39 protein-coding genes and 1 tRNA gene are annotated in these 43,070 nt (G+C 61.8%); 18 read left to right on the forward strand and 22 right to left on the reverse strand.

The genetic code is table 11. The features are described 5' to 3' along the window. The 6 genes from PLL20_10570 to PLL20_10595 all read right to left on the reverse strand — a co-directional run. Window positions 1–546: hypothetical protein (locus PLL20_10570; GenBank protein ID HPD30430.1), on the reverse strand; the 546-nt coding region annotated here is incomplete at its 3' end. Between the two features lie 121 nt (window positions 547–667). Next, entirely contained in the window at window positions 668–1,870 is a 1,203-nt protein-coding gene (locus tag PLL20_10575) for a tetratricopeptide repeat protein (GenBank protein ID HPD30431.1), read from the reverse strand. Window positions 1,871–1,985: 115 nt separating this feature from the next. Further along, window positions 1,986–2,645, reverse strand: coding sequence for a sugar transferase (locus tag PLL20_10580; GenBank protein ID HPD30432.1), 660 nt, complete (start codon window positions 2,643–2,645; stop codon window positions 1,986–1,988). A 23-nt stretch (window positions 2,646–2,668) separates the two neighbouring features. Next, window positions 2,669–3,100, reverse strand: a complete 432-nt coding sequence (locus tag PLL20_10585; protein ID HPD30433.1) for a methylated-DNA--[protein]-cysteine S-methyltransferase — start codon at window positions 3,098–3,100, stop codon at window positions 2,669–2,671. A gap of 231 nt (window positions 3,101–3,331) precedes the next feature. Further along, window positions 3,332–4,051 (reverse strand): PilZ domain-containing protein, encoded by a 720-nt coding sequence (locus PLL20_10590; protein ID HPD30434.1) that lies wholly within the window; start codon window positions 4,049–4,051, stop codon window positions 3,332–3,334. Continuing rightward, window positions 4,048–4,860: a hypothetical protein gene (locus PLL20_10595; GenBank protein ID HPD30435.1), complete on the reverse strand. Its 813-nt coding sequence runs from the start codon at window positions 4,858–4,860 to the stop codon at window positions 4,048–4,050. The genes PLL20_10590 and PLL20_10595 overlap by 4 nt, the downstream gene beginning before the upstream one ends. Before the next feature lie 366 nt (window positions 4,861–5,226). Between PLL20_10595 and PLL20_10600 the strand changes: the two genes are divergently transcribed. The 7 genes from PLL20_10600 (at window position 5,227) to PLL20_10630 (ending at window position 14,016) form a co-directional block, all read left to right on the forward strand. Continuing rightward, window positions 5,227–5,946, forward strand: coding sequence for a hypothetical protein (locus tag PLL20_10600; protein HPD30436.1), 720 nt, complete (start codon window positions 5,227–5,229; stop codon window positions 5,944–5,946). 24 nt (window positions 5,947–5,970) lie between these two features. Further along, window positions 5,971–7,107, forward strand: a complete 1,137-nt coding sequence (locus PLL20_10605; protein HPD30437.1) for a hypothetical protein — start codon at window positions 5,971–5,973, stop codon at window positions 7,105–7,107. A 195-nt stretch (window positions 7,108–7,302) separates the two neighbouring features. Continuing rightward, on the forward strand, window positions 7,303–9,021 hold the full coding sequence (locus PLL20_10610) for a hypothetical protein (GenBank protein ID HPD30438.1): 1,719 nt from the start codon (window positions 7,303–7,305) through the stop codon (window positions 9,019–9,021). 207 nt (window positions 9,022–9,228) lie between these two features. Next, window positions 9,229–10,365 (forward strand): aldo/keto reductase, encoded by a 1,137-nt coding sequence (locus PLL20_10615; GenBank protein HPD30439.1) that lies wholly within the window; start codon window positions 9,229–9,231, stop codon window positions 10,363–10,365. Window positions 10,366–11,040: 675 nt separating this feature from the next. After that, a complete protein-coding gene (locus PLL20_10620) occupies window positions 11,041–11,529 on the forward strand; it encodes a plasmid pRiA4b ORF-3 family protein (protein HPD30440.1) in 489 nt (162 codons plus the stop codon). Window positions 11,530–11,864: 335 nt separating this feature from the next. Continuing rightward, window positions 11,865–13,007: an aminopeptidase gene (locus PLL20_10625; protein ID HPD30441.1), complete on the forward strand. Its 1,143-nt coding sequence runs from the start codon at window positions 11,865–11,867 to the stop codon at window positions 13,005–13,007. Window positions 13,008–13,032: 25 nt separating this feature from the next. Next, the gene (locus PLL20_10630) at window positions 13,033–14,016 is read left to right on the forward strand and encodes an alpha/beta fold hydrolase (GenBank protein HPD30442.1); all 984 of its coding nucleotides are present in this window, start codon (window positions 13,033–13,035) and stop codon (window positions 14,014–14,016) included. A 50-nt stretch (window positions 14,017–14,066) separates the two neighbouring features. Here the strand turns inward: PLL20_10630 and rpmH are convergent, their stop codons facing one another. The 3 genes from rpmH to PLL20_10645 all read right to left on the reverse strand — a co-directional run bounded on the left by rpmH (window position 14,067) and on the right by PLL20_10645 (window position 16,060). Further along, window positions 14,067–14,207, reverse strand: coding sequence for a 50S ribosomal protein L34 (gene rpmH / locus PLL20_10635; GenBank protein HPD30443.1), 141 nt, complete (start codon window positions 14,205–14,207; stop codon window positions 14,067–14,069). A 153-nt stretch (window positions 14,208–14,360) separates the two neighbouring features. After that, entirely contained in the window at window positions 14,361–15,101 is a 741-nt protein-coding gene (locus PLL20_10640; protein HPD30444.1) for a hypothetical protein, read from the reverse strand. Window positions 15,102–15,325: 224 nt separating this feature from the next. Further along, on the reverse strand, window positions 15,326–16,060 hold the full coding sequence (locus PLL20_10645; protein HPD30445.1) for a hypothetical protein: 735 nt from the start codon (window positions 16,058–16,060) through the stop codon (window positions 15,326–15,328). A 254-nt stretch (window positions 16,061–16,314) separates the two neighbouring features. Here PLL20_10645 and PLL20_10650 point away from each other — a divergent pair, with 254 nt between their 5' ends. Beyond that, a complete protein-coding gene (locus PLL20_10650) occupies window positions 16,315–17,325 on the forward strand; it encodes an isocitrate/isopropylmalate dehydrogenase family protein (protein HPD30446.1) in 1,011 nt (336 codons plus the stop codon). Further along, entirely contained in the window at window positions 17,322–18,350 is a 1,029-nt protein-coding gene (hemC, locus tag PLL20_10655; GenBank protein HPD30447.1) for a hydroxymethylbilane synthase, read from the forward strand. The genes PLL20_10650 and hemC overlap by 4 nt, the downstream gene beginning before the upstream one ends. A 155-nt stretch (window positions 18,351–18,505) precedes the next feature. On the opposite strand, the gene PLL20_10660 is transcribed toward hemC, so the two are convergent. The 13 genes from PLL20_10660 to PLL20_10720 form a co-directional block, all read right to left on the reverse strand. Then, a complete protein-coding gene (locus PLL20_10660; protein ID HPD30448.1) occupies window positions 18,506–19,411 on the reverse strand; it encodes a hypothetical protein in 906 nt (301 codons plus the stop codon). 185 nt (window positions 19,412–19,596) lie between these two features. Next, on the reverse strand, window positions 19,597–20,706 hold the full coding sequence (locus PLL20_10665; protein ID HPD30449.1) for a hypothetical protein: 1,110 nt from the start codon (window positions 20,704–20,706) through the stop codon (window positions 19,597–19,599). A gap of 58 nt (window positions 20,707–20,764) precedes the next feature. Continuing rightward, entirely contained in the window at window positions 20,765–21,544 is a 780-nt protein-coding gene (locus tag PLL20_10670) for an MBL fold metallo-hydrolase (GenBank protein ID HPD30450.1), read from the reverse strand. Between the two features lie 169 nt (window positions 21,545–21,713). Beyond that, window positions 21,714–23,027, reverse strand: coding sequence for a hypothetical protein (locus tag PLL20_10675; GenBank protein ID HPD30451.1), 1,314 nt, complete (start codon window positions 23,025–23,027; stop codon window positions 21,714–21,716). A 60-nt stretch (window positions 23,028–23,087) separates the two neighbouring features. Continuing rightward, entirely contained in the window at window positions 23,088–24,104 is a 1,017-nt protein-coding gene (gene holA, locus PLL20_10680) for a DNA polymerase III subunit delta (protein HPD30452.1), read from the reverse strand. A 173-nt stretch (window positions 24,105–24,277) separates the two neighbouring features. Continuing rightward, window positions 24,278–25,615: a tetratricopeptide repeat protein gene (locus PLL20_10685; protein HPD30453.1), complete on the reverse strand. Its 1,338-nt coding sequence runs from the start codon at window positions 25,613–25,615 to the stop codon at window positions 24,278–24,280. 144 nt (window positions 25,616–25,759) lie between these two features. After that, entirely contained in the window at window positions 25,760–26,656 is an 897-nt protein-coding gene (locus PLL20_10690) for a hypothetical protein (GenBank protein HPD30454.1), read from the reverse strand. 12 nt (window positions 26,657–26,668) lie between these two features. After that, complete coding sequence (eda, locus tag PLL20_10695; protein ID HPD30455.1) at window positions 26,669–27,319, reverse strand: bifunctional 4-hydroxy-2-oxoglutarate aldolase/2-dehydro-3-deoxy-phosphogluconate aldolase; 651 nt, start codon at window positions 27,317–27,319, stop codon at window positions 26,669–26,671. A gap of 145 nt (window positions 27,320–27,464) precedes the next feature. Then, the gene (locus PLL20_10700) at window positions 27,465–28,781 is read right to left on the reverse strand and encodes a beta-ketoacyl-[acyl-carrier-protein] synthase family protein (GenBank protein HPD30456.1); all 1,317 of its coding nucleotides are present in this window, start codon (window positions 28,779–28,781) and stop codon (window positions 27,465–27,467) included. A 1-nt stretch (window position 28,782) separates the two neighbouring features. After that, window positions 28,783–30,120 (reverse strand): beta-ketoacyl-[acyl-carrier-protein] synthase family protein, encoded by a 1,338-nt coding sequence (locus tag PLL20_10705; GenBank protein ID HPD30457.1) that lies wholly within the window; start codon window positions 30,118–30,120, stop codon window positions 28,783–28,785. Between the two features lie 10 nt (window positions 30,121–30,130). Further along, window positions 30,131–30,616 carry a 3-hydroxyacyl-ACP dehydratase FabZ family protein gene (locus PLL20_10710; protein ID HPD30458.1) on the reverse strand — a complete coding sequence of 162 codons (486 nt, stop codon included), beginning with the start codon at window positions 30,614–30,616 and terminating at the stop codon, window positions 30,131–30,133. A 102-nt stretch (window positions 30,617–30,718) separates the two neighbouring features. Next, window positions 30,719–31,108 (reverse strand): acyl carrier protein, encoded by a 390-nt coding sequence (locus tag PLL20_10715; GenBank protein ID HPD30459.1) that lies wholly within the window; start codon window positions 31,106–31,108, stop codon window positions 30,719–30,721. A gap of 90 nt (window positions 31,109–31,198) precedes the next feature. Beyond that, window positions 31,199–31,669, reverse strand: coding sequence for a 3-hydroxyacyl-ACP dehydratase FabZ family protein (locus tag PLL20_10720; protein HPD30460.1), 471 nt, complete (start codon window positions 31,667–31,669; stop codon window positions 31,199–31,201). Between the two features lie 287 nt (window positions 31,670–31,956). On the opposite strand from PLL20_10720, the gene PLL20_10725 reads away from it, so the two are divergent. From PLL20_10725 to PLL20_10765, 9 genes are all read left to right on the forward strand, one after another. After that, window positions 31,957–33,399 carry a HAMP domain-containing sensor histidine kinase gene (locus PLL20_10725; protein ID HPD30461.1) on the forward strand — a complete coding sequence of 481 codons (1,443 nt, stop codon included), beginning with the start codon at window positions 31,957–31,959 and terminating at the stop codon, window positions 33,397–33,399. Window positions 33,400–33,436: 37 nt separating this feature from the next. Then, window positions 33,437–34,825 (forward strand): sigma-54 dependent transcriptional regulator, encoded by a 1,389-nt coding sequence (locus PLL20_10730; GenBank protein HPD30462.1) that lies wholly within the window; start codon window positions 33,437–33,439, stop codon window positions 34,823–34,825. Between the two features lie 450 nt (window positions 34,826–35,275). Further along, window positions 35,276–36,421, forward strand: coding sequence for a prepilin-type N-terminal cleavage/methylation domain-containing protein (locus PLL20_10735; GenBank protein HPD30463.1), 1,146 nt, complete (start codon window positions 35,276–35,278; stop codon window positions 36,419–36,421). 349 nt (window positions 36,422–36,770) lie between these two features. Beyond that, window positions 36,771–37,187 (forward strand): transposase, encoded by a 417-nt coding sequence (locus PLL20_10740; protein HPD30464.1) that lies wholly within the window; start codon window positions 36,771–36,773, stop codon window positions 37,185–37,187. A 639-nt stretch (window positions 37,188–37,826) separates the two neighbouring features. Continuing rightward, window positions 37,827–37,901 (forward strand) — tRNA-Asn (locus tag PLL20_10745). A gap of 67 nt (window positions 37,902–37,968) precedes the next feature. After that, window positions 37,969–39,399 (forward strand): hypothetical protein, encoded by a 1,431-nt coding sequence (locus tag PLL20_10750; protein HPD30465.1) that lies wholly within the window; start codon window positions 37,969–37,971, stop codon window positions 39,397–39,399. A 241-nt stretch (window positions 39,400–39,640) separates the two neighbouring features. Then, window positions 39,641–41,296, forward strand: coding sequence for a hypothetical protein (locus tag PLL20_10755; GenBank protein HPD30466.1), 1,656 nt, complete (start codon window positions 39,641–39,643; stop codon window positions 41,294–41,296). Window positions 41,297–41,340: 44 nt separating this feature from the next. Continuing rightward, window positions 41,341–41,970: a transcriptional repressor LexA gene (lexA, locus tag PLL20_10760; GenBank protein HPD30467.1), complete on the forward strand. Its 630-nt coding sequence runs from the start codon at window positions 41,341–41,343 to the stop codon at window positions 41,968–41,970. A gap of 13 nt (window positions 41,971–41,983) precedes the next feature. Then, the coding region (locus PLL20_10765) for a hypothetical protein (protein ID HPD30468.1) at window positions 41,984–43,070 on the forward strand (1,087 nt) is incomplete at its 3' end.

Consider the following 43,070-nt stretch of genomic DNA (forward strand, 5'->3'; position numbering starts at 1 on the left):
GCCGTTCACCTTCTCGTTTTTCAGTTTGACGCCGCCGATCTCGCTGAGTTTGAGCTGCTGCAGGCCGCTTTCGGTCAGCACGTTCAGCACATCGATCTCGACCGTCTCCTTCTCCCTCGCGATCCTCAGTTTCTCGACGCCCACGATGATCCCGCTGACCGCCTTGCTGCCAGTGAGCTCCACCGGTTCGCCGCGGAGCTGGCCCAGAATTGTCGCCATCGTGGGCTTGCCGGTGATATCAACCGCGAAACTCTTCAGCGCTTTGTCCACCGGGTCATGCGAGGCGTACCCCACCGCGCTGATCGTGCCCTTACCGAAGTCTTGGATCACCAGCGACTTGAGGATGTCGTTGATCTGGGTGGTGCGGAACTTCAGCTCGGCGGCTGCGCTGCCGTCGATCTCGGCCTCGCGTTCGAAGTACCCCACCCCGCTGGAGAACAGGGCGATCTTCGAGATCTTGAGCTCGGTTTCCTGGGCAGTCAGCAACGTCGGAACTGCCAACACAACGACAAGTACCGCCACCAACGGATAAATCGGTCGAATCATGGCACCACTCCTCTTCTCTGGTGAACCAGCGCTTTCGGATCAGGCCTGATCATGGGACGCACGAACCCGGTTGGAGACCCCTGACGGGGTTCATCGTGAGAGTTTACCCTCGGTTCGCAGACTACCGCGTGGTCGCGGGTTTTGCTGCTGTCTTCTGGCTGTCGAGCACCACGTCCGGCGGGGTGCAGTGGGGCAGGAGCCGATCGGGCAGGGCGTTGGCCGGATCGAGTATCTTGGCCTTGGACAGCGGATCGTAGGCGGCGTCCTTCTGGCCGGAGTAGAACCGGACATAGCCGAGCATGATGAGCCGCTCGACGCTGGAGGGCGACTGGGCTAAGGCCGACTCAAGCGCCCGGACCTGGGCTTCGAAATCCGCCGGTCGCCCGTAATCCCCGCGCATGTCGTAGTCCAGTAGTGCAAGCTTGGGCTGCAGTTCAAAAGCCCGAGCCAGGAAGGGCATGGCCTCGCGATAGCGGCCGGTGGCAAACAGGGCATGAGCAGCGTAGATGCGAGCGGCCGGATCACCCTGGTCGGTCTCCGCGGCAAGCTTGAAGGCGTCGATCGCTTGGCGGTATTTACCTTCTCTATAGAACTTCAGCCCCCTGTCCATGGCGTTGAGGGCGTGAACGGCCACCGACTCCTGGCGTTCGGTCGAGGTCTTATGAAATCGCCAGTAGTTGTAACCGCTGGTGAAGCCGAAGCGATATGCATCGCCCCAGGACTCGCCGGGATAATAGCTGTAACCACCGTAGTAAGGTCCGTATCCATAGCCGTATCCGTATCCCCAGGGTCTGCCACCGAAACTGAGATAACTGTTCCACTCGCGGTCTGCGGGACTCATCTCATTGAGCGGCATCTGCACATAGGGTGGCGGCACGTAAACGTATGGCGCGGGCACCGGGTAGACATATGAAGCTTCCGGTGCGGGCTGCGGTTGATCCGCCGGCGGTTGTTCGGTTTGGGGTTGCTGCTCGCTGTTTTGTCCGGCTCTGAGAATGGCTCTCTGGACGGGCTTGACCGCAGGTGCCGCGCCGGACGTTTTGCCCTGCGGAACCACCGGCGCCGGGGAAGCCTTCGACGGTCGGACCGTCTCATCCGGCAGTTCGGTGCCCGGTCTGGGAATGGTCACCAGCCGCTTGAGGGCCTTGCGGACAACTCCCGTCTCGGCCGGGGCGGTCGTCGTGGCCTTGACCACCGTCACCGCCGGCTGCGACGTCGCGGCCGTTGACAGGGGCAAGCCCAGGGCATTCCAGGCGACAAAGGCAAGGGTTGACAACAACAGTGCGGCAGAAAAGGGCGTGGCAGAGCTTCCCCGGATCGACATGGCACGCCTCCAATGCTTCGTGATGGGTCTGTGCGGCACGTCCTCCTCATTATCAATACCCACCAACCAAATGGCAAGATGCGGCCCGGTTGGAGCCGGTCAGGCCTAAACTGTTTCAGGAGCGGATGTTACAAGAATCATTCTGCGCAGGATTGTCCTGGGTACTATATCGTTGCTTGCGGGCATAGGGACTCTGTTCAAAGGGGCGGGCAAATCGCTCCTCCCCCAGCAGAACCACCACCGGTGTCTTGGCCAGAATCAGCAGATCCAGGAGCGGGCCGCAATGATCGACGTAGTAGACGTCGTACTTGATGCGTTCCTCCCAGCTCATGGCGGCGGTGGCGTTGACTTGGGCCAGACCGGTCAGCCCCGGACGCACGTCGAGGCGTCGTCGCTGGAAGTCGTTGTAGGCGACAACCTGTTCCATGATCGTCGGTCGGGGGCCGACGAGGGACATATCGCCGCGAAGGATATTGAACAACTGGGGCAACTCGTCGATTTTGAACCGACGCATGAAGCGTCCCAGCCGGGTGATGTTGGGATGAGTCAGGGGCACGACTTCGTGGACGTCATGCACATGGTCGGCCCGCATGGTGCGGAACTTGATCGACATGAAGGGCCGACCGAAGCGGCCTCCGCGGGGTTGGACGAAAAACACCGGTCCGGGCGATGACAGCTTGACGGCCAGAGCGGCGGCCAGGATCACCGGTGAAAAGAGGACGATCAGTACGAGGCTGACCAGGATATCGACAGCGCGTTTGAGAAACGGGTACATCAACACATCCTGAAAGGCCCCCCTCAACCGGCGGGGCGTCTGCGGCGCCGAGGCAATAGCAGGCGGCTTGCAGGCCGGCCTGCCTCCATATCGAGCAATCGGCGTTTCAGGCTGACCCCCTGCTCGGCGGAGAAGCCGCCCAGCGAACCGTCGCCGGCCACCACGCGATGACAAGGGATGACCAGCGGGAGCGGGTTTCTCGCCATCGCTCCGCCGATGGCCCTGGCTGCCTTGGGCCGCCCGACCTCGCGAGCCAGTTGACCATAGGTCTTCGTTCGGCCGTAGCCGATCTGGGCGCAGCGATCGAGCACCTGCCGTTGAAAGGGCGTCAGCGCCGACAGGTCCAGCTTCACGTCGAACTTCCTGCGCCGGCCGGCGAAGTACTCCCGCAACTGCCGCTGAAAGTCCGGGAGTAAGCCGGGGGCGTACTCTGCATCCGGCAACCTTCCGGACAAGCGTTTTCGGATTTGCGAGGGTCGGCTTCCGGTAAGGACGACATTGGATACGCCTTTGTCCGTGGCGACAAAACCGACCGAACCTCCCGGTATCTCAACGACTGCGTATTTCAACATATCAGACAGGTTAGAGAGAAACTGCCGTGGCGACAAGGAGCGCAGCCGTTGGCAAGAGGTCGCTTGGGTGCGTTTTGCGGGGCTTCGATGCATCCTGCGAAGAAGAGATTCCGTTCACGTCCGCACGCTGGCCAGCAAGCGGGCCAGATCGGCGCGTGCACGTGCGAGTTGGTCGTCGTCGACAAACTGCAAGCCCAAGCGGACCAGGCCATCAGGCGTATTCGTCCGCGAACACACACGGGCGCGAACGCGGATCGGCGTCGCACCAGCCTGAACATGCAGCGTGCAGTCAGCGAGGAAGGCCACATCGAACGACATCCCCGAACCTTCGGTCACATGGACGCCCATGCCGTCAGGAGAGATGTCCAGCAAGTTGCCGCGGGCATCGGCCGCGGTTGTCGCGCCGTCCGAGGCGATCGACAGGCTTACTGGGACGACGACGTTCGCCGGCACCTTCTGGCGATAGTAGGTTCTTCGTTGGAGCTCGCACAACTCGCGCGGATACTTCAGACGGATGGTGGAGACCGTCTCCGCATCACCGACGGGCGCGCGGCCCCGGCCGAGGACAACGGTGTCAAAAGCACAGCGGCGACGGCCGCGCCGAAATGAGACGCACACTTCCTGCCCGTCTGAGAGTTCGGGCACGCCCTGCTCCGAAGCGTCATATTGCAGGGTCAACTCGCCGGCGGAGTAATCGACGTTGACGAAACGAGTCTCATACGCCGCCCACCGGTCACCCTGACGCCAAGTGGCCAGAGCGGGCCTGAGATCTTCGATGGCATCGGCCAGCACGTTCGCCTGATGTGCGGCTTCCATGGGAAAAAGCGTGTTCATTGCGCGGCTCCTCCTGGGGTGTCAACCACGGGAGCGTAACGGGCCAGGAGCTTTCGTCGCAAGGCCTCGGCTGCCGCTGCCGAAGCCTGATGGCCCTGCCCGACAAGGAATTGCAGACCGAGGATCATGGTACCTTCCGTGCCCGCGGGAGTCTTATTGCACAAAACGGCATCAATGACAAACCGCTCGGGGTCGCCTGGGGTGAGCGCGAATGAGAGGCAAACCTGTTCTCCGATCCCGAGTTGTTCGGCCACGGCCATCTCGGTCCGGCAGGCCAATCCCTCCGCGCTGACGTTGCACAACCAGCCGATGCCCTCGGTTTTGCTTTTCTCCGCGTTGATCCAGGTCATCTCGACACGGGACGATTGGGCGGGGCGAAAACGCCAGGACCGGCGGCGCTGGGCAACCTGGACTGTTTCCGGTCGAGCCAGATAAATGCGGGGTCGGGCGCCGGTGCCGGAGGCCCCTTGTACCGCGACGACGTCCGAAGAGAAAAGATAACGGTTTTCGCCGAGTTGAAGCATCACGTCGCAGTAGGTGCCGACAAGGGAATCGAGGCCTGCCGCTTCGGATTCGCCTTTGTCGGCCGTGTCGTTCCGGTTAACGGGCCCGGCACTGAACGTCTCAAGCACCAGGCAAGGTCGTCGCGACTGCCACCCGATCGGCGTCTCAATGCTCACCAGACGCGAGACGATCGGATCCCCGTCTTCGAAGAGGCGCGGATAAATCAGGATTTCCGCGTGGTGACGGACAGCCTGCTCCAGCGTGCGGCTGGACTGCCTCGCACTCAACTCAATTGCGTAAGCCATGACTGAACCCCCGGCTCCGCCAGGGCTCCCCTCGTGCCGACCGGCACAGCAGACACCCGTGCCCGCCAGACGCCTCGCGGCAGTTTCGGCGGCCTGACACCCTGGGCATGTCGCCCGTTCCCTCTATCCTCTCATTCGGTGAGCGCAGATAACGACTTAACCTTGGGGCACCGGGCAAACGCCGGTCACGGAATCTGTTCCGATAAGACGCGTCGGGAGACTTGTTCCGTCAGGATCGCCGTAAGCGGAGCAGTCGGAGTGTTGTACGCTCGCTGCCGAATGGGGGCCGAGAATGGTCCGGGACCGCCGCTGTCAAGGCGAGGACGTTCTGTCGAAAAACAAGGAGTCGATCCGATGAGGGGCACCATGATTCAAACCGATCAAACCCAAGCATCTTGTATGGCGGATGCACAGAGTGGCTTGCCGACGACCGATCTGGAGAAGACCGGAACATGGAAGAAGGCTCTGGCGCGGACCGCCGTGTACAAGCGGGTCCCTTTCTCGACGCGTCGGGCGCTGGACCGGGCGATCCTGGCGCGCCCTGAAGGGTGCGCCACGCTGGAGGCGATCGAGGCAAGATTCAGGCTGACCGAAAGGTTCGGGGTGAGTCGGGACAACCTCCGAACGTACGCCCGCAAACTTGAGAGAGTTGCGGAGCCGTGCTTCGCCGGCAACCTTGCGGCGGCGATCCTGGGATGCATGCCGACCGCGTACGGCAGTCAAGTGGCGGCCGGCAGCCGGATCATTCTGGTCAGCCGTCTTGTTCAAGCTCTGACGCAGGGGGAATCACGGCTCGAGATTCCCGAGCTGATCAAGCTGGCCTCGGCCCTGCGATTGGCCCATGCGACAGCAGTCGCGAGAAACGCCGCAATGAAAGGCTGTGGGGGAAGGGGCAAGGACCGCGGACGGGACCGGAAGGACTCCTGGTGCTTCTCGAATCAGGCGGCTCTTGCCGAGGCTGTCAGGACGGTCTACGGTTTGGAGTATCCCGCACATCGGCCGACCGGTGCTGAAACGCCCGGTTCGCCGAAACCGGAGATAGCCAGGCAGCCGACGCGACGGTACGATGAAAAGCCGACGGACTGAAGCTCTTGCAGGATAACAAACTGTATGTCAAACCTACCCGAGTTGTCCAGCCGGATTCCGTTTTACAGCGGCCAGGTGGTTTATATCTACTCATTTGACATCGCCTACGAGTTCTTGCGGCAGCCGGAGGGCAACCTGCTGGGACAACCGATTGTGCAAGTCTCCGTCGGCCCGAGCAAGCGGAGCCCCCGACAACTGGTCTTCTATCGGCCGAACATGATCAACCTGCCGCCGGAGGAACGGGTCGGGCCGCACGGGCCGGTGACCGTCGAGCGGGCGGTCAAGCTGCTGAGCGTCGGAGCGATCAGCATCACCGTCCGTGTACCCTTCAAGGTGAGCCGCATCGAGCAACTGGTGGACTATCACGACCTGCAATTCGCCGACGGCTCGCTGACCGAGGGGGTGCAGGAACTGGCCGAGCAGGTCCGAAAAGAACTTATTCCCTATTGCGATCGACCGGTGAGTCAGGTCGGCGAAGGCGAGGCCTACACGGTTTTTTGCATTACTTCGCCGCTGGTGACCGAGGAAGGTTCGCTGCTCAGCGCTGAAGCGTGGTTGGAGGACCGGCGCCGGCAGTTGGCCTCGATCCTGACACAGGAAGAGGACATGTCGCTGTTGTCGGAACAGGAAGTTGAGGAGACAACGTCCCGGTATTGCAGCTACTACGGGCACGACCTCACGATGGTCGACTGGGATGCGGCGATCATCATCAATGACCCGCAGGACATGGAGGAAACGCTGTACATCATGGAGCTGGCCAACGTCCAGCTCACCGAGCTGGAGGCCTACGACCGGCTTCTGGACGAGGCCGTGATGCGGTCATACCGCGACCTCGAATCGGCCCGGCTTCGCGGGCGCAGCCCCGTGATGGCGGCGCTGCGGGAGATCCGCATCGATCTGGCCCGGCTGAGCGATGAGCTGTCGAACATCACCAAGTTCTTCGGTGACTGGCACCTGGCCCGGATCTACCAGATGCTTTCGGAGCGATTTCACCTCGGTGACTGGCATCGCGTCGTGGGCGGCAAGCTCAACACGCTTGACAGCCTTTACAGCCTGCACAAGCAGGACCAGACCAACCGCTGGATGCTGGTTCTCGAGGCGACGATCGTGCTGCTCTTCGTGCTGGACCTGATTGTGCTGGTCATGGGGTTGGGCAAGTAGACCCCGGGAACCCACTGCGGCGAGAATCGGGAGCTTGAACGCTGCCGCCGGCTTCGACTCGCCGCGTATTCCTGCCGACGCCCGACGGAAAACGCCTGAAAAAACGTTTCAGTATTGTCCCTGCGTGCGAGACCCGATATGCTGGGAAGGGCCACTGGGGGATAGACTTGCCGCTGTCGGGGAGGAGGCTCAGGCGTGTCCCGAACCGTCGCATTGGCCCTTCTACTGTTCCATTCCTGCTTGCGCACATCGCCGACAGTCGACGGCCAGTGCCTCAACTGGTCACCGCCGACCAACGTCAGCCGTGACGTCGGGCATTACGCCGTGGACGGGAATCCGGCCATTGATGCCTTCGGAAAGGTGCACATGGTCTACCAAAGCTTCCTCGACGACTATGGAGAGACGTTCTACGTCACCGACCTGAGCGGTGACTGGTCCTCGCCTCAATCCCTTGGTTCACAGGGAGGCAAGGGATCGGCCCCCAAGATCGTCATCACGCCCGACGACATGCTGCACACGTTCTACGGCAAAAACAAGCTTTACTGGCGCACCAAGCCCGTTAGCGGCGGACAGTGGAGCAGTCCGGCCCAGATCGACGTCAATCCCGGCGGCGGCTCATTCATTCAGCAGGTGACGGTCGACGGCTCCGGCGGCATCTACTTCATGTACGGGCACCTCTTTGACAGCAGTGCCCCGGTGCGAAACGGCATCTACGGTCGGTACAAGCCCCTGGGAGGCGCCTGGAACACCACCGAACTCATCTATGGAAACAACGACGACGGCAATTGGCCTCGCGGGGATGACATCGCCGCCAGAGGAAACATGCTCTGGATCGCCATCGGGGTCGACGGAGACGCTTATTTCAAGAAGAAACCGTCGACCGGCGTCTGGCCGGCCGGCAAGGGTACGAAGCTGGTGGACGATGCCGGGGGAATGCGATTCGCCTTCAGTCCGATGTCCGGCGAGATCGGCGCGTTCTACACTAAGTCGCTGCCGTGCACCGATCCATGTGAGGACGATCCGTGGTTTGAGGTTTTCGCCAGGTTTTCCCACGACGACGGTGCGACATGGTCCGCGCCGCAGAGCATCTCCGACAACGTTGACGACATCGATCGCACACCTTCGGCGGTCTATGACTCCGCCGGTAATCTTCATGTCGTTTGGGAAAGCTTCTGCTGCGATCACAAACTGAGAATGCGCTATCGCGGCCGGATGAACGGCCAATGGGACCCGACAATCACCCGAATCACCAGCCACGTGGGCGGGCACGTCCCCAACTCGATCAAGAGCTTCGGTAGCAACTTGTTTCTGACGTTCTCAGACTCCGGCACCGGCATTGGAATGTATGACGTGGTCTTCAGTACCGCGGCCGTCGCCGAGCCCAAGCTTGCTCTCAGTCCTTCGTCACTGACGCGCACCATCCTCGTCGGAAGCGGTGTCGCCGACGACCTGCTGGCTGTCATGAACGTCTGTGTCGGGAGCCTGGACTACACGGTATCCGTGAATGCCCCTTGGCTCGAAGTCTCGCCGCCGGCCGGCTCGGTGACGACTGAAACCGACGCGATCGTCGTGAGCTACCCGCAAGCGCCGGCCATGACGGCCGGCATCTATAACGCCACGATCACCGTCTCCGGAAACGCCGTGAACACCCCTCAGACCGTCGCTGTTCAGCTCAAGATCCAGTCGGTCAAGCCGGATTTTGACGGGGACGGCGACGTCGACCAGACGGACTTCGGACACTTGCAGGAGTGCATGTCCGGCTTCGCCGTTCCGCAAACCGATCCGGCTTGCAGCAACACATTCCTGAACCCAGGCGATGACTTCGTCGATGCGACCGAGCTGGGAATCTTTCTCGGCTGCATCAGCGGATCGGGCGTCCGCGCCGACGTGACATGCGCGGCACTCCATCCGTAAGTGCGACACCGCAAGCTTTCGACGGCCGCAGACAGGCCTGGCGAACGCTCGCCAACGGCCACAGGGGCCGGATCGTCGCTCAAGCAGAGAGCTTGCGGGCCAATTCGCTTCTACCGACAATGCACTGATGATAGGCTCAGAGCATAGGTCTTTGGCGATCAAGCACACGAGGTGAAGTCGGCGACGAAACGATGTCGGAGGCAGTGAATGCAACACCGCCGCTTCGGCAAAACGGAGATGAACCTGTCGGTGCTCACGCTGGGGCTCATGCGCTACATGAGCAAGGACCTGGACCAGAGTGCTCGCGTCGTACGGCGGGCAGTGGAACTGGGCATCAACCACCTTGAGACGGCCCGCGGTTACGACGACAGCGAGGAACTGCTTGGCCACGCCCTCAAGAGCATCGATCGGGGCAAAGTCCACATCACGACGAAGGTCGGACCGTGCAAGACCTATGACGAATTCATGAACAAGTTCGAAACCAGCATGAGCAAGATGGGCATCGACGTGCTGGACAATCTCGACGTCCACGGCATCAACAACGAGGACAAGTTCCGGATGGCCATGGACGAGAACGGCACGCTTAAAGCCTGTCGCAAGCTGTTGGATTCGGGCGCCGTGCGGCACATCGGCTTCTCCACCCACGGCAAGACCGAACTTGTGCTCAAAACGATCAACACCGGATTCTTCGAATCGATTAACCTTCACTACTATTGGTTCTATCAGGCGCATGCGCCGGTAATTGCCCGGGCGGCTGAGTTGGACATGGGGGTGCTCATCATCAGTCCCAACGAAAAGGGTGGTATGCTGTTCAAGCCGCCGGAGGTCCTGACTCGGATCTCGGCCCCGCTGCACCCGATGAATCTGAACCAGCGGTGGCTGCTGAGCGACCCCCGCATCCACACGCTGTCGCTGGGGCCGGCGGTTGCCGAGGAACTCGACGCCCACATGGCCGTGGCGGACGACGTCGGGCCGTTGACCGAACAAGAGAAGGCTGCGCTTGCCAGGTGGGACCGGACGATCCGTGAGAAGCTGCGGGGCGACTTCTGCACCCAATGCGGCCGGTGCCTGCCCTGCCCGGAGTTCATCGACATCCCGGAGATTCTGCGGTTGCGAAACCTCGCGGTCGGACTGGAGATGAACGCCTACGGGAGTTTCCGCTACAACCTGCTGGACGGCAGCAACGACTGGTTCCACGGCTGGCCGGGAAGCCGGTGCACGAAGTGCGGCCAATGCCTGCCCCGGTGCCCCGAGAAGCTGGACATCCCCCGATTGTTGTTCGATGCTCACAAGCGGCTCAAAACGGGCATCGGCCGCCGGTTGTGGCAGAGGCTCGTCCGGTAGGCACGGAGTTTCGATGTTCGTTTGGGATCCCGGCAACGGAGAAGACCGTTAGCCACAAAAAACACAAAGAGTCACAAAAACAGTCCACGGCCGGTCTTGGCCGTGCGCCCATTCCGCACTGTCTGACCACGGATCACACGCTTGCCTCGCCGCAGGCGGGGGTATCACTGATAAGGACTGAGCGTCATCCCTCCATCCGTGTCATCAGTGCAATCCGTGGTTCTCCTCCCGTCTGCAGCCCGGTAGGTCGTGCTCCGCACGACATCCTCTTGTCAGGCCAAAGGACCAACAGCCCAAGGCGGCCTTCGGCCGCAACCAAAGAGGGCTTGGTAAGCCCCTAAGGGGCTATTCTTCGTCGCTGATGGCCTCCGGCAGCAATAGACCGATGACGGCGTCGGCGATACACACGTTGGACAGAGGGGCTGAACTTCTCGGCTCGTCAAGAAGGGCATCGTGTTTGCGGGTTCGCGCTGACTTCCTTCTTCGCATCGCAAGCTTTGCCCGGGATGGCGTGTGGCCAACGCCTTGGGCCTTGCGGAACGACGTCGTATCGCCGAGACTCGGGTGTGCCGGGGCCATGCAATCAGAGGTGTGTCGGTGTCGGGAGTCATCTGTTCGCCGGTCACGATGTCGCCAGCCCGGAATATGATAAAGAATCCTTTGAGGGAAACGATCATGGTCAAATCGCAGCCAACAGCCGTGTACACATTCAAGGTCGCCCTCAAGTACTCGCCAGACATCTGGCGGCTCATTGAGGTTCCAGGCAATCAGACGCTTGAGGATCTGCACTTCGCGATCTTCGAAGCCTTCGAACGTTATGACGAACACCTTTATTCGTTTTACTTCGAGCCGCCCGGCGGATATCGGGGCCGGCGCCGCCCAAGCCGCAACGCCGTGGAATTCACGCATCCCTACGCTGCGGAGGAAGCCGACCCTTGGGATGGCCCTGCGCCCCATGACGCATCCCGAACGACGATCGATTCGCTCAACCTACATCGGGGGCGCAAGTTCGAGTACCTTTTCGACTTCGGAGACTCCTGGTGGCACGAGATTACGGTGGTGAAAACCGACGGTCACCGCCGCCGCGGCCGTTACCCGCGAATCATCGAGAAGCACGGCAAGTCGCCGCCGCAGTATCCCGATTACGACGAAGGCATTTGCTGATCGGAAAAGCATCTGGAGACAACCTGTCAGGTTCTGACAGATGCGCTATGGAAACCGAGATGGGGATGTATTCACGTCGCCATGCCCTTGAGGCACCATGAGGGCATTCGCATTCAAGAGCGGGAGAGCTTCGCCGGAACGCGGAGGAGCACTTTATCCTCGAGTCGGGAACGGATGGCACCGGTAAGAGGGCCTACGGGGCTGCCCTGCTGCGACGTCACGGCACGCCATTGCGACGCAGAACGTCGGGGAGTATCCTGCCATCGGCACGGGCGGCCGGGAAGCAGAGCCAGCCCTTGCAAGCGTATCGAATACACAGGAGCAACGGTTGTCCCATGCGCGATCCAAGAATCGACAAGCTCGCACAGGTGTTGGTGAACTACTCGGTGGCCGTTAAGCGGGATGACGTGGTGCGTATCGTCGGCTCGATCACGGCCATCCCGCTGATTCGAGCGATCTACCGCGAGGTTGTGATCGCCGGCGGACATCCGGTTCTTCGCGTGACTGACGACGAGTGCACCGACATCTTCTTCGAGCATGCACGGCCCAGGCAATTGGCCTATAGCAACCCGCTGAACATTCATGAGATCAAGAACGTGGATTGTTCGATCAGCATCTGGGCAAACGACAACACACGTTCCATGACGCGCGTTCCTCCGGAGAAACAAGCCGCGGTCAGCAAGGCCCGGCGGCAGTTCATGGATGTCTTCATGAAACGTGCCGCCATGAAAGGCAAGGGCAAGCTGCGCTGGTCGGGTACGCAGTTTCCCTGTCACTCTTCGGCTCAGGATGCCGAGATGTCGCTGTCGCAATATGAGGATTTCGTTTACGGGGCTGGTTTGCTGGCCTGCAAGGACCCACCCGCCGAGTGGCGCAAAGTGAGCGCCCGTCAGAGGCGGGTGTGCGACGTGCTCAACAAGGCCCGCGAGGTGCGTTTCAAGACGCTCCAGGGCACGGACATCCGGTTTGGCGTGAAAGGACGGCGATGGGTCAACTGTGATGGACACGAGAACTTCCCGGACGGCGAGGTCTTTACCGGGCCGATCGAGGACTCGGCGGAGGGGGAAGTGAAGTTCAGTTTTCCGGCCGTTTATCGCGGTCAGGAGGTGCTGGACGTGCGTTTGCGGCTCAGAGCCGGTAAGGTGGTCGAGGCCTCAGCGAGCAAGGGCGAGCCGTTCCTGATCCAGATGCTCGACCAGGACAAGGGTGCTCGCTTTGTGGGCGAGCTGGCCCTGGGCACGAACTACTCAATACGGCAATTCACGCGGAACACGCTGTTCGACGAGAAAATCGGCGGGACCTTCCACATGGCCTTGGGAGCGGGCTATCCTGAAACGGGTAGCCGCAACAAGAGTGCGTTGCACTGGGACATGGTTTGCGACTTGCGGCAGGGGGGCGTGGTTGAGGCCGACGGCAAGGTCATTAGCAAGAACGGCCGGTTCCTGAGAGCCGACTGGCCGGGACCGGCAGGCAGATAGCGGGCTCGGCGACGAGGGGGGCCACATGAAGCGGGTGGTATCCGGGATTCTGATAGCCGCGGTTCATGCGGCGATGGTTTTGGGCGTTGCGCCGGCGGCGCGTGCAGCCGCCACATCGCGCCCGGCCGAGACGCATTCCCAAATGGAGACCCGTCGCGTCAGTTTCACCACTGACGACGGTATCGAAATCCACGGCACGTTTGTGCCGTCGCGGGCCCAGGCGGAAGACATGGCTCCGATCGCCATTCTGCTACACATGTACAACACGGACCATAAGGACTTTTTGCCGCTGCTGCCATTTCTGCATATGGCGGGCTTTGCCGCGCTTGCCATTGACGTGCGTGGTCACGGCCAGAGCGTCGGCCCGGCCGCGATGAACCTGCCGAAGCGGGTGGGGGATCGCGATCCAAAACTGTTTCGGGAGATGTATCGTGACGTGGAGGCGGCTTACCTGTGGCTGGCTGATCAACCAGGAGTCGATACGGGGCGATTTGTGCTCGTTGGTGCCAGCGTCGGCGGCAGCGTGGTGATGAACTACGCCGGCCGTGACCGCTCCGTGGACGCCGTTGTGTGGCTGACGCCCGGGACGAAGTACCTCGGCATCGACTCGATGCGTGACGCCCGCAAGTACGGCCGTCGGCCGCTCTTGATGCTGGCTGCAGAGCCCGAACGGAGCGCCGCCGAGGCGCTGGCGGCGATTGTGCCCGGAGCCAACGTGCAACTTTTCCCCGGACAGGCCGGCGACCAGATGGCCCTGCACGGTACACGCATGCTGGGCCAGGTGGCCGGGATCGAAAAGACCATCGTCGATTTTCTCACGAAGTCCGTTGGGCCGCCCGCCACGCAACCCGTGGTGGCCAGTCTCAGCAGTGATGTCTACCACACCCCGGACTCACCTTCGGTCAAGCGAATCAAAAAGGCGAACCGCCGGCAGTTCAGCTCGCCGACAGAGGCCGAGACTCGAGGCCTGAAGCCCTCGAAGACCGCCGCTCGCAAACCGGCTCGATGATCACAGGTAAAGGGTTTCCCTGGGTACCCCGCTTGGACGGTGCCGGCGGGTCACCGCATGACGGACAGAGTGTGACGGCCTCGGCGGCGTTGTCGATTGATGAGTTTGCGGCCTTTGGAAGTCCGCATACGGGCACGAAAACCTTGTTTACGTATCTTCTTTCTGCGACTGATCTTACGCGGATAATGCATGGTCCTTTCGTCCTCTGTTTCTCAGCTTTTGGTCTCTTTGATCCCCTATGATAACGGCCTGTTGCCGTGAACGCCAATCTCTACGACAGCCTTTTCCGTCGGCGGAAAGGCCGGCGAGGCTGAAGTGGGCATTGTGAGCCTCGGTATCGGGTCTTACGATTCGGTGGGGGCGGTTTGTGTGACGGCCAGGCGACCAAGCAGCTCGTCCAGCTTCTTAGCTTTGCGATGGACGAAAAGCACGGTACTCAATTCGTGCTGGGTGTTGCTGTCGCCGAAGTAGAAGACCAGCTTGCCGGTTCCGAGAATCGCGTACTCGACGACGTCTTCGATGACCAGCTTGAAGCGGGCCTGGGCGGTGGGGTGCCGTTCCTGTTCGTGCATGAAGCCGCGGTGGATGATGATCTCGTTGTGCTCGACTTTCCAGTAGTTGAAGCGGGTGATGATCCAGGCGATTCCAAGGTTGAAGAGCAACACCATGGCGAACAGAAAGTAGAACCGGTCGTTGGCCACCACCCTGACGCTGAGAAAGCGGCCGATGATCGCCCAGATCGATGTTTCGGCACTGCGGTTGATCAGCGCCAGCACAAGTATCAGGACGGCGATGAGGAGCGTTACCAGGATAAAGCCTTTCAGGCTGAGGTCATACAGCAACATGGTCAGGTTCACCGCGAGTACCACAAGGAAGAAGAGGCCGATGTAGTGTTGGACGGCACCGAAAGTGGCGTTGGCCTCTGCGGTGGGCATCTGATACCAGAGCATGAGGATTCCGCAGATCAGGGCGGCAAAGAGCGTTGGCAGCATGAGAATGATCTTAGGCCAGGGCCTGATGACCAGTGCCTCGATAGGTTTAGGTCCGACAAAGGATGGCTCGGCTGGGGTTGGCGAATCGGCCATGAATCGGGTCTCCTACCTGAAAGTCTTCAGCCCCTCAGACACAACGGCAATGCAGATATGTCGGCAGATCATAAACGGGCGCCGAGCGGGAATCCAGATGGGTCAGGCAGGCCGGTGAATAGGGCGAAGGGGGAGAGCAAGATCGCGCGGATGGAAGCTGGTTTCCGGGACAACGCGCCGGTGGGCAAGCCGCTGATGCCACTGTGCCGACGACGGACCGATGGTCAGGAGACGTTCCTGCGGATTGAGATGTCGTGTTGGCAGGCGTCGTAGCACTGGGGCGCTGGGACGATCATGCGAGCGGCCTGGTCGTCGACGACCGTGATTCCGAAGTCCTCCAGAGTCTGCAAAGCGACAATCACTTCCGGCGGCCGGACGGGCCACAGCGGAACCTCAAGGAACACGTCCCCCGCCGCTCGTGGGGCAACGAGGAGCAAGGAGGCCACAGCGCCGGGTGCATCGTTGTTCTGAACCGTCGCCCGGCCACCGCGGAAGAGTGCCGGTCCGATCTGGATACCGGACCCGGACGCATCATGATCAGGGTGAATCTGAGCTCCCAGATCGGTCAGCGCGTTGATGAGCGATGCGAGAGAGGCGGTCATCGACGGCGGGTTCGTGAGGCAGTACCGGCTTCGGCCCGAAACGCAGGCCGCCAGCAGCAGGTGAGCCGTTGGCGATTGTCCCCAACAGTTGAGTTCGAGATCGCCGTGGACCCAGTATCCGCCGCAGCCGGTGATCTCGATGCAGCCTGTGGCTTCGTCCGCCAGGATCATGGCGCCAAGTTGCCGCAGTCCGTCGATCAGCGTTGGTATGGCCGGGTCAAATGCCGCGTTGGTGATTCTCGATGAGCCCCTGGCCATTGACGCGGCGAATAGCGCCATGGCGGTAGGCGATATTGCGGCCGCCGTCGCGGGCATATCGTTGCCAGTCCAGCTCAGCTTCTCGAGTCGCTCTTCCATATTCGTCATCATACCCTGGGTGTTCCCGCAAGTCTTCAATCGAGGCATGAATCGGGTCGGTTCGTCGTATCGACGCCGGCCAGGAATCCGCCGGCGGCACACACATAAGAACGTCCGTCAGATGTGTCGAACACTTGCGATGGGACGTCGGATTGCCGGAGGAAACCGGGTGGCTATAATTTCGCCCGTCGCTCAGGCTGCCGCAGGGCAACATGGTGCCTGACAGGTGCGCCGCTACGCGAGGACCAAGAGACATGACACACACGGTTTGTCTGGTGCCCGGAGACGGAATCGGTCCGGAAGTCACCTCCGTTGCCAAGCGGGTGATCGAAGCGGCGAATGTCGATATCGAGTGGGTCAACCTGCCGGCCGGCGAGACCGGGATCGAGTTCTTCGGCAATCCCTTGCCTGAGCGGACCATCGCGGCCATCATCGGCCACGGTATCGCTCTCAAGGGCCCGATCACCACACAGGTTGCCAGCGGTCATGGCAACGTCAGCATCAGACTGCGGCAGCGGTTGGGGCTCTCGGCAGCGGTCAGGCCGGTCAAGTCCATTCCGGGCGTGAAGGCCCTCCACCCCAAGGTCGATCTCATCATCATTCGCGAGAATACGGAGGGTTTGTTTGCCGGAATCGAGAACGAGGTTGCTCCAGGGGTCACCCAGGCGCTGAAGGTTTGTACGGCCGATGTATCGACGAGAATCGCCAGGTTCGCATTCGAGTATGCCCTGTCACACGATCGCAGAAAAGTCACCGTATTTCACCGGGCCGATCTCCTGAGGCGCACGGACGGCCTTCTCTTGCGGTGTGCCCGGAAGGCGCACCGCTCGTTTTCCGATCAAATCGTCTATGAAGAAATGAACATCGACAACGGTTGCATGCAGTTGGTTCGCAACCCCTCGCAGTTTGACGTCATCCTGCTTGACAGCCTGACCGGGGGCATGGTCAGCAGCATTGCGGCCGGGCTGGTTGGTGGGCCCGGCATGGTCCCGAGTGCCAGTTTCGGCTCGCAGTGCGTGCTCTTCGAGCCGCTGCATGGCTCGGCTCCGGACATCGCGCGAAAAGGGATCGCCAATCCGCTGGCTTGCATTCTCAGCGGAGCGATGATGCTCGAACACCTGGGAGAGGACGCGGCGGCCTCTCGTATTCGCAGTGCCTGCGAGCTGGCACTCAGCACAGGTGATGCCTCAGTGCTGACACCCGACCTTGGCGGTTCAGGTTCGACAGCCTCTCTGACTGACGCAGTCATTCGAGCCTTGAAGTGAGCAAGTCGCGCCGGCAAAACGAGCTTGTCGTGGGTACCCGCGGGTCGCAACTGGCCCGCGCCCAGACGAACTGGGTTATCGAGCGGCTTCGCGCCGCCCACGCCGGGCTCGAAGTCCGCGCTGAAATCATCACCACAACGGGCGACCGCTTTCAGGATCGGCCGTTGCCGGAGATTGGCGGCAAGGGCTTGTTCACCGAGGAGCTTGAACGCGCCTTGCTGGACGGCTCAATTGACCTGGCGGTCCACTCAGCCAAGGACCTGCCCACGGATCTGGCCGACGGGCTCGATGTTCTGGCCTACCCGGCTCGCGAGGACCCGCGAGACGCGTGGGTTTCGGCTGATGGAGCTCCCTTTGACAAGCTGCCTCCTGAGAGTGTCGTGGGGACGACCAGCCTGAGACGCCAGGCGCAGTTGCTGCATCTGCGGCCGGATCTTCGGTTCGTTGGTCTGCGAGGCAACGTGGACACGCGCATCCGAAAGATCCATCGCGGAGACTGTGCGGGGGCTGTGCTGGCCATGGCGGGCCTGAAGCGCGCGGGTCTGGAAGAGCATGTCACGCATCCCTTCGACCCGCAGGTGTGTCTGCCGGCGCCGGGGCAAGGTGCCCTGGCCCTGGAAGGCCGCAAGGGCGACGAGCGAGTGGTATCGCTGCTGGCGGTCGTGCATGACGAGGCGACGGCGGCCGCTGTCCGTTCCGAGCGAGCAGTCTTGTCGATGCTGGATGCCGGTTGCCGGGCGCCGGTGGCGATCCTGGCGGAAGTGATCGCCGAGCCGATGAGTGTTTCAGGGCCGACAAGTGTATCAGGCAGTCCTTCCCCCCTTGCCAAGGGGGGACCGAGGGGGATTCTTCGGTGCCAGGCGCTGGTCCTTGATCCTAAAGGAACCCGCCACGTCCGGGCCAAGGCCGAGCGGCCGGCAAGTCAGTCGGACGATCTGGTGGCCGACATCGTATCCCAGCTCCGCAGCGGCGGGGGAGATGAAATCATCGCGAAGTGCCGTTTTGATGAAGGAACCAGGCGGTAGGGCAGTGTCGAGGTCGCTACGGCGGCCGAGACCCGTCGTTTTGTTGGGCGTGGGCCGCTGGAACGAGATTCCCATCTCGTTTCCCCATGTGGTAGGATTCCAGTCCGCAAACACGAACACCGCTCAGCGGATCTGAGGCTCGTGCTCACGGACGGTCACCGCTGTTTCGGGCTGCTGACGAGCTGCAGGTCGCTGTGGGTGAGATCTCGGAACAGAAAGATGAGCATGGGCAGCAGAGGCAGCAGGCCCGCGAGCAATGCTCTGCCAGCATACCAGGCCAAAACCGCCAGTGGCGACGGTGACGGCCAGAGCAGCTGGTTCACCATCTGCTGGATCATCAATCCCGCGGTGAAGATTGCGAGATTGAGAACAGCCAACGTGCGCACAAGCCTTGGTTTGCGCCACTGCAGGATCGCGGACAGCCACAGCCAGATGGCAAACCCGGCGGTGATGAAAATGGCAAGGACGCAGAAAGCCTTGCCGCTCGGGTAACCCTGCAGCCGGAGGTAGCGAAGGATGCCGCCGAAGCCCGCGGCGATCCACGCCTCAAGCAGCCCCATGTTGATGAAAATGACGACGAGGAGAAGCAGCCAGTCCTTGCGGGGATTGAATCGTGTGCGTGACAGCAGTGGTGGTGCTTCGTCCGGTCGTCGAGCAAGCGAACGGCGGCGGAGGCCCGTTGTCAGGAAGATCAGCAGGAGAAACGGCGGCAGCGCCTCCACCCATTGGCTCAGCCAGTAGAGTAACAGGTCGGGCCGGCTGAACCCGCCGATTGGGTTGCCGAAGGCGACCGACAGCGGGACCGGCAGGATGAAGGTTAGACATACACTTGCGAAGACGGCAACGCCGAGCTTGCGGCCCCAATCGCGGCGGCGGTGCAGCCCGAGCGCGGCGATCGCACCCAGAACCGCGAAGATGAGCGCCCTTACCAGATAGGGAAGGGTGCTGAGCATCGCGAAGGGACGTGACGCCGGGGTCGACCTGAGACTGAGGAGAAACGGGATCAGAAACGGCGAAGTGAAAACACCGCTGATCACGTACCCGAGCAGCACCCACTTCATCAGGACGGGCCACTTTGCCTGGAACGTCCCGGCAACCTCCACCGGATCGAACGCGTTGCCGCACTCTGGGCAGCGGTTCTCCGGCAGCCCGCGAAGCGAGTACCCGCAATGCGGGCAACAGGCCTCCGCAAGCGGGTCCTCGGCCTGGCCACTGACAACTGAAGACTGACAACTGACCACTTCTACTATCCCTTCGCCTCCAGCCTCCGGATATCCTCCCTGCCGGCGGGCAGGAACGCAAACAACACCAATGCCAGGCACGGGGTCAGCGTCGCGACGATCCGCAGCGCCGAACAGAGGGCCCAGAGGGGCTCGGGCGCATAGGCGATCTGGTAGGCGATGAACTCAAGAACCCTAACGCTGACCAGCGTGCACGCAACCGCGATTGTCAGCAGACGCGTCAGTGAGGGTCGGAGCCATATGACCGCCGAGGCCGCCATCGTGAGCAGGCCAAGCATGACATGGATCTTCGCGGTGGCCTCGAGCAAATCGGCTCCCTGGGCTTGCACGGCGATCCCAAGGTATCGTGAGATCTGCTTCATTGCGTGGAGTCCGAGCCAGCCGTAGCCGGCCAGAGCCACACCCAGCCCGAGAAGGATCATGGCAATGAGGAGCGGCCAGTCTCGCCTGATCAGAGACGGTCCGGGTGGCGGCAAGGAAGGCTGCGGCCTGCCTTTGCGAATGAGAGTCTTTCTCCGCAGGCCGGTCAGCGTAAACAACACAACCAGTGCGGGTTCCAGTCCTCGGGCAAGAAGAGCCAGGCGTGGCAGGGTGGCGCTGACAGCCTCACGCAGACCCGACGTCGCCCCGATTGTCTCCTGAATGCCGTGGAGATAGGACAGCGAGGCGAAGAGGCTGACAGTGAAGATGAGCACGCAGCCTTTCCTGGCCCAATCTCTGCGTTGGATGAGTCCGACGATGCAGATGGGGCCGACTGCGAGGATAAGAGCCGTCTTGACCAGCGAAGCGACGTTGACGACGTCTCTGAGCGGCTCCGCGGCCGTGCCGTGGGGAAGAAGAAGATAAGCGTTCCATCGCAACAGTGCGGGCGAGAGGTCAAGGATAGTGGCGATCACGCACGCCGCGAGGTACCAGGTCAGCAGTTGCGGCCAGCGGGGTCGAAAAGACTGCGTGAGCTCCGTCACCTCGAACGGCCGTCCACACTCCGGGCACCGGTTCTCGGGCAGGCCGCGAAGCGAATACCCGCAGTGTGGGCACCGAGCGTCGACCGGGAGATGAGCAACGTCCGAGCTGATCGCTGACTGCTGACCGCTGACCGCTTCCTCGCTATCCACAGTCTGTCCCTGTCCTCATGGGTTCACCGGCGGCATGAAGCCGCCGGCTCGTCGATCGTCATGCATCCTTGATCTCGATCACCTGCCCGTCATAGGCCAGTGCCATTCCGGCCGGCAGCTCGGCGTTGGTCGCCTCGTGCCCCAGTTCGTGGGCGATGTGGGTGAAGAAGGTCTGTTTGGCTCCGACTTGGCGAGCGACGTCCACGGCCTGCTCGAGATTGAAATGCGTCGGGTGTGGCCGGCGGCGCAGCCCGTCGAGAATGAGCACCTGCAGCCCCTGCAGGAGGTTCATCGACTCCTCGGGAACCTGGTTACAGTCGGTGCAATAGGCGAAAGGTCCGACACGGTAGCCCAATACAGTCAGCTTGCCGTGATAGAGGGGAATGGGGATGACGAGGACGCCGAAGAGGTCAAACGGCTCGTTGATCACGATCATTTCCAGGTGCGGCTTGGCGCTGGGGTAGTCGGGCATGTCTTTGAATGCGTACGGGAACATGCGGCGAAGATCATGCAGGGTGTGAGCGTCGCCGTAGCAGGGGATAGGCGCTTTCTGGAGAGCGTTGAACCGCCGGAGATCGTCAAGGCCGACGATGTGATCGGCGTGTGAGTGGGTGTAGAGCACGGCGTCCACGCGGGTGATGTTGCAGGCAAGGCATTGGGTCCTCAGCTCCGGGGAGGTATCGATGAGAAACGAGCACCCGGCCGCCTCGACGATGACGCTGGTTCGCGTCCGCTTATCGCGGGGATCGCTTGACGTGCAGACGGGGCATGAGCAGCCGATCATCGGAATGCCGTGCGAGGTCCCGCTGCCCAGTATCACGATACGGTAGGTGCTCATTGGACGGGTAGTCTACACGGAAACAGCAGGCTTGCCAGTGAGGAAGGCTCAAGGCTCAAGGATGAAGGATGAGGGATGAAGGATGGGCGACGACGAGGATTGAAAACTCAGTTGCCCAATAGAGCCGGTCTTGACTCATCCTTCCGCCTTCGTCCTTCCGCCTTGGGTCTCACTGTCCCACCGTGAAGGTGAGTTTCTGTTGATCGGTGGTTGCTCCGAGCCTGTCCTCAATGGTCACCTTGAGAATGTATTCGCCGGCCGGCAGATCGTCGGGAAGATTGATCGGGAAGGGTATGAAAAAGTCCTGCCGGGGAGTGACCACGCGATCGACAATGTTCGGTTCGGATCGCTGCCACACGATTTTCCCGCTCGAGTCGAAGATTTCGACCTTTTGCGACAAGATGGTCTGCAGTTTCCCGTCGTCGGTGGGCTCGGAACGGAAGTTGTTCACCTCGGTGTAGAGAAACACCTGCACGGGCTTGCCGGCCGGAAACTTGGGCGGGTTCAGGGCGAGGTAGTCGCCGAAGCTGTTGATCCGCGTAACCAGTGCGATCCTGGGAATGGACACGGGTAATTGCTGACCGAGAAGCCGGCGGAGTTCGTCAACCGCCGCCAGGGCCGAGGGGTCTTTGCTGGCAGGGTCCACAATCATCTTTTTCGAGTTGCGAAGCGTCTTGAGCAGGGCGATCACGAACTCGGCGCGCACCGGATCGCCGATGTTCAGGGGGGCGACGGCTTTCTCATCCTGTCCGGTCGCCAGGTAGAGCAGACGAAGCTTGAGCTGATCGTCGAGTTGCTCCGGGTGCCTGGCGACAACGTCCTCGAGATAAGCAATCATCGCGGCGGTGTCCATCGGCATGGGGCCGGAGGGTTCGCCCGTCGTTGGTCGGTTAGCGGCAGCAGATGATTGGGCTGACGCGGTGGGTTGCGAGGGCCGAATCGCCGGTCGAACGTCGACCAGCTCGACGCGCGGGCCACGGGCGGGCGCGGCCATGACGGCCGTCATGGGACTTGGTGGCCCATCAGACTTATGTTCTTGAGGGTCAATGGCAATGGCGGCATTTGCCTTTCCCGCCGGCCGACTCGTGACGGCAAGAGCAGGCGGCTTGGGCGAGGGCGTTGTCCCCTCGATCGTCTTGTCTCTTGTGGGTCTGGTCGCTGATGGTCGTGGCGGCTCGCCTGCGGGGCGGCTTTGGGGCGCGCTTGTCAAGGCCTGTTGGACGCGGGTCAGGTATTCCTCGATCCGTTGGGAGACTGCGGCCATCTTGGCATCGGCGGCGGAGGATGTCTCTTCTGTCTCTTCGGCAGGAGCCGACGCAGGCGGCATTGCGGATGTCGGCTGCGAGACCGCATGGGCGTCCTCGGGGTGCTTACCGGTCTGGCCCCACGCCGGCCACAGAGGTTGAAGTTGGCCATTGTTACAGCCGGCGGCGAGCAAGCCACCCACCCCGGCTGCCAACAGGAGCGTCCGTGCTCGTTTCATATCACTCGACTCCCGAATGACTCGGCCGGCGCTTGCCCCCTGACGATCGCACCAGCCGATCTATCCCGTCGCTCTTTTCTGTCGCCTGTTGCGACAGCCTTCAATGATGAAGGCTTCGATTGAAGACTGCACGCTCGGGCCGCCGGTTTTGGCGTCTACGTCGGCCTTGAGCAAGGTGCACAGCATCTGCTCAAGCTGCTGCACCGAGAAAGCCGCCAGCTCCGACCGCACGCCGGCCTCATCGTTCCATCGCATCAGCATCCGGGCGATTTCGGAAATGGGCGTGCCGGTTTGTTGGGCCCGCTTCGCGGCCAACAGTCGCCGAACGGTAAAGGCGATACCGGCCACCGCACGGCCGGGGGCCGCCCGGTCGGTCTGCCAGACCTCCTCCCACAGGCCGATTGCCCGGGCCTCATTTCCCGCCGCCATTGCCGAGAGTATATCCCAAACTTTCTCTTCTCGATGTTGCCCGACCAAGGCCTCCACATCGGCGACCGCGATCCGTTTGCGTTCGCCCACGTACAGGGCCAGCTTTTCCAATTCGCCGTCCAACAATCCCAGATCGTTACCGACCAGATCCTGCAGCAGCGCGGCCGCTCGCGAGTCGATCTGAGCGCCGTGTGTTTTTCTCGCCCGATCAGCCAGCCAAGCCGGCAACATGCGGGGCTTGATTGTCTCACACTTGATCACCTCTCCCGCGGCCTGCGCCCGCTTGTACAGCCGAGTGGTTGCCGGAAACGACTTGCACTCCAGCAACAGCACGCCACAAGGACTGGGGTTTTCCAGATATTCCTCCAACTCGGCCCGGTAGCGGGTGATGAACAGGTCCGCGTCTCGAACCATCACCAGCCGTTTTTCCGCCAGAAACGGCAAGGTCCGGGCATCGTCAAGCACGTCAGCCAGCTCCAGTCCGGTCGAGGCTCCGTCGTACTCGCTCAGCGACAAGGACCGGTCGGCACTGCCCAGGACCCGGCGAACGATTCCCTGAATCGCTTCCTGTCTGAGAAAGACCTCCGGACCGGAAACAACGTAGATCACCGGATTGGCCGGCGATGGCTTATCTTGGGCGGCTGGCATGCTCGTCTATCTCGCGTCTTTCTGGCGGCCTTCTTCAAGTCACCGAGCCTTTCGACCGCGCTACAACATGTGCGGAAAGCCGGCGCCTAAGCTCAACCTTTGGCAAGCCTCAGATACCGTGAAGACGCCGGTGCTGTCCTACCGTACACTCGCGGCGGCTTTCACACGTGCTCCTAGCGCTGCTGACGGTCGGTCTTGGCCTGTCCGCCCACTGCGGCACCGTATCGTGAGAGACGCCATTTGGCGTCATTGATCACCGCTGCGGCGGCGGGATCCGCCTGCAAGGCCCTTGTCCACATTTCCCGGGCATCGCCCGGCCGCTCCATCTTAAACAGGACGTCGCCAAGGTCCAGCCATGCCCTGGCGTCCTTCTCGTTATATCTGACGAGCTGTTGGAGAATCTCGTATGACTTGGCATATTGCCGTTGTGCGATGTACGATTCGTGGATTCCTCGCAAAGCCAACTGATGTCGGGGTTCCAGGGCAAGGACGGATTGGAACTTTTCGATCGCCTTGGCGTACTCCTTCTGGTAATAGTGGATGACCCCGAGGTCATAGAGCGACGGAATGTGTGTCGGATCGATCTCCAGGGCCTCCCGGAATCGCTCTGCCGCGACGGCGTACTCGTTTCGGCCGGCATGCCAACTGCCCCTCGACCACAACTGCTCGACTCTCTCCCGGTCGGCCTTGGCCAGGAACCGCAGGCCGGCCGGGTTGGTGGTCGGTTGGGCCGGCTTTGACGTACTTGTGTTGGCCGTCGGTCCGGCAGGACGCGTGGACGTTTCAGGTAGTGGAATGCCCTTGGTCACCCACCGGTCGATCGGAACAGGGCCGAAAAGCCGTTCGACGACGTGGCCACCAAGATCTCGAACCGCCAGCTTCAGCGTGATCTGGCCTGCGACGTGTGCGGGCAGCGTCCAGTCGTACTGCCCGGAGTTTGGCAGTTCCTGTTCGATGACCTGCCACGATTGCTCGATCGAACAAAGATACGAAAGCGACACCGGTCGACTGGAAAGATGGGCATCATGAGCCGTCCATCTGAGCTGGACAATCCGTCGCGCCGCGAAAGACTCGACCGGCTCGACACTGTCCCACTGGACCAGCGGCGGCGTGTAGTCGATGAAGACGCGACGCTGTGGTTCCGTGCCGGCAGTGGGCGGGGGGGATGAGGACATGCCTTTGTCGTTGACGATCAGGGTGAAGCCATACAAGCCTTCAGCGGGGGCCTCGAAGGTGATCGGGCGATCGTGATCCTTGTGTATGCCCCATCGCTGCCAACTGGCGCCGCGGTCGCGGGTGTACCAGAGCTCGACCTCCGCGTCCGGGCTGGCATCCATCAGGCGGTACTGCAGCTCCACCTGTCGCGATCGGACGGCCTGAACAAGATCCTGTTCACCCTGTGTCTGCGACGTCGGCGCGCACACCATCACCCCGGCCGACAGCAATACGTTCAAACGGCGTGTCAGCCGGGCGCAACGGCACCGCGCTCCGCGCAGACGAATCACTGGCATCCTGCCCGCCTCTTTTCGCCGCTGGCAGCGGCACAACCCAACGCTCCGCGTCGGGGCCCACTGAAAGGTTTATCGGAACACATGCCCGGATGACTCCAGCGGCATCGGGCGGATGTGACGATTCCCCGATAACCGTAAGTGCCTTTAGAACCAATAGATAAGGTTGGCAAGGTGCAGGTAGAGGGCCAGGAAAGCCAACTCGGCGACCAGGCCCGTAAGCAAGATGCTGGGCTCAGTTTGACCATCACCCCGGCGGGCCATGAGGAAGCTTGCCCAGTAAGCGATGACCATCACTGCAATCGAGATCATCAGGCCGTAAGCCAAGCTGCGTCCCGAGGGTATGAAGACGCTCTCGCCGGATATGACCGTGGCGCAGTAGACCATGGTGACCACGGTGACGACCAGCCACTGAGCGAGAACCCGTGGCAGCGAGAGCCCCATTGTCATCCGACCAAGCCACCCGGGCTGGGAAGTTGAAACACGGCCGATGAGCATAGCCAAGCCGATGGCCCAGCGTCCCCAGATCGGCATCAGCAACAGCGGCCTGTAGATAACCATGTCGGGGCAAAACCAGCGAACCTGGCCGGGCAGATACCAGTTGATGCTTGGCGTAGCCTTAACCACGTTTCCCACCGGCAGGGACAGGAACATCGCGTATTTCGCGACCAGGACCAGCAGAACCGCCAGGAGGACGCCCAGCGTCATTCCTGCCGGACCGCACACAGCTCCTGATTTCGCCGGATGCTGCAGCCGTGCAATGCCCGCCAGCAACCGGTGCCCGCAGAAGCCCAGATCGATCGCCAGCACCGCCACCGCCGGAAGCCAGCGAATCCCTTGATACTCCCCAAACCATCTCCACGTGACGCGGAAGATGAACAGGTAGACCAGACCGATCAGCAATCCCCAAGGAACGAACCAGCAAGCGGCTTTGGGCCACGAGGGGTCGTCCGGTCGGCGGAGCCGATCCATGGGGAAGAGGAACCCAGCCGCCAGAACGGCGGCGCGAAGGCGAGTCGGCGATACATCGACCGCATTAGCCATGGCTCTACTTGCTCAGCCGCCTCGAGCGTGCTTGACCCGCTCCAGGAACGCGGCTGCGGTTCTGGTCAGACCGGCGAAATCGCGGTTCTTGATGGCGTCCTTCGTCACTAGCGACGATCCCACACCCAGCGCAGCGGCGCCGGCCTTGATGAAGTCGGCCACGGTATCGAGATTCACCCCACCTGTGGGAACGAGCTTGATGTGCGGCAGGGGGCCGCGAATGTCTTTGATGTATTCCGCGCCGACCGTGCTCGTGGGAAAGACTTTTACGAAATCCGCACCGGCCTGCCAGGCTCGGACGATCTCCGTCGGCGTGAACGCCCCCGGCATGACCGGCACGCTGTAGCGATTGCAGATCTCGATGGTCGATAGATCGGTGATCGGCGCGACCACGAATTGGGCCCCGGCCAGAATCGCGGCCCGGGCCGTTTCCGAATCCAGCACCGTCCCGACACCGATGGCCGCAGAGTCGCCCACAGTCTTGCGGGCGGCGCGGATGACCTCCAGCGCATTTGGCGTGGTCATCGTGACTTCGATGCAGGTGACGCCTCCGGCCCGCAAGGCATTGACGACCTCGACGAGTTCGTCGCTGCCTGATGCCCGAATGATGGCCACCAGGCCGGTGGTTTCGATTTCGCGAATGATCTCGGTAGCAGTCTTCACGGGTGAGACTCCGTATGGTCCGGTACTCCGGGCCGGCCGGCCGACGCCGAGGGGGCTCCGGCGGGCGAGCCCCGCCGTGTTTCTCCGCCGGCAGGTCCGCGCCGCCCCTGGCGGCCCCGATCATGCGCCCCTTTTCGGCTTCCGGTCAATTCTCGCGATCGCACGCCACGGCGATCAGCGTATCGTTCTGGCCGCCGAACCCGAAACTGTTACTGAGCGTGTTGACCACTTTGGCCTTGCGGGCCTGGTTGGGAACGTAGTCCAACTGGCAGTTGGGGTCCGGTTGGCGGTAATTGATGGTCGGCGGCAGCACCTGGTCGCGAATCGCCAGAACGCATGTGATCAGTTCGACGGCGCCGGCGGCTGCGATCAGGTGGCCCATCATGCTCTTGATCGAACTGACCGGCGGTGCGGTCTCTCGCCCGCCGAAAACCGAAGCGATGGCCAGCGACTCAATCTTGTCGTTTTCCTCGGTGCCGGTGCCATGTGCGGAGATGTAGTGAATGTCGCCCGGCTTCAGACCGGCGTCCTCAAGAGCCAACCGCATGGCGGCGATACCGCCCCGACCGGTCTCGTGGATGTCGGTGATGCGGAACGCGTCGGCGGTCGAGCCGTAGCCGAGGATCTCAGAGTATATTCTTGCCCCGCGGCGCCTGGCGTGTTCGTACTCCTCGAGGATAAGGATGCCCGATCCTTCGCCGAGCACGAATCCGTCGCGGGTTTGGTCGAACGGCCGGCTGGCCGTTTGATAATCATCGTTTCTTGTCGAGAGGGCGGTCAGGCGGTTGAAACCGGTCAGGCCGAACGGGTGCAACATGCTGTGCGTGCCGCCGGAAATGATGACATCGGCGTCGCCTCGGCGGATCAGGTTTGTGGCTTCGCCCATTGCCTGGGTGCTCGCGGCACAGGCCGTGAGCGTATTGAACGTCGGGCCCTGGGCATTGAACTGGCAGGCAATATGACCGGCGGCCATGTTCGGATCCTGCTCGCGCTCGGAGACGGCCTGCAATTCCCGCACCGCTCGGTCGACCCACTTGCGGGCGTCGAGATTGCCTCGGCCCCCGTTGGCCTGGTGGTCCCAGCCGGCCACGGCCGCAGCGACGAAATGATCGAAATCGATCGGACCTTCGCCCCCGCCCAGGTAGATGCCGACTCGCGTGGGGTCGAGGCTGTTGTTGCCCGCCAGCCCTGCGTCACGCCAGGCCATTGTCGCGGCTGCCAGGGCGAATCTGCTGTTGCGGCTGGCATCTTTGTGCTTGTCTGCGTCGGGACCGAGGTACTTGCCCAGCTCAAAGCCGCGGACCTCCGCGGAGAAGGTCGTGGGGAAGGTGCTGGCGTCGAACAGAGTCGTCGGCCGGACGGCGCTTTCGCCGCGCAGCAACCGCTGCCACACGATCTCGATATCATCGCCGAGCGGCGTGACCCACCCGATGCCTGTTACCACCACTCGCCGTCGTGACACGTCATGCCTCCATCCGCTTGAGCACCAGGGCCGCGTTTTGACCGCCACTGAGGGCATAAGCCGTGCTCACCGCGTTCCTGATTGTCGCCTTCAGCGGTTGTCCGGCAACCACGTTCAGGCCGCATTCCGGATCGACGCGATCTGCGTTCAGGGCCGGTGGGACGATGCCTTGGCTGATGCACAGCGCGGCGATGCCGAGATCGATCGCCCCGCTGCCCGCACCGTTGTTGCCGATGGCACCCTTGATGGCCAGAACCGGAACCGCGGATCCGCGGGCGTTGAGGGCCGCTCGAATGCCACGCGCTTCGGACAGGTCGTGGGCGACGGCTCCTGAACCGAATGCTCCCACCAGCTCGATTTCGTCGGGCTTCAGATTTGCATCATCCAAGGCTTTCCTGATCGCCAGGGCGATCCCGGCGCCTTCCGGATGCGGCTCATACCAACTGTGCGTATTGTTGCTTGCTCCGAAGCCGGCCACCTCGCAATAGACGCGGGCTCCGCGTCGCCGTGCGTGCTCGAGCTCCTCGAGAATGAGCAGGCCGCCGCCTTCACTGATGACGATGCCGTTGCGGTCCACGTCGAACGGGCGGCATGCCTGCTGCGGCTTGTCGTTGTGTCTCGTCGTCAGCCGTTTCAGGAGTTGCTGCCGCATCAGGCCCATCGGGTTGATCTTGCTCTCCGCGCCGCCGCAGATGCAAACGTCAGCCGCTCCCCGAGCGATCGTCCGGAAGGCTTCGCCGATGGCCAAGTGGCTCGACGCTTCACCGCAGGTGATTGTGTTCGATGGGGCCTGGGCGTCGTGCACGATGGTGACGTGGCAGCTCAGCATGTTGGGCAGGAACTTGAGCAGCCACAAGGGCGTGAGGTTGTTCATGCCTTCGCTGCCCCACTTGCGGATGCTGAACCGGCCGCTTTCGTCGACCGCCGTCGCCAAAGCCCCGGCCAGCTCGGTCAGGTCGGCGCAGATCAAGCCCGCGCCGATGTTCGCCCCCAGGCGCGTCGAGTCCACGTTCGGAGGGCCTTGCACCTCGCCTCGTTCAATCAGACACTTGGTCTTGAGTCCGGCATCTTTGACGGCCTCGTAGGCCGCGGCCACCGCGATCTCGATGTCGCGGGCCATCACCTTGGTGCTCTTGAGGTAGCTGCGCGGCACGTAGTTCTTCATCACCAGCGAATCAATCTCGCCGCCGATCTGGGATTCAAATCCGGAAGGGTCAAAAGCCGTCAACCGGCGGATGCCGCACTTGCCTTCCAGCAGGGCGTTCCAGACACTCTCTGTCCCGATGCCGATCGGCGTGACCAATCCGATCCCGGTGACGACGACGCGACGTGAACTCATGCCTCAATCCTCAATGAGTGCCCGCCGGCCCCTTGATCTGGAACGTGCTCAGCAGGTTCTTGAAGTCTTCGGTGAATACGAAGTTCTCCTCGGGGAAGTTCAAGCCGCTCATGTTCTGGTCGATATGCGAGAACATTAAATCGACCGTCCCGAATGCCTCGCCGTCGCAGTAGATCTTGCCCGACGTCAGTGCGGCCTCGTCCGCGATGGATTCGATCACCGCTTCGTAGCGAAGCTGTTGACCCGGCCGGGCGATGCCGTCGAAGACCGCATGCCTGACCTTCGCCAAGATCACCTTTTCAGAGAAGTTGCGGGCCTCGCCGACCAGAATGCCGGCCGTCTGGGCCATGCCCTCGATCATGAGGCTCGGCGGCATCACCGGAAAACCGGGAAAGTGGTCGTGCAGGTGTTCCTCGGCCAGCGAGAGATTCTTGATGGCCACCGCCCGCTTTCCCGATTCGAACTCCACGAACCTGTCGATCCAGAACCAACGCATGATGTCAGGTCGCTCCGCAGCGGCTGATCCGCCGTGTTTCCAACAGCAACGGCCGGCGCCGGGCCGGCCGTCGGTCTATTCCATCGGCGAGTACCCTGTTGGTCACGCGGCCAGCTTGGACTGAATGTAGTTGACCAGCGTCCGGACAGTGAACAACTCGGGAACCTTGTTGACATCCGGGTCCGCGTCAAAGCCCGAGAAATCGGCATGTGGCATCGCCGCCTTGATTTTCGCCAGGCCGGTGGGCGTGAACTTGCCGTTGGACACGAACTCGGGGTTGTTCAACAGGTCGTCCGGGAACAACTCTCCGCGCGGGATCTTGATGCCAAAGCCCTTTTCCAGTCTGAACACGATGTCCAGGAAGTCGATGCTCTCGGCTCCGAGATCACCCTGAAGGGTCGCTTCCTCGGTGACTTCATCCGGCTCAACCGCCAGGGCTTCAACAAGCGTGTTCCGGACGTTCTCGAAGATCTCGTCCCGGCTCATCGCCATCGCAGGTTTCCTCCGTCATCTAGGTCTTCATCGCAGGCCGCCAGGATCGGTTTACCTCAACCCGTATCTCCCCGAACGGCCTCAATAGGGTCAATTCCTTGTCAAGATCTCCATTCGTTGGCGCAACTCGGCCACCAGCTTCCGGTCGCTGGCCTCCATGGCCGGGTTGTCCTCCGCCAGGTTGAAGTGGCGGAGCGTCAGATGAGCCCGGACCACTTCCGTGTCGCCGCGCCGCCCGACCCCCACAAACTTGCTGCTCGTCCGGCCGATCTCCTTGGCGTCAAGCGTCAGCTCAAGGGTTTGACCCGGTGCCACAAAGCTCTTGTAGGTGACGTTCCGAGCTTCGGCCAGGAGAATCATGCTATGCGCAAAGTCCTCCGTTCTCCGAACTAGCCAAGCGGCTGCCTGAGTCATCGCCTCAATCATCAAGACACCGGGCATGACCGGAAAGTGGGGAAAATGGTCTGCCAAGTACTCCTCGGCGGTGGTGAGGGCCTTTACCGCCCGGATACGACGGCCGGGAACCAGTTCCGTTATTCTGTCAATCAGGTTGAATTTCATGCTCGGCTGACGCACGTCCCCATCGTTTATCCACAGCGAGCACAGGAGTGTAGACGCACTCCCGTTTCGATGCAAGCCCTCCCAAAGTCCGGTCCCGTCGACTATTTCCCGACAGCCTATGGACTTACCGCCGTGCCGCGACCCTGACGGACCGCTGGCACGCGGTTTGCAAGCACAAGACGACCGGGGTTCGCGGGGTGTTGTGCCCTCGACGGGCACCTGATACCGTTTGGTGGGCGGGCTGCCAGGGGGCGCCTCGGGCCCCAATGGCCGGTTCGGTGCGATTCATGAGCCTTCGATACCGGTTGCTGCTGGTTTACCTCATCGTGGTGCTGCTGACTGCGGCTACTGTGGCAGTCGCATTGCTGGAGCTACGGCATTCAAGCAGGATCATAGCCGATCTGCAACACTGGCATGAGGCAGTGCTGAGGGTGGAGAGACTGCGCACGGCTTTCGAAAGGGAGGCCTTGTCTCCGCTTGGGGTGTCACCCGTGCCGCCCCCGGAGGGCTTGGACTTCGAGAAGCTGCTCGCCGAGACGCGGAACTTGCTGGACTTCGACCTGGCCCGTTGGCACCTGCAGGTCGTGGCGAGGGATTACCGCGAATGGCAGGAGCTGGCCCGCCGCTCGGCCACGCGACCGGCGAATGCAACAACACCGCCCGTCGAAAGCGCTGGTTCGTCGCCGGTTGAGGAGGATCCGCTGAGTGCCCAGACCGGCGTCGTCCGCAGGACACTCCAGCGAACCGTCTGGTTTCTCGAGGGCAAGCAGACGGAGGTTATGAATGAGGCAAATGAACAGACTTCCAGGACCATGGCAATGCTTAATGTTGTCTTGGCCTTGCTGGCCCTTCACGTTCTGACGGTCGGGTGGTTATTTGGCCGGTGGGTACTGGTGCCGATGGCCAGACTCAACCGACAGGTGGAGGCGCTCGCTCATGATTTGCCCCCGGACGAGCCGCTGCTGACGGCGCCTCCCGAGATGGCCAATCTGGCCGGAGCTCTGGATCGTGCCCGAATCAGCTTGGGTGAAATGCGTAATCGCCTTGTCGAGTCCGAACGCCTGACTGCGGTTGGGCAGTTTGCCGCCCAGTTGGCGCACAACCTTCGCAACCCCTTGGCCAGCATTCGCGCGCTGGCCCAGGTTGTGTCGCGCCATGATGCGGGCGACGGACGGATACGCGACCGCATGGCGGAAATCATCGCTTCAGTCGACCGTCTCAACCGCTGGATCGGCAGCCTGATGGAAGTCGTCCGCCAGGAAGCAACGACCTTGCAGATGGCCGACGTTATGCCCGTCATTCACCGTGTGCATGAAGCCCTGAGCGCAGAGCTTTCTTCCAAGGATTTGACTTGGCGGGTCGACGCTCCCACTGGCAGAGTCATGTGCTTGCACAGTCCGGAAACGCTGGAACATGCTCTGGTTGCCATGGCTGTGAACGCGGTCGAAGCGTCACCGGTCGGCGGCCGTATCACTGTTAGGGTCGAGCAGACTCCCGAAAAGGCGTGCCGGATTTCCGTCACAGATGATGGTCCGGGGCTCCCTCGAGACAATCCGGAGATCATCTTCGACTCGTCCTATTCCACCAAGGAGCGAGGCTTAGGATTGGGGCTGTCCTTGATGCGCCTGGCTCTCGCCAGACAGGGGGGCGCGACGGGGGCCATGAACAACCCCGACGGCGGCGCGGTTGTGTTCATCGAACTGCCGATGAGCGATGTACGAAGCAGTTGAGAGGTTTGAAAGGCTCTGGAATCGGCCGAGGTCTGCCATGCCCAGGATCTTAATTGTCGAGGATGAAGTCGGATTGGCGCGAGCGATGGGCGATGCCCTTACGGACGCCGGGCATGAGGTCCGGCTCGTACATGCCGGCGAGAAGGTCATGGGCGAGTTCCGCAGCTTCCAGCCGCAGATGCTCATTCTGGATGTGCGGCTTGGCGGTATCAGCGGGTTGAACCTCCTCACGGAGATCAAGACTGAGTCGCCCGACGTTGAGGCAATCGTGGTAACCGCTTACGGGAGCGTGGAAGTGGCGGTCGACGCCATGAAGCGCGGAGCCGCCGAGTTTCTTACCAAGCCGGTGGATCTCGACGTCCTTGCGGTGGCTGTGGACCGTGTATGGTCGGCGTCGCACGCCCGCCGACGACTCGAGCAGTATCGCAGCGCCCAGGCGGAACAGTTGAGACAGGTTCAACTGGTCGGCAACTGCCCGCGAATCGTCGCGATCCGCGAGCAGGTGGGCAGACTCGCCGCACGAGCCGTGTCCGCCGGCCTCGACATGCCCGCAATTCTCCTCACAGGTGAGACTGGCACCGGCAAGGATCTGCTTGCTTACAACATCCACGCGTCGCTCAAGCATCGTACCGGACCGTTCGTTGCCCTCAATTGCAGCGCGGTGCCCGCGGAACTGTTTGAATCGGAACTTTTCGGGCACGCAAGGGGCGCCTTCAGCGGGGCGACCGCCGACAAACCCGGCATGTTCGCCACGGCGGACGGCGGCACGCTTTTTCTGGATGAGATCGCTGATCTGCCTGCGGCGCTGCAACCCAAACTCCTGCGCGCCTTGGAGACCCACACGGTCAGACGGATCGGCGAGACGCGAGATCGAAGTATCGACATCTGTCTCATCGCGGCCACCAATCGGGACATTGAGTCGTTGATCAGGGAGGGCAGATTTCGCGAGGATCTTTATTACCGGCTGAAGGTCATATCCTTCCATTTGCCGCCTCTTCGAGAACGTGGGGACGACGTTCTGCTGCTCGCGGACCTGTTTTGTTCCCGACTTGCGGCCAAGTACGGGATCGCGGGCCTGAATCTGACGCCGGCGGCCAGGGAGGCGCTGCGCCAACACCAATGGCCCGGGAACGTACGCGAACTCCAGCATGCACTGGAGGGGGCCGCCCTGAGCATCTCAGGCTCGACCATCGACGACGCAGACCTGCCGGTGCCGGTCAGGGCGGACCCGATCACGCGGGCGGAGCGCAACTTGGATGAAGGTACCCCTATCGACCTTGAGCAGCTTGAGAGGTCGTTGATCGAGCGCGCGCTGAAGCAGACCGGTGGAAATGCCTCTGCTGCGGCTCGACTGTTGTCGATCGGCCGCGAGGCGATGCGATACCGTATGTCGAAGTTCGGGTTACTGCCCGAAGGCGGAGAATAGTTGATCGCCCCCCGGCATCAGGGATTTGTTCGGATGAATTCTTCCGCAAACACCTCGCGCTGATTCTCTCCGAGACCTGCATGGTTAAGCCAGACTGACTCTTATCCTCCAGAATCACAAATGACGGCTTCTTCACGATGGTGACGCGAACCATCCCGAATTGGTTCATTTCAACCACTGGTTGGTTGAAATGAACCAACGATATGTGAACAGGGGGGCGGAACAGCTCTTGGAAGGCTCGCAAAGAGACTTGGCGTTTGGCACGCGACGTGTAGAGCAATCCGGCAGAGCCCGGACCCCCGACCCGCGTGGCGACGTCGGGGCCGACAGGCTGAGGATGCCTCACGCGAACCCCGCAGGGCGTCCTGACGGCGGCTTGGCAGGCGGCCGGCATCCGGTTATGGTCGACGTTTTGTGATAGGCTTTTTCTGGAACCTAAGGAGGCGTGTCATGTCGAGTGAACGAGCGTCGCCCCGCAAGAGAGGGGCCTTTACACTTATTGAGCTTCTGGTCGTGATAGCGATTATCGCGCTGCTGATCGCCATTCTGTTGCCGTCGCTGTCGCGGGCTCGCGAAATCGCCAAGCGCACCAGTTGCGCAGCCAACCTGAAAGCCATTGCCCAGGCATGCGTCATTTACAGCGAGTCCAATCAGCATCGCTTTCCGACGGCATGGCGGCCAAGCAATCTTGTGGCCGGTACCGCCATGCATACGAATATCGGACGTTACAGAGGTTTGCCCGATGGCTTTATCACTGTTACCGCCACGACCCCTTCCGGGACCGAAGACAACGGCAGCAACACTCGCTCCTATTGGAAGCTTCTGATGGGCGGCAGGAAAGCATATTTGCAGCCGAAGCAGGTGATCTGCCCAAGCCCTCGCGCCTTGGGGCACAAGACGTCAGGACCCAACCCCTATCCGATTGTCGGTGATCCGAAGGAACCGAACGCCACAGCGGCCAACTTGTGGCGGGGTTCCGGTCCGGCGCTGCAGCCCGGACAGGAGTCCAGATGGTTTGACTTTGACGGTGCTGCGGTCTCCAACAACAGTAGCGAATGCTCCGATTTCAGCTATTCCTTCCAGTTGAGCCACGAAGCGGCGAGCTCGGCCGGCCGCTCATACGGCGTTGCTATGACCAATTCGCAGGATCCGCGCAGAGCACTAGCCGCGGATCGCAATCCGTTCTCGAACTTGGTTCGATCTCAGACGCGGCCAACCCCGGTGTATGGCAGATACGACTATGATCAGACGGCGCAGGCCACCGGCATGCCGCCACCCGGTGACCTTGACGGAAATGGTACGACCACCGCCGCCGAATGGGTGCAGGCCATTAACAGAAAGCACAAGTCGCTCAACTCCCGCAATCACAGCCGCGAAGGCCAGAACGTGTCGTATGTGGACGGCCACGCGAAGTGGTATAATAACCCCCTCTGTGGGGCCGATGAAGACCTGATCTGGACGCCCACCAGCACGGACGTGAACATGAAGCACGTGCAACTGGGCAATAACAGCGGGACCCTGGAGCCGTGGCAGGCGAACTACATGCTCACCATGTCAACTGCGGGCGTGCAGACCGATTCAGTATTGATCCCCTAGGTTGCGGCAAACCGCCCGGAGTCTGCATTGGAGTTGTTTTAGCTGACTGCGAGAAAGCCCGCGGATAAGCTTCCGCGGGCTTTTCCTTTATTCGTCGTGCGCACCTGCAAAAAGATCTCGCCTCTCTCGCACTTCGAGAGCACAGTCGTCGTGGCCTTGGACCCGGCTGGTGGGCGGCGTCGGACTCCTCCGGTTCGACTTCCGCAGGTTTCTCGCGTCTGCGCAACCGTGCGGCCGCATATTTCAGGAATGTCAAGTGCACGCGCGAAACCCTCGACCTCTGACCGCTTTATGATCCGGGTCCGTGAAGTTATAAGACCTTACGGCCAGACACCTGTGCGGCTTGCGCATGTTTTCGGATTACTGGGCGCTTGGGTTGCGGCTTGCACAAAGGCGGTTGGCCTTGGGCGGGGAGACGCTGCGGCGGGCCGGTGACCGATGTTCATCGCTGCGAACCGTACATCGAAGACCTTCCCCCGGTACGCCCGCAACCGCCAAGGTGGCCGAGCGCATTCGCAAGCGACGCCGCCGGCTGTTCACCTTCCTGGACGACCCGTCCTTGGAGGCCGCCAACAATCGGGCCGAGCGAGCCCTGCGCCCCGCGGTCATCGCCCGCAAATCGTCCTGCGGCAACAAGACCTTGCGCGGCAAACGCACCTGGGAGATCCTCACCAGTCTGGCTGCCACCTGCTACCAACCGAGCCAGGACTCCGTCGAGTACCTCCGGCCATTCTTGGCCCTTGCTCCCGCGCCCTCAGCTCGCTAAACACGTGCCGTCCCAAGGGATTCTCGATCCCTGCGATAACGCGGGGTAATAATCACGGAGGTATGGCTTGGGGCTCACGGCGCGCGGTCTGAGTGGGCGACCGTCGGACAAGAACGTGAGCAGAAGCTCGTGTGCGGCTTGCCCCAGCGTGGTCAGGGCTGACAGGTGCCTCGAAGTGACGCACCCCAGTCCGCGGCGGTGGAAAAGGATCAGACGGCCTCGTCTCGCCGTTCATAACGAGGGTCGCAGACCAAGGGAGAAAAACGCGCACCCTGCCGAGAGAAAACCCTTGACACCGGTACTCTTTCAGGTAGGGGTTCCGAAAAAGCTCCCAGACTGTCACGGATCGTCGGCCGGCCGGCCGGCCGGCGGCAATCTCCTCGTTGGAGTTCGTCTTTTGGGCCGCGCCTCCAATCTCCGCCAGTTTCGCCCGGCTCAGGTACTTGCCCTGGAATCAGCCTTGGCCTTCGATTACCCCTGCACGGGATGCATCCGGGGGTTGACTCACTGCCGAAAACGAATAAAGTTAGGTATATGGAGTGCCGAGCTTGGCCGGGCGCATCGGGGCGAAACTGCCACTCCCGCGCCTCGCAGCCGGCAATCCGAAATGAAGATCTGGGCCGCGAGCAAGCCCAGGATTCCCCGATAGCTCAATGGTAGAGCACCCGGCTGTTAACCGGGTTGTTGTAGGTTCGAGTCCTACTCGGGGAGCCATTATTCCCGCGATACGAGCTGGGTCGGGTGCGGGTAACCCGTACCAGACCTCAACCGTATCGCGACTATGAACGAGCACCTTCTTCACCAACTGGCGAAGGAGGTGCTTCTTTTTTGCGTTCTCCGCCGAAGCCAGGACCTCCTCGAAGTCCGCCAGGGTCTTCCGCAGGAACTCGCGGTCCAGTTCCGGCAGGCTCAGCCGTTCGCGCCGCTCCTCGAGGTCCGTCCGTTCAGTCTCCAACTCGGCCAGCTGTTCTTTGAGATCGCGGACCTTTCCGTTGCAGGTGTCGGCATCGAGTTTGCCCGTCTCGAAGGCCTCCAGATAGCGCTCCATGCGGGCCCGCACGTCGGCCATGTGCGCCTCCACCCGGCGGATGTCCTTCGTGAGGTCCGGCTTCTCGGAGTCGAGCCGCCGGTTGGCCTCCGCCCAGATACGCGTCATGAGGTCCTCGTCCTGGAACATGGCCTTGATGTCCTGGACGATGGCCGCCTCCAGGAGGTCCGCCCGAACGTAGTCCTGGTCGCAGTCGTGCGTCGAGAGCCGCTTGGTGCACACGTAGTACGGGATGCTGCCCGCGTCCTTCTTCCGGTGGCAACTGATGCCGACCATCGGCCGTCCGCACCGCTTGCACTTCATCAGGCCGGACAGCAGCCGCGAGCCGTTGTTCCACCGCCTGCCGCTCACGTCCTCCCGCCGCTGGTCCAGAATTTCCTGGGCCTGGTTGAAGAGCACCTCGGACACGATGCCGTCGTGGTTGCCTTCATAGACGACTTCGCGCCAGCGGAGTTTGCCGACGTAGACGGGGTTCCGCAGGATGTTGATGATGACCCGCTTGTCCCACTTCTTGCCGCTGCGCCTGCGGCAGCCGGAACCGTTGAGCTTCTTGCAGATGGTCTGGGTGCCTTCCTTGCCGAGCGCGTACATCGAGAACATCTTCTTCACGACGAGCGCTTCTTCCTCGCGGAGGACAAGCCCCTGCTCCGGTTCGAGCCGGTATCCGTAGGGCACCATGCCGCCCACGAAGTCGCCGCCCTTGGCCTTCTTCTCCATGCCGACCTTGGTGCGCTCGACGATGGTCGCGTGCTCGAATTCGGCGAAGACGCCGAGCATCTGGAGCATCATCTTCCCGGCGGCGTTGGCTGTGTCGAACGGCTCGGTGATGCTCTTGAGGACGATGTTCTGCTTGGTCAGCTCATCCACCATCTGGGCGAGCTCGCGGACCTTGCGGCTGAGCCGGTCCACGCGGAAGACCAGCAGCACGTCGAACGCCTTGACCGAGGCGTCGTAGAGCATCTCCTCCAAGCCGGGCCGGTTCATGTGCGTGCCGCTCTCGGTGTCGCGGTAGACCTTGTGGAGCGTCCAGTCGTCGCCGTACTGACTCTTGCAGTAGGCATCAAGCCGGTCCTTCTGGGCGTCGAGCGAGTACTTCTGGTGGTCTTCGTCGGTGCTGATCCGCGTGTAGAACGCTATTCTCGGCATCGGGCCACGTTCTCCTAACATGTTGTCCTGCGGCCACTTGCTCCGCCAATCACGATCACACCCTTGCTCATCCGGGCGAAAAAGCCAAGGGGATTCCTGCCCGGTTCTTTCATTTCTCAAAAGGCCCCTGGCGGAAGCACATGCGGGACGGCGAAAAAGCGTTTGACTTCTAACGTGCGTTAGATAGACTGGTGGCGTTCGGCCCAAGGCACTTGGGCTCAAAGGCCGGCGTCAACCGCATTGCTGAGGAGATAGAGCCATGACAGAAGAGGCAACTATTCGCATGAAGTGCCCGAGCTGCGGCGCGCTGGGGCGTGGGAAGACCTCCTACCTCACCCGCGACATCAGATGCCCGAAGTGCGGAAATACGGTTCGTTTCGTCAGGGTCTCTCTGAATAAGATCGAAGATCCCAGCCGAGCTCAGACGAAGCCTGCGACCGCCACCCGCAATGAGGCGGAGACAAGGCAACCCGCCGAGGTGTGCCTCACGATTCCGGCGAAGGCCAACGGGGTTGGTGCGTTTGACACTCCGCTCAAGATTGCAGCATGGGCGGCAGGAGGTGGGCTTCTTGTTCTGGCGCTGTCGCCTCTGTTCATATGGATAAAGTTAGGGGCCGGAGGAGTGACGGGCATTTCCGGTGATGGCAAGATTGTGCTCGGCGTGTCGATTCTTGCCATGGCCACTTACGTGGCTGTTGTGGTGAAGGGCAAGTGGATCACACCCGTATTTCTTGCTGTTCAGGCGTGGGGCACATTGGCGGTCTTCTGGATGGGGGCGCTCGTCTGGAAGGTCGGCTCCATCCTGGATTCGCCAGACATCAAGGACAATCCATTCGGCGCTCTTTTCGCCACGCAGGTAAGCCCTGGAGCAGGTCTGTATCTCGGGCTCATCGGGGGCATCGCGGTTGCTGGTGCGCTCGGCTTTCTTGTGGTTCGTCGCCTGCTGTCTGCTGGAAGCCTCAAAGCCTACTATGTCACACAAGGTCTCGGATGTGTATTTGGCATCCTGTTGGCCTTGCTTGTCGGGCCGGACCGGCCTTCGAGGCCAGAAGCTACCGAAACAGCATTTCCGGCTCCAGGCGCTCAATCCGTATCGTCTCGGGCAGGTGACATTGTGCGCCCGGGGCGAGAAGGATCTGTTGATCCAGATCGAAGCGCCCAAGAGAGGGCCGACTATATCAAGCTCGTTCACCTCTATGACCTGAAGGCCAAGTATTACACATCGGTCCTCAACGAGCGGGCTCCGGGGGTGGAGTTTAAGTTGCGCAATACCGGCCAGCGGACACTCAGCAAAGTCAAGGTCACGGTGTACTTCAGGGATGCAGGTGGGAATGTCATCGCAGAAGAGGACTACCACCCCGTGTTGCTGTCGGAATTCTCGATGCGACCCAGCAAGCCTCTCAAGCCGGGCTATGTATGGCAGATAGAGCGTGGCAAGTTCTATCAGGCGAAGGACGTTCCCACAGAGTGGCAGGAGGGCAATGTTCAGGCAATGGTGACCGAGGTCGATTTCGCAACCCCTAAGGACCTCAACATAGGGGGGCTGGACTCGCCTGAAAAGCAAACGTATCTGGGCGAACTCGATCTGTACGACTTTCAGTCCCAGTATTACACGACCGTTCTTGACGAGCGCGTGCCGGGCGTCGAGTTCAAACTGAAGAACCGTGGAAATCGCACGCTGAGGTCCGTGGAGGTGACCGTCTTCTTCAAGGATGGCAGCGGCCGAGTCATCTCGGAGGAGGATTATCACCCCGTCCTCGTGTCTGATTCCTCGTTCACCCCCGGCAAACCACTGAAGCCAGGATACGTTTGGCAGATGGAACGGGGAAAGTTCTACCAAGCACCACTGGTGCCTGACGAATGGCAAGAAGGAAGCGCGGAAGCGAAGATCACCGACTTGGAATTTGCGGATTAGATGCAGCAGTTTATGGCCTGCCGCAGAAAGAACGAGAACTGAAGATGAAGGAACTCACACCCCGCCAGCGAGAGACATTGGCCTGGGTCAAGGCGTTCATCCGCGACCACGGCATGCCGCCGACGGTGCGCGAGATCGGCGAGGCCTTCGGCATCAAGAGTTCCAGCGTCTTCCACTTGCTGAAGGAACTGGAGCGGAAGGGCTACCTGGAGCGCGGCGAACTGGGCGCGCGGTCGCTCATCGTCAAGGGCCGCAAGCGCGTGCCCTGCGGCTGCGTGGAAGTGCCCATCGTCGGCCGCATCCCGGCAGGTCGCCCCGTCGAGGCCATTGAGCACGAGACCGGGACGCTCCACGTGAACAAGGAGTTGCTTCGCGGGCGCGGCGGCTACGCGCTTCAGGTGGTCGGCGACAGCATGGTCGACGCTGGCATCCTCGATGGCGACTACGTCATCATCCGCAAGCAGGAGACCGCAGAGGACGGCGACGTCATCGTAGCGCTCATCGACGACGAGGCCACGCTCAAGCGGTTCCACCGTGAGGGCGACGGCGTCCGGCTCGACCCGGCGAACAGCCGGATGCAGCCCATCCACGTGCGGACGGGCGAGTTCAGAATCCAGGGGAAGGTGGTCGGCGTACAGCGTCACATCGGCCGCTTCCCACAACAGATGAGGTAGTAAGGAGCGGCCGATGGCGAACGACTATGCACCCAGGTTGTTCCTGCGGCAGGCGGAGAACGCGCTGCTCAGGGAGTATTTCACAGCCCGAGGCGAACTGGGCGACATCGATTGGGACAACCTCGAGGAGACGGACGTCGATGCCGTCTATACCGCGTGGCAAGCCCTGCCCGAGGATAAGGTCGAGGACGTCGAACAGGATTTCCGGGACATCTTCGACCTGGCCTCTGAGGACGGCACGCGGGCGCTGATAGACGAGAGCGGGTTTCACGACCCCGACGTGGACCTGGCGACGCAACTCGAGGCCCACGATGGCTTCCTCAACAAGGCCTTCTGGGTCTTCCTCAACCACCGAGAACTGTTCGGCCTCGTCTCCATCCTGGACCGCGCCGACCACCTCAATGGCCGCTACTGGCGCAAACGGAAAGACATGCCCAGGAAGCAGCCCGACCTTTCCGCCCGGGCGATCAAGGAACTTGGCGACGCGCTGGGGGCCTACTACCGGGAGAATCAGGGCCGCGGGAAATGGTGCAACGTCGAGCATTACATCCGGGCGGATCGCTACCACTACTTCTTCGGCTACCCGAAGGACTACACCGACACGTTCATCGGATACGACGACCAGGGGCGGTTCGAGCGGCGGCGGCAGAACCCCGCATTCGAGGTGGTCTTTGTCTATGACCCCGTGGACGGCACGCTCGACCTCTACGCGCAGGGCGACAAGAACCTGAAGCAGGACCTGCAACAACTCTTCGCCCGGACTATTCTGCATGAAGAACTCGGCGAGGAGAACAGGAATTCGCACCCCTACGAGTTGAACGGGCTCAAGAACCGCGCGTTCGCTTTCCCGACCGACCCGGCCGACCGCATCACCGAGGTGAGAATGCGGCAGATGCGGCTCTCCATCGTCGGCAACGAGCGCAAGCGCATCACGTTCGAGGTGCCGCCGAAGGGGGCGCCTGCGGAGATCCATGACCTCATGCAGGAAGCGCTGCACGAGCAACGGCTTCCGCTCTCCATGGTCAACGTGACGTCGGCGGTCATCCAGATGCGGTTCGGAAGCGGGAACGGCCGCCGGGACAGGACGGTCTCCTTCAGGA

The organism is Phycisphaerae bacterium (assembly GCA_035384605.1).
In the GTDB taxonomy this organism is placed as follows: Bacteria; Planctomycetota; Phycisphaerae; order UBA1845; family PWPN01; genus JAUCQB01.

Bases quoted from the DNA above. Each gene is read 5' to 3' on its own strand.
- PLL20_10625 (HPD30441.1), top strand. From the start codon at position 11,865: ATGCGCGATCCAAGAATCGACAAGCTCGCACAGGTGTTGGTGAACTAC.
- PLL20_10580 (HPD30432.1), bottom strand. From the start codon at position 2,645: ATGTACCCGTTTCTCAAACGCGCTGTCGATATCCTGGTCAGCCTCGTA.
- PLL20_10575 (HPD30431.1), bottom strand. From the start codon at position 1,870: ATGTCGATCCGGGGAAGCTCTGCCACGCCCTTTTCTGCCGCACTGTTG.
- PLL20_10740 (HPD30464.1), top strand. From the start codon at position 36,771: ATGTTTTCGGATTACTGGGCGCTTGGGTTGCGGCTTGCACAAAGGCGG.
- PLL20_10615 (HPD30439.1), top strand. From the start codon at position 9,229: ATGCAACACCGCCGCTTCGGCAAAACGGAGATGAACCTGTCGGTGCTC.
- PLL20_10720 (HPD30460.1), bottom strand. From the start codon at position 31,669: ATGAAATTCAACCTGATTGACAGAATAACGGAACTGGTTCCCGGCCGT.
- PLL20_10755 (HPD30466.1), top strand. From the start codon at position 39,641: ATGACAGAAGAGGCAACTATTCGCATGAAGTGCCCGAGCTGCGGCGCG.
- PLL20_10685 (HPD30453.1), bottom strand. From the start codon at position 25,615: ATGCCAGTGATTCGTCTGCGCGGAGCGCGGTGCCGTTGCGCCCGGCTG.
- PLL20_10735 (HPD30463.1), top strand. From the start codon at position 35,276: ATGTCGAGTGAACGAGCGTCGCCCCGCAAGAGAGGGGCCTTTACACTT.
- PLL20_10660 (HPD30448.1), bottom strand. From the start codon at position 19,411: ATGAAGTGGGTGCTGCTCGGGTACGTGATCAGCGGTGTTTTCACTTCG.
- PLL20_10630 (HPD30442.1), top strand. From the start codon at position 13,033: ATGAAGCGGGTGGTATCCGGGATTCTGATAGCCGCGGTTCATGCGGCG.
- PLL20_10670 (HPD30450.1), bottom strand. From the start codon at position 21,544: ATGAGCACCTACCGTATCGTGATACTGGGCAGCGGGACCTCGCACGGC.
- rpmH (HPD30443.1), bottom strand. From the start codon at position 14,207: ATGCATTATCCGCGTAAGATCAGTCGCAGAAAGAAGATACGTAAACAA.
- PLL20_10595 (HPD30435.1), bottom strand. From the start codon at position 4,860: ATGGCTTACGCAATTGAGTTGAGTGCGAGGCAGTCCAGCCGCACGCTG.
- PLL20_10710 (HPD30458.1), bottom strand. From the start codon at position 30,616: ATGCGTTGGTTCTGGATCGACAGGTTCGTGGAGTTCGAATCGGGAAAG.
- PLL20_10675 (HPD30451.1), bottom strand. From the start codon at position 23,027: ATGAAACGAGCACGGACGCTCCTGTTGGCAGCCGGGGTGGGTGGCTTG.
- holA (HPD30452.1), bottom strand. From the start codon at position 24,104: ATGCCAGCCGCCCAAGATAAGCCATCGCCGGCCAATCCGGTGATCTAC.
- PLL20_10705 (HPD30457.1), bottom strand. From the start codon at position 30,120: ATGAGTTCACGTCGCGTCGTCGTCACCGGGATCGGATTGGTCACGCCG.
- PLL20_10590 (HPD30434.1), bottom strand. From the start codon at position 4,051: ATGAACACGCTTTTTCCCATGGAAGCCGCACATCAGGCGAACGTGCTG.
- PLL20_10730 (HPD30462.1), top strand. From the start codon at position 33,437: ATGCCCAGGATCTTAATTGTCGAGGATGAAGTCGGATTGGCGCGAGCG.
- PLL20_10715 (HPD30459.1), bottom strand. From the start codon at position 31,108: ATGGCGATGAGCCGGGACGAGATCTTCGAGAACGTCCGGAACACGCTT.
- PLL20_10690 (HPD30454.1), bottom strand. From the start codon at position 26,656: ATGGCTAATGCGGTCGATGTATCGCCGACTCGCCTTCGCGCCGCCGTT.
- PLL20_10640 (HPD30444.1), bottom strand. From the start codon at position 15,101: ATGGCCGATTCGCCAACCCCAGCCGAGCCATCCTTTGTCGGACCTAAA.
- PLL20_10605 (HPD30437.1), top strand. From the start codon at position 5,971: ATGTCAAACCTACCCGAGTTGTCCAGCCGGATTCCGTTTTACAGCGGC.
- PLL20_10645 (HPD30445.1), bottom strand. From the start codon at position 16,060: ATGGAAGAGCGACTCGAGAAGCTGAGCTGGACTGGCAACGATATGCCC.
- PLL20_10725 (HPD30461.1), top strand. From the start codon at position 31,957: ATGAGCCTTCGATACCGGTTGCTGCTGGTTTACCTCATCGTGGTGCTG.
- PLL20_10620 (HPD30440.1), top strand. From the start codon at position 11,041: ATGGTCAAATCGCAGCCAACAGCCGTGTACACATTCAAGGTCGCCCTC.
- PLL20_10650 (HPD30446.1), top strand. From the start codon at position 16,315: ATGACACACACGGTTTGTCTGGTGCCCGGAGACGGAATCGGTCCGGAA.
- PLL20_10600 (HPD30436.1), top strand. From the start codon at position 5,227: ATGATTCAAACCGATCAAACCCAAGCATCTTGTATGGCGGATGCACAG.
- PLL20_10750 (HPD30465.1), top strand. From the start codon at position 37,969: ATGAACGAGCACCTTCTTCACCAACTGGCGAAGGAGGTGCTTCTTTTT.
- lexA (HPD30467.1), top strand. From the start codon at position 41,341: ATGAAGGAACTCACACCCCGCCAGCGAGAGACATTGGCCTGGGTCAAG.